Origin of the sequence: Cytobacillus depressus, from assembly GCF_008923245.1 — a bacterium.
Lineage (GTDB): Bacteria > Bacillota > Bacilli > Bacillales > Cytobacillaceae > Cytobacillus > Cytobacillus depressus.
The window spans coordinates 57,672-108,906 of the sequence record NZ_WBOS01000015.1 but is presented as its reverse complement, the minus strand read 5'-3'; the positions used below and the strand labels follow the sequence as shown (position 1 = coordinate 108,906).

61 protein-coding genes (1 of these 61 running past the window's edge) are annotated in these 51,235 nt (G+C 37.7%); 45 read left to right on the top strand and 16 right to left on the bottom strand.

All coding sequences use genetic code 11. The features are described 5' to 3' along the window. A partial coding sequence (locus tag F7731_RS20860) for an IS3 family transposase (protein ID WP_151534440.1) occupies window positions 1-89 on the top strand: 89 nt, incomplete at its 5' end. Window positions 90-143: 54 nt separating this feature from the next. Here the strand turns inward: F7731_RS20860 and sda are convergent. After that, entirely contained in the window at window positions 144-275 is a 132-nt protein-coding gene (sda, locus tag F7731_RS20855; protein WP_151536729.1) for a sporulation histidine kinase inhibitor Sda, read from the bottom strand. A 199-nt stretch (window positions 276-474) separates the two neighbouring features. Between sda and F7731_RS20850 the strand changes: the two genes are divergently transcribed. Both F7731_RS20850 and F7731_RS20845 read left to right on the top strand, forming a co-directional pair. Then, window positions 475-1,272 (top strand): VOC family protein, encoded by a 798-nt coding sequence (locus tag F7731_RS20850; protein ID WP_151536728.1) that lies wholly within the window; start codon window positions 475-477, stop codon window positions 1,270-1,272. Window positions 1,273-1,368: 96 nt separating this feature from the next. Continuing rightward, window positions 1,369-1,572, top strand: coding sequence for a DUF6501 family protein (locus F7731_RS20845; protein ID WP_151536727.1), 204 nt, complete (start codon window positions 1,369-1,371; stop codon window positions 1,570-1,572). A gap of 101 nt (window positions 1,573-1,673) precedes the next feature. Here the strand turns inward: F7731_RS20845 and F7731_RS20840 are convergent, their stop codons facing one another. Next, on the bottom strand, window positions 1,674-2,237 hold the full coding sequence (locus F7731_RS20840; RefSeq protein ID WP_151536726.1) for a YhcN/YlaJ family sporulation lipoprotein: 564 nt from the start codon (window positions 2,235-2,237) through the stop codon (window positions 1,674-1,676). Window positions 2,238-2,406: 169 nt separating this feature from the next. Here F7731_RS20840 and crcB (F7731_RS20835) point away from each other — a divergent pair, with 169 nt between their 5' ends. After that, entirely contained in the window at window positions 2,407-2,781 is a 375-nt protein-coding gene (crcB, locus tag F7731_RS20835; RefSeq protein ID WP_246197358.1) for a fluoride efflux transporter CrcB, read from the top strand. Next, window positions 2,778-3,134 (top strand): fluoride efflux transporter CrcB, encoded by a 357-nt coding sequence (gene crcB / locus F7731_RS20830; RefSeq protein ID WP_151536724.1) that lies wholly within the window; start codon window positions 2,778-2,780, stop codon window positions 3,132-3,134. The genes crcB (F7731_RS20835) and crcB (F7731_RS20830) overlap by 4 nt, the downstream gene beginning before the upstream one ends. A 144-nt stretch (window positions 3,135-3,278) precedes the next feature. Here crcB (F7731_RS20830) and yidC read toward each other — a convergent pair whose 3' ends face one another. Beyond that, window positions 3,279-4,076: a membrane protein insertase YidC gene (gene yidC, locus F7731_RS20825; protein WP_151536723.1), complete on the bottom strand. Its 798-nt coding sequence runs from the start codon at window positions 4,074-4,076 to the stop codon at window positions 3,279-3,281. A gap of 24 nt (window positions 4,077-4,100) precedes the next feature. Continuing rightward, window positions 4,101-4,391 carry a hypothetical protein gene (locus tag F7731_RS20820; RefSeq protein ID WP_151536722.1) on the bottom strand — a complete coding sequence of 97 codons (291 nt, stop codon included), beginning with the start codon at window positions 4,389-4,391 and terminating at the stop codon, window positions 4,101-4,103. A gap of 196 nt (window positions 4,392-4,587) precedes the next feature. Here F7731_RS20820 and F7731_RS20815 point away from each other — a divergent pair, with 196 nt between their 5' ends. The 3 genes from F7731_RS20815 (at window position 4,588) to nadE (ending at window position 7,958) form a co-directional block, all read left to right on the top strand. Beyond that, window positions 4,588-5,529: a lysylphosphatidylglycerol synthase domain-containing protein gene (locus F7731_RS20815; RefSeq protein WP_246197357.1), complete on the top strand. Its 942-nt coding sequence runs from the start codon at window positions 4,588-4,590 to the stop codon at window positions 5,527-5,529. A gap of 107 nt (window positions 5,530-5,636) precedes the next feature. Next, window positions 5,637-7,106 carry a nicotinate phosphoribosyltransferase gene (locus tag F7731_RS20810; RefSeq protein WP_151536721.1) on the top strand — a complete coding sequence of 490 codons (1,470 nt, stop codon included), beginning with the start codon at window positions 5,637-5,639 and terminating at the stop codon, window positions 7,104-7,106. A 30-nt stretch (window positions 7,107-7,136) separates the two neighbouring features. Further along, entirely contained in the window at window positions 7,137-7,958 is an 822-nt protein-coding gene (nadE, locus tag F7731_RS20805; RefSeq protein WP_151536720.1) for an ammonia-dependent NAD(+) synthetase, read from the top strand. 74 nt (window positions 7,959-8,032) lie between these two features. Here nadE and F7731_RS20800 read toward each other — a convergent pair whose 3' ends face one another. After that, window positions 8,033-8,485, bottom strand: a complete 453-nt coding sequence (locus tag F7731_RS20800) for a cupredoxin domain-containing protein (protein WP_151536719.1) — start codon at window positions 8,483-8,485, stop codon at window positions 8,033-8,035. Between the two features lie 462 nt (window positions 8,486-8,947). Here F7731_RS20800 and F7731_RS26610 point away from each other — a divergent pair, with 462 nt between their 5' ends. The 3 genes from F7731_RS26610 (at window position 8,948) to F7731_RS20785 (ending at window position 10,749) form a co-directional block, all read left to right on the top strand. Then, a complete protein-coding gene (locus tag F7731_RS26610; protein WP_170289762.1) occupies window positions 8,948-9,085 on the top strand; it encodes a hypothetical protein in 138 nt (45 codons plus the stop codon). Between the two features lie 168 nt (window positions 9,086-9,253). Then, on the top strand, window positions 9,254-10,417 hold the full coding sequence (locus F7731_RS20790) for a D-alanyl-D-alanine carboxypeptidase family protein (RefSeq protein ID WP_151536717.1): 1,164 nt from the start codon (window positions 9,254-9,256) through the stop codon (window positions 10,415-10,417). A gap of 116 nt (window positions 10,418-10,533) precedes the next feature. After that, window positions 10,534-10,749, top strand: a complete 216-nt coding sequence (locus tag F7731_RS20785) for a DUF5342 family protein (protein ID WP_151536716.1) — start codon at window positions 10,534-10,536, stop codon at window positions 10,747-10,749. 59 nt (window positions 10,750-10,808) lie between these two features. Here F7731_RS20785 and F7731_RS20780 read toward each other — a convergent pair whose 3' ends face one another. Then, the gene (locus tag F7731_RS20780; RefSeq protein WP_151536715.1) at window positions 10,809-11,738 is read right to left on the bottom strand and encodes an urea transporter; all 930 of its coding nucleotides are present in this window, start codon (window positions 11,736-11,738) and stop codon (window positions 10,809-10,811) included. 219 nt (window positions 11,739-11,957) lie between these two features. Between F7731_RS20780 and F7731_RS20775 the strand changes: the two genes are divergently transcribed. The 7 genes from F7731_RS20775 to F7731_RS20745 all read left to right on the top strand — a co-directional run bounded on the left by F7731_RS20775 (window position 11,958) and on the right by F7731_RS20745 (window position 16,962). Continuing rightward, window positions 11,958-12,260 (top strand): urease subunit gamma, encoded by a 303-nt coding sequence (locus F7731_RS20775; RefSeq protein WP_151536714.1) that lies wholly within the window; start codon window positions 11,958-11,960, stop codon window positions 12,258-12,260. Between the two features lie 61 nt (window positions 12,261-12,321). Beyond that, window positions 12,322-12,648, top strand: a complete 327-nt coding sequence (locus F7731_RS20770; RefSeq protein ID WP_151536713.1) for an urease subunit beta — start codon at window positions 12,322-12,324, stop codon at window positions 12,646-12,648. Beyond that, window positions 12,645-14,357 (top strand): urease subunit alpha, encoded by a 1,713-nt coding sequence (gene ureC, locus F7731_RS20765; RefSeq protein ID WP_151536712.1) that lies wholly within the window; start codon window positions 12,645-12,647, stop codon window positions 14,355-14,357. Before F7731_RS20770 ends, ureC begins: the two co-directional genes overlap by 4 nt. A gap of 9 nt (window positions 14,358-14,366) precedes the next feature. Beyond that, window positions 14,367-14,822 (top strand): urease accessory protein UreE, encoded by a 456-nt coding sequence (gene ureE / locus F7731_RS20760; RefSeq protein WP_151536711.1) that lies wholly within the window; start codon window positions 14,367-14,369, stop codon window positions 14,820-14,822. Beyond that, a complete protein-coding gene (locus F7731_RS20755) occupies window positions 14,815-15,501 on the top strand; it encodes an urease accessory protein UreF (protein WP_151536710.1) in 687 nt (228 codons plus the stop codon). Before ureE ends, F7731_RS20755 begins: the two co-directional genes overlap by 8 nt. A 23-nt stretch (window positions 15,502-15,524) precedes the next feature. Next, window positions 15,525-16,136 (top strand): urease accessory protein UreG, encoded by a 612-nt coding sequence (gene ureG, locus F7731_RS20750; RefSeq protein WP_151536709.1) that lies wholly within the window; start codon window positions 15,525-15,527, stop codon window positions 16,134-16,136. Window position 16,137: 1 nt separating this feature from the next. Next, on the top strand, window positions 16,138-16,962 hold the full coding sequence (locus F7731_RS20745; protein WP_151536708.1) for an urease accessory protein UreD: 825 nt from the start codon (window positions 16,138-16,140) through the stop codon (window positions 16,960-16,962). A 356-nt stretch (window positions 16,963-17,318) separates the two neighbouring features. Here the strand turns inward: F7731_RS20745 and F7731_RS20740 are convergent, their stop codons facing one another. Further along, window positions 17,319-17,564: a YkuS family protein gene (locus F7731_RS20740; RefSeq protein WP_151536707.1), complete on the bottom strand. Its 246-nt coding sequence runs from the start codon at window positions 17,562-17,564 to the stop codon at window positions 17,319-17,321. A gap of 110 nt (window positions 17,565-17,674) precedes the next feature. Between F7731_RS20740 and F7731_RS20735 the strand changes: the two genes are divergently transcribed. After that, window positions 17,675-17,803, top strand: a complete 129-nt coding sequence (locus F7731_RS20735) for a YuzL family protein (protein ID WP_151536706.1) — start codon at window positions 17,675-17,677, stop codon at window positions 17,801-17,803. Between the two features lie 68 nt (window positions 17,804-17,871). Here the strand turns inward: F7731_RS20735 and F7731_RS20730 are convergent, their stop codons facing one another. Next, window positions 17,872-19,491 (bottom strand): ABC-F family ATP-binding cassette domain-containing protein, encoded by a 1,620-nt coding sequence (locus tag F7731_RS20730; protein ID WP_151536705.1) that lies wholly within the window; start codon window positions 19,489-19,491, stop codon window positions 17,872-17,874. Window positions 19,492-19,779: 288 nt separating this feature from the next. Between F7731_RS20730 and F7731_RS27120 the strand changes: the two genes are divergently transcribed. Next, on the top strand, window positions 19,780-19,914 hold the full coding sequence (locus F7731_RS27120) for a hypothetical protein (RefSeq protein ID WP_281352583.1): 135 nt from the start codon (window positions 19,780-19,782) through the stop codon (window positions 19,912-19,914). 194 nt (window positions 19,915-20,108) lie between these two features. On the opposite strand, the gene F7731_RS20725 is transcribed toward F7731_RS27120, so the two are convergent. Both F7731_RS20725 and F7731_RS20720 read right to left on the bottom strand, forming a co-directional pair. Continuing rightward, window positions 20,109-20,708, bottom strand: coding sequence for an SCO family protein (locus F7731_RS20725; RefSeq protein ID WP_151536704.1), 600 nt, complete (start codon window positions 20,706-20,708; stop codon window positions 20,109-20,111). Window positions 20,709-20,852: 144 nt separating this feature from the next. Next, window positions 20,853-22,337, bottom strand: coding sequence for an aldehyde dehydrogenase family protein (locus F7731_RS20720; RefSeq protein WP_151536703.1), 1,485 nt, complete (start codon window positions 22,335-22,337; stop codon window positions 20,853-20,855). A gap of 379 nt (window positions 22,338-22,716) precedes the next feature. Between F7731_RS20720 and F7731_RS20715 the strand changes: the two genes are divergently transcribed. From F7731_RS20715 to F7731_RS20705, 3 genes are read left to right on the top strand one after another with little or no spacing between them, the layout of a single operon-like run. Then, the gene (locus tag F7731_RS20715; RefSeq protein WP_151536702.1) at window positions 22,717-23,511 is read left to right on the top strand and encodes an ABC transporter ATP-binding protein; all 795 of its coding nucleotides are present in this window, start codon (window positions 22,717-22,719) and stop codon (window positions 23,509-23,511) included. Further along, the gene (locus F7731_RS20710; RefSeq protein ID WP_151536701.1) at window positions 23,508-25,208 is read left to right on the top strand and encodes a putative ABC transporter permease subunit; all 1,701 of its coding nucleotides are present in this window, start codon (window positions 23,508-23,510) and stop codon (window positions 25,206-25,208) included. The genes F7731_RS20715 and F7731_RS20710 overlap by 4 nt, the downstream gene beginning before the upstream one ends. A gap of 41 nt (window positions 25,209-25,249) precedes the next feature. Further along, window positions 25,250-26,431 carry an MFS transporter gene (locus F7731_RS20705; protein WP_151536700.1) on the top strand — a complete coding sequence of 394 codons (1,182 nt, stop codon included), beginning with the start codon at window positions 25,250-25,252 and terminating at the stop codon, window positions 26,429-26,431. Window positions 26,432-26,471: 40 nt separating this feature from the next. On the opposite strand, the gene F7731_RS26605 is transcribed toward F7731_RS20705, so the two are convergent. Beyond that, window positions 26,472-26,618 carry a hypothetical protein gene (locus F7731_RS26605; RefSeq protein ID WP_170289761.1) on the bottom strand — a complete coding sequence of 49 codons (147 nt, stop codon included), beginning with the start codon at window positions 26,616-26,618 and terminating at the stop codon, window positions 26,472-26,474. Between the two features lie 67 nt (window positions 26,619-26,685). Here F7731_RS26605 and F7731_RS20700 point away from each other — a divergent pair, with 67 nt between their 5' ends. Continuing rightward, a complete protein-coding gene (locus tag F7731_RS20700; protein WP_246197355.1) occupies window positions 26,686-26,901 on the top strand; it encodes a cold-inducible protein YdjO-related protein in 216 nt (71 codons plus the stop codon). Window positions 26,902-26,973: 72 nt separating this feature from the next. Here the strand turns inward: F7731_RS20700 and F7731_RS26600 are convergent, their stop codons facing one another. The 3 genes from F7731_RS26600 to F7731_RS20690 all read right to left on the bottom strand — a co-directional run bounded on the left by F7731_RS26600 (window position 26,974) and on the right by F7731_RS20690 (window position 28,356). Beyond that, window positions 26,974-27,135: a hypothetical protein gene (locus F7731_RS26600; protein WP_170289760.1), complete on the bottom strand. Its 162-nt coding sequence runs from the start codon at window positions 27,133-27,135 to the stop codon at window positions 26,974-26,976. Window positions 27,136-27,282: 147 nt separating this feature from the next. Beyond that, window positions 27,283-27,414 (bottom strand): protein YhfH, encoded by a 132-nt coding sequence (yhfH, locus tag F7731_RS20695; protein WP_151536699.1) that lies wholly within the window; start codon window positions 27,412-27,414, stop codon window positions 27,283-27,285. 168 nt (window positions 27,415-27,582) lie between these two features. After that, complete coding sequence (locus F7731_RS20690; RefSeq protein WP_151536698.1) at window positions 27,583-28,356, bottom strand: hypothetical protein; 774 nt, start codon at window positions 28,354-28,356, stop codon at window positions 27,583-27,585. A 269-nt stretch (window positions 28,357-28,625) separates the two neighbouring features. On the opposite strand from F7731_RS20690, the gene F7731_RS20685 reads away from it, so the two are divergent. From F7731_RS20685 to F7731_RS20640, 11 genes are all read left to right on the top strand, one after another. Then, window positions 28,626-29,207 (top strand): TerD family protein, encoded by a 582-nt coding sequence (locus F7731_RS20685; RefSeq protein WP_151536697.1) that lies wholly within the window; start codon window positions 28,626-28,628, stop codon window positions 29,205-29,207. Window positions 29,208-29,248: 41 nt separating this feature from the next. Continuing rightward, entirely contained in the window at window positions 29,249-29,827 is a 579-nt protein-coding gene (locus tag F7731_RS20680; RefSeq protein WP_151536696.1) for a TerD family protein, read from the top strand. A 68-nt stretch (window positions 29,828-29,895) separates the two neighbouring features. Continuing rightward, entirely contained in the window at window positions 29,896-30,465 is a 570-nt protein-coding gene (locus F7731_RS20675; protein ID WP_246197353.1) for a histidine phosphatase family protein, read from the top strand. 115 nt (window positions 30,466-30,580) lie between these two features. Then, window positions 30,581-31,843 carry a glycosyl hydrolase family 18 protein gene (locus tag F7731_RS20670; protein WP_151536695.1) on the top strand — a complete coding sequence of 421 codons (1,263 nt, stop codon included), beginning with the start codon at window positions 30,581-30,583 and terminating at the stop codon, window positions 31,841-31,843. Window positions 31,844-32,082: 239 nt separating this feature from the next. Then, window positions 32,083-34,152 carry a transglycosylase domain-containing protein gene (locus F7731_RS20665; protein WP_151536694.1) on the top strand — a complete coding sequence of 690 codons (2,070 nt, stop codon included), beginning with the start codon at window positions 32,083-32,085 and terminating at the stop codon, window positions 34,150-34,152. A gap of 151 nt (window positions 34,153-34,303) precedes the next feature. Next, window positions 34,304-34,438, top strand: a complete 135-nt coding sequence (locus F7731_RS27115; RefSeq protein ID WP_281352582.1) for a hypothetical protein — start codon at window positions 34,304-34,306, stop codon at window positions 34,436-34,438. 83 nt (window positions 34,439-34,521) lie between these two features. After that, complete coding sequence (locus tag F7731_RS20660) at window positions 34,522-34,959, top strand: peptidylprolyl isomerase (protein WP_151536693.1); 438 nt, start codon at window positions 34,522-34,524, stop codon at window positions 34,957-34,959. Window positions 34,960-35,305: 346 nt separating this feature from the next. Further along, complete coding sequence (locus tag F7731_RS20655) at window positions 35,306-35,497, top strand: YbxH family protein (protein WP_151536692.1); 192 nt, start codon at window positions 35,306-35,308, stop codon at window positions 35,495-35,497. A gap of 236 nt (window positions 35,498-35,733) precedes the next feature. After that, entirely contained in the window at window positions 35,734-36,699 is a 966-nt protein-coding gene (locus F7731_RS20650; protein ID WP_151536691.1) for a S8 family peptidase, read from the top strand. A 137-nt stretch (window positions 36,700-36,836) separates the two neighbouring features. Beyond that, entirely contained in the window at window positions 36,837-37,361 is a 525-nt protein-coding gene (mug, locus tag F7731_RS20645; protein ID WP_151536690.1) for a G/U mismatch-specific DNA glycosylase, read from the top strand. Window positions 37,362-37,457: 96 nt separating this feature from the next. After that, window positions 37,458-37,778, top strand: a complete 321-nt coding sequence (locus F7731_RS20640) for an MGMT family protein (RefSeq protein ID WP_151536689.1) — start codon at window positions 37,458-37,460, stop codon at window positions 37,776-37,778. A 57-nt stretch (window positions 37,779-37,835) separates the two neighbouring features. Here the strand turns inward: F7731_RS20640 and F7731_RS20635 are convergent, their stop codons facing one another. Next, on the bottom strand, window positions 37,836-38,093 hold the full coding sequence (locus F7731_RS20635) for a DUF2533 family protein (RefSeq protein ID WP_151536688.1): 258 nt from the start codon (window positions 38,091-38,093) through the stop codon (window positions 37,836-37,838). A gap of 251 nt (window positions 38,094-38,344) precedes the next feature. Between F7731_RS20635 and dacB the strand changes: the two genes are divergently transcribed. Further along, complete coding sequence (dacB, locus tag F7731_RS20630) at window positions 38,345-39,829, top strand: D-alanyl-D-alanine carboxypeptidase/D-alanyl-D-alanine endopeptidase (RefSeq protein WP_151536687.1); 1,485 nt, start codon at window positions 38,345-38,347, stop codon at window positions 39,827-39,829. Between the two features lie 38 nt (window positions 39,830-39,867). On the opposite strand, the gene F7731_RS20625 is transcribed toward dacB, so the two are convergent. Then, window positions 39,868-40,398 (bottom strand): YceI family protein, encoded by a 531-nt coding sequence (locus F7731_RS20625; RefSeq protein WP_151536734.1) that lies wholly within the window; start codon window positions 40,396-40,398, stop codon window positions 39,868-39,870. A gap of 187 nt (window positions 40,399-40,585) precedes the next feature. Between F7731_RS20625 and F7731_RS20620 the strand changes: the two genes are divergently transcribed. From F7731_RS20620 to F7731_RS20580, 9 genes are all read left to right on the top strand, one after another. After that, window positions 40,586-43,132: a DEAD/DEAH box helicase gene (locus F7731_RS20620; protein ID WP_246197359.1), complete on the top strand. Its 2,547-nt coding sequence runs from the start codon at window positions 40,586-40,588 to the stop codon at window positions 43,130-43,132. A 217-nt stretch (window positions 43,133-43,349) separates the two neighbouring features. Further along, window positions 43,350-43,991 carry a spore coat protein gene (locus F7731_RS20615; protein ID WP_151536685.1) on the top strand — a complete coding sequence of 214 codons (642 nt, stop codon included), beginning with the start codon at window positions 43,350-43,352 and terminating at the stop codon, window positions 43,989-43,991. 178 nt (window positions 43,992-44,169) lie between these two features. Continuing rightward, entirely contained in the window at window positions 44,170-45,330 is a 1,161-nt protein-coding gene (locus tag F7731_RS20610) for an ABC transporter substrate-binding protein (protein WP_151536684.1), read from the top strand. 23 nt (window positions 45,331-45,353) lie between these two features. After that, entirely contained in the window at window positions 45,354-46,238 is an 885-nt protein-coding gene (locus F7731_RS20605; protein ID WP_151536683.1) for a branched-chain amino acid ABC transporter permease, read from the top strand. 4 nt (window positions 46,239-46,242) lie between these two features. Next, a complete protein-coding gene (locus F7731_RS20600; RefSeq protein ID WP_151536682.1) occupies window positions 46,243-47,223 on the top strand; it encodes a branched-chain amino acid ABC transporter permease in 981 nt (326 codons plus the stop codon). Further along, entirely contained in the window at window positions 47,195-47,968 is a 774-nt protein-coding gene (locus F7731_RS20595; protein WP_151536681.1) for an ABC transporter ATP-binding protein, read from the top strand. Before F7731_RS20600 ends, F7731_RS20595 begins: the two co-directional genes overlap by 29 nt. After that, window positions 47,961-48,671 carry an ABC transporter ATP-binding protein gene (locus F7731_RS20590; RefSeq protein WP_151536680.1) on the top strand — a complete coding sequence of 237 codons (711 nt, stop codon included), beginning with the start codon at window positions 47,961-47,963 and terminating at the stop codon, window positions 48,669-48,671. The genes F7731_RS20595 and F7731_RS20590 overlap by 8 nt, the downstream gene beginning before the upstream one ends. 151 nt (window positions 48,672-48,822) lie before the next feature. Beyond that, window positions 48,823-51,156, top strand: coding sequence for a xanthine dehydrogenase family protein molybdopterin-binding subunit (locus F7731_RS20585; protein ID WP_151536679.1), 2,334 nt, complete (start codon window positions 48,823-48,825; stop codon window positions 51,154-51,156). Continuing rightward, window positions 51,143-51,235, top strand: the 5' end (the start) of a protein-coding gene (locus tag F7731_RS20580; RefSeq protein WP_151536678.1) for an FAD binding domain-containing protein. Its footprint extends 741 nt past the window's final position; only the first 93 of its 834 coding nucleotides appear in the window; its start codon is at window positions 51,143-51,145; its stop codon lies off the right edge, out of view. Before F7731_RS20585 ends, F7731_RS20580 begins: the two co-directional genes overlap by 14 nt.

Genomic DNA, 51,235 nt, shown 5'->3' with positions numbered 1-51,235 from the left:
TTTACTATTATAATAACAAACGTATGAAGGCAAAATTAAAAGACCTAAGCCCGGTGGAATACCGAACTCAGGTCCTTGAAGCAGCCTAAGTACTTATGTCTAACTTTCTTGGGTCAGATCAAGCATATCACTCTGCTTTTCCATTACTTGTTAACAGCCTTTAAACCACGCTTTTTTATTTCCATTTTCAATATCCGAATCCATTCTTTCTCTGAACCAGACTTCAATGCATCACGATACGAGACGACCAACTGTTCATTACTCATAATTTTCATTTTGCATGACCTCCTAAGGAAATGGATTGAATATTCTTGCTATTCTTTTCATTTTAAACGCTTCTCTCCATTTTGAAAACCCTATTTTTTAAAAAAATTTAAAAAACTTCTTTCCTAGAAAATGGAGAGCAATTATTAGAAATAATCTAATAACATCGATATGATAAAATAACCGACTCATGAATAGGAGTGTGTTTGAATGGAGTTACAGTTTGATCATATCGTTCATTTTATTGAGGGACATCCAAAGAAAGCAATCAAGGAATGGCAAAAGCAAGGCATTCAAGGAGCTATGGGAGGAAGCCATGAAAAGTGGGGGACATATAATAGCTTACTTTATGCTAGAACATCCTATATTGAATTTTTAGCAATGGAAAACAAAGTAAACGCGGAAACTTGTGATAATCCTTTAATTAGTCAATTGGTGTCTGATTTACATAATGGGGAAGGGATTGGGCAAATTTGTTTTCGTACAACTAATATTGAGAAGCTTAAGAAGGAGCTGGAAGAGAAGGGATGCAGTACATTGCCTATTTTCCCCGGAAGTAGAAAAAGACAGGATGGCTCAATCATCCATTGGAAAATGCTTTTTATTAAGGGAGAATCAACCTTGCCTTTTCCATTTTTCATTGAATGGGGGCAATCAGACGAAGTACGGTTCAAAGAGCTAAAAGAAATGGATATGATCGATGGAAAATTGGAAAAACACCAAATTAAGTCCATCCTTTTTGCTTGTAGAAATGCAGAACAATCTGCAAGTGAGTGGTCGAGACTGTTCGATTTTCCTATTAAGAGCATTGGATTAGACTCCGTTTCCTCTTTGAAAAAAGCAACAGTTTTAAGCGGGAATACAGAGATTATATTTTGCGAGCCGTTAAATGAAGAGGGAATGATCTATCATACACTGCAATCACGCGGAGAAAGACCTTTTTCCATTCAATTCGGCCCGCAACTTTTTCATGGAACTTTTTCCTTGTATGGATCATTTTATCAATGATACCCGTGCTTATTACAACAAAACAGAAGAATGATCTTGCAGTTAGTTAGTAATATTTATTATACTAGCATTATTATGAAAGAGGAGTGGCAGCAAATGATTCATTTAAACTGGAATGAACGAGAAACTTTAAAGAAAGTAAAATGTGTTCATACAAATGCAGCTAAATATATTGTCAACAGAGCCTTAACAGCTGGAAAAGAATACGAAGTAAAAAATGAAACAGAGGAATTTTATTTCATTATTGATAACTCAGGAAAAGTCGGTGGCTTCTATAAGGATTATTTCCAAGATGCCTAATTAAGTGGGGCTAAAACGGACATTTCGAACGCATTCGGATGCTAAAATGTCCGTTAAAAAACCTGCCAGTGACACTATAGCCACTGGCAGGTTTTTTTATGTTAGCGATTAAAATGATCCGGGAATACTTGACGGACTGATGTTGTAAAATCATTATAGAACCCTTCAACCGGACGACCGTTTCGAATATTATTGGAATAGTTAGTCATCTGATTATAGAAACCCGGGTTCACTGAGCAATATACATCATTTATATTAGGGTCAGCGGCTTTTACTTGATCGGCAATTTTTCTCTCAACGTCCCGGGACAAGCCATTCGTATTATTCACAAGTCTTGCCGAAACATATGCATTATCATTTGTAACAATGACATTGGCTTTGTCAACTTCCGGTAAAGCGACGATTCTATCAGCCACTTCGTCAGCTACACGCATTCTTGAGTTATTATTAAAGCCGGTATTATTTCTTACTGGCGTTAAATCCGTGTTTGTGAAATTTCTATCCGTATTGAAACGGTTATCATTCGTAATTGGATTATTTACCCTCGTTGGCTCTGTTACATTACGGTTCCTAAAGGCTGTGTCATTCACACCTTTATTAGTCACACCACACCCAGTAAGAACTGCCGTTGTAAGTATACCAGCTAATAATGCTTTCGCTTTCATCCAAAATTCCTCCTTTCAAATATGAATCATTTTTATCATTCCATCCTCGTATTTATCATATCCATGTGCTTTTTTCCGTATAAAGATATTTATTCCAACATGGCCATTTTCTTTTTTGTTTTAGCATCTATTCCTTTTAGGTAAAATAACTATGAAGGTGGGGATTTTATTGATTTATTTATATATAGGGATAGGTGGGGTAATAGGCAGTTTATTGCGCTTTTTTATTTCATACATGTCGGAGCATGTCTGGAAAGCTGAGAGCTTTCCAATTGGAACATTAATAACCAATATACTAGGTGCGTATCTCCTGGGCTTTGTTACAAATTATTTCGGTAGCAACGATAAAATAAGTCGCCGATTACAATTAGCGATCGGAACAGGTGCTATTGGTTCCTTTACAACTTTATCGACTTTAAGCACAGATACAGTCCTATTATTGGAAAGAGGAGTATATTTTTATGCCTTTTTATATGTATTTCTTAGTGTGTTTGGTGGGCTTTTTGCCGTTTATTTTGGCTTAAGAAGGGTAGAGGTAAAATGATCATCCATTTATTACTCATTGCGATCGGCGGATTTTTGGGGGCTATTGCGCGTTTCAAAGTATCCCAATTATTAAAAGAACCGCTTTTGGGTAAAATTCCATTAGGAACGCTGACTGTAAATCTTATCGGTTCATTTTTATTAGGACTTATTATTGGCTCTTCTGGGGATAAAGATATTTACTATTTATTTGGCACTGGTTTCATGGGGGCGTTTACAACCTTTTCAACACTAAACCTTGAAGCAGTTAAGCTTATTCAATCAAAGGAAAGGTTGCCGGCAATCCTTTATATTGTCATCACATATACGTTTGGTATCTTTTTTGCCTTTATCGGATATTTTGTTGGAAAATAGAAAAGTGGAAGCACCTCGACAGAAGAACGTCGACTAAAAACCGCCACGTCCTCTTAAAAGCTAACGATTTTACTCGTGCGATGGCTGTCGAAGTCTTCCTTGTGCAGCTAGACAAAATAAAAGGGTGACAAATGTCACCCTCAATTATTTCTCACTAATTGGCTGTGCTGTTTTTTCCATTACTGTGCTAGTTGTCGGATAAAGCTTTTTGCCAATGATTGTTTGAATCGTTAAGAAAATCCCGCCAACGGTCCAATATAACGGTAAAGCAGCTGGAGCATTTAATGATACCATGACGATCATAATAGGGGATAAAAGCCCCATAAACTTCATCTGTTGCTGCTGTTGAATCGGCATCGTCGCTTGGGAAACTTTAAATTGGAAATAGTAAACGATACCCGCAAGAGCTGTAATCCAAATGTCGGAATGACCTAGATTAAACCATAAGAAGGAATGAGAAGCAATTTCCGCTGATCCTCGAATAGCATAATAAAAGCCCATTAATATTGGCATTTGAATCAGCATTGGAAGACAGCCCATATTCAGAGGATTTACACCGTGTTTCCGGTATAAGCCCATCATTTCTTGTTGCAGCTTTTGCTGTTCTTTCTGATCCTTTGTTGCTTTTAGTTTCTTTTGAATTTCATCCATTTCTGGCTTTAAAAAATCCATCTTTTCTTTCATATGACGCTGATTTTTATATTGCTTTAACATGAGCGGCATAAGAAGCAGTCTAATGGCAAGTGTAATAATAATGATCGCAACTCCATAATTATCATGAAAAATAGCTGCTGTTCCATGAATTAAAGAAGCAAATGGTTCAACGGCGTATTTATGAAAAAATCCGTCATTACTTTGTCCATTTTGTGCAGAGCATGCAGATAAGAAAAGAGTTACAGCTGAAATAAGCATTAAAATCAAAAAGTTTTTCTTTGTTTTCATTTAAGAATTACCTCCTATTATTATTTATGTCAATAAATAGGAGAATTCACTGTCTGGGTCATCACCTAGACCGTCTTTCTTTCTGGCACACTTCGTAATCCAATGTAATACAGGATTAAATAGCGAATTAAAATGAAAATGCTGTTCTGGAAGAATCGTTAATGAATCTATTTTATTTATATCATTTTGTGAATCATGAAATGAATATTCAATACTCCAAACCCATAAGTATTTCATCATAAGTCCCAATACCAAGCTCATATAAATTGTATAATCAGCTGGAATATTGGAAGCATCCATAAAAAATTCTAGCATTTTAATCACCTCAAAACTTAAGGGCAATGATCTAATTATAATTGATTTTTGGCTATGAAGCAATTGAGAACACCATCCAATTACATAGTTTTGAAAATCATCAAGTGGAATTAACAGGGCAAACATATGAATGAAGTTTCATTTTACAGTTGTATGGAATATAAGGAAGTAATAGAATATAGGATGGACTTACTATTTGATTGAACGGTGGGGTATTTTGTCTTATATTAACCGAAAAACGATTTTAACAATAGCAAAGGTTATATTTCCTATTTTAATTTTGATGATTATTAGCTATGAAGCGAAAGGATTATTTAGAGATTTTAACTGGGATTTAATGAATTTGTATTTGGACAGGCTTTCATTTGAAAGAATTTTGATCATCCTTTTTATCGGGTTAATCGCGCTTGTGCCGATGTATTTTTACGACGTCATCCTTTTACACATTTTTAATATAAAAGTACCGAAAAGAAAGCTTGTGTTTTATTCATTATCAGCCAATTCCTTTTCTAATTTAGTTGGGCTTGGGGGAGTTGCGGGCGCTACGTTACGCTCCTTTTATTATCGTAAATATGTGGAAAATCATGTTCAATATATTCGTATTATCGCAAAAATGTCGTTGTTTTATTTAACCGGTTTATCCATCCTTTCATGGACGATTGTCTTCTCTGATTTAAATGTTTATTCGGAAATAAAGTTTATGAAATATGCGGTTTGGGCAATTGCAGCTTATACGCCGTTTTTGTTAGTCGTCTTTTCGTTTCGCAAAAAGTTTTGGAGTTTAGAAAATTTACAAAAAGGCTATATTGCAGAATTGATGACGGTTTCAATTTTTGAATGGCTTTTCGTCGGACTATGTATATGGGCGATTGCGCATTTATTAAATGTTTCGATTCCATTTGCACTTATTTTTCCGATTATTATTATTTCGGCATGTGCTGGAATTATTAGCTTAATACCGGGAGGAATCGGCTCTTTTGATATTGTATTTTTAATTGGGATGGAGACACATGGGATTCCGGCAGAGTTAAGTTTATTAATCATCATGTTTTACCGGCTGAGCTATTATATTTTTCCGGTTTTGCTTGCAACTCCTTTCGTCATCTATCAGTTCGTAGCAAAAAGGAAACGACATTAATCGGAATAATTGAAAATTAGAGTAGTTCGGTATCCTTTTCGTGTAATGAGAAAGAATTGAGGGTAAAATGGTACTATTATACAACCAGGCAGCTAGGAGGTTTCTTTATGAGCTCACTTTATCCAGATGATAGTTTAACTTTACATACTGATCTATATCAAATTAATATGGCCGAAACATATTGGAACGACGGGATCCATAATAGAAAAGCCGTTTTTGATCTATACTTTCGAAAAATTCCTTTTAAAAATGGTTATGCGATTTTTGCCGGATTAGAAAAAGTGATTGAGTACATAAAACAATTTCGTTTCTCCGAAAGTGATATTGCTTATTTAAGAGAAGATTTAGGGTATCAGGAAGACTTTCTTGAATACTTAAAAACGTTAACGTTTACGGGCAATATTCGTTCCTTGGAAGAAGGAGAGCTCGTATTCGGCAATGAGCCAATTATGCGCATTGAAGCCCCACTGGCTCAAGCGCAATTAATTGAAACGGCATTATTAAACATTATTAATTATCAAACATTAATTGCCACAAAAGCGGCCCGCATTAAAGAAGTTGTCGGCTCAGAAAAATTGATGGAGTTCGGCACAAGGAGAGCCCATGAAATGGATGCGGCCATATGGGGAGCGAGGGCAGCCTATATTGGCGGCTTTGATTCAACCTCAAATATAAGAGCAGGAAAGAAGTTTGGTATTCCTGTATCTGGAACTCATGCCCATGCACTCGTACAGGCTTATCAAGATGATTACACGGCCTTTCATGCCTATGCAAAGAGGCACAAAAATTGTGTTTTTCTCGTTGATACTTATGACACGCTTAATTCGGGTGTGCCAAATGCTATTAAAGTAGCAAAAGAACTTGGCGATCAAATCAATTTTATCGGCATTCGACTTGATAGCGGCGACCTTGCCTATTTATCAAAAGAGGCAAGAAAAATGCTGGATGAGGCTGGTTTTCCTGACGCAAAAATTATTGCCTCTAGCGATCTAGATGAATATACAATTATGAACTTAAAAGGCCAAGGGGCCAAAATTGACTCATGGGGCGTCGGAACGAAATTAATTACAGCCTTCGATCAGGCAGCACTTGGAGCTGTCTATAAATTAGTCTCAATTGAAAACGAAGCAGGGCAAATGGTCGATACAATAAAGATTAGCGGCAATCCTGAAAAGGTGACAACACCAGGATTAAAGAACGTATACCGAATCATAAATAAGAAAAATCACAAATCAGAAGGCGATTATATTACATTAGAAGAAGAAAATCCGCAAGAGGAAAAACGGCTGACGATGTTTCATCCGATTCATACATATATTAAAAAATATGTTTCAAATTTTGAAGCGAGAGAACTGCATAAAGATATTTTTCGAGATGGGAAGCTAGTGTATTCCATTCCTGAACTTAATAATATTCAACATTTTGTGAAGGAAAATTTGAAATTACTTTGGGAAGAGTATCGCCGTTTATTAAATCCAGCGGAGTATCCAGTCGACTTAAGTCAAAAATGTTGGGATAATAAGATGAAGAACATCGAAAAAATAGCTGAAAAGATGAAACAATCTTATATTGAATAACGAGAAGTACTGTAAGCAGGGGGAATGAAAATGACTTTGCAACAAGAAATAATGAGGAAGTTGCATGTTCAGCCAACAATTGATCCACAAGAAGAAAAAAGAAAACGAATTGATTTCTTAAAAGCCTATTTGAAAAAAACAAAGGCAAGGGGCTATGTTCTCGGCATTAGCGGCGGACAAGATTCTACTCTTGCAGGGAGACTTGCCCAGCTCGCCGTTGAAGAATTCCGAAACGAAGGCAATAAAGCTGAGTTTATTGCGGTCCGTTTACCTTATGGCATTCAAGCGGATGTGGAAGATGCAAAGCTTGCCTTATCGTTTATTAAAGCCGATCGTGAATATGTCTTTAATATTAAATTAGCTGTTGATGAAATGGAAAAGGAATACAATTCACTTGTTCAGAACCACCCGCTAAGTGATTACCAAAAGGGGAATGTGAAGGCAAGAATGAGAATGATTGCCCAGTATATGTTCGGCGGAGAAAGTGGTTTACTCGTTATTGGGACAGATCATGCAGCTGAATCGATTACCGGATTTTATACAAAATTTGGCGACGGAGGAGCTGACGTTACTCCCCTTACAGGATTAACGAAAAGACAAGGCAGGGCGCTTTTACAAGAATTACAGGCAGATGAAAGATTGTATTTAAAAGTCCCAACAGCTGACCTATTAGACAATAAACCGGGACAGGCAGATGAGACCGAACTAGGCATCACATATGATGAGCTTGATGACTATTTAGAAGGCAAACAAGTAAGTAAAGCGGCTGCAGAAAAAATTGAGAAACGCTATCTTCAATCCGAGCATAAAAGAAGAATGCCCGCTTCCATGCAAGACGATTGGTGGAAATAAGAAAAGCGTAAGCGCCTTATACAAGGGCTTACATTAAGTGAAAAAGCGCTGGGCAATATCCCAGCGCTTTTTATTTAGTCAACGACAATATAAGCAATCATTGGTCCATTTTGTTCTTTGCCATGATGGGTATGACAAATTAAACGGTATACGCCTTCTTTTTTAATCTGAAGGGGCACAATGGTCTCTTCACCCTTTTTTACAATTCCTTTAATATCCGTTCCTTCAATAGAAAATGGATGCTCGGCCCCATTCACGCCTGTGATCACCAGATTTACTTTCTCTCCTTTATGAACAAAAATGGTCCCCGGATCCCAGCGATAAGACTCAATTTCTTTTCCATTCGGAAGCTTTGCTTTAAATTCTCCAGTCACCATATGAATTTCACGAACCGTTTTTGTAGTATCTTGGTTAAAAACTGTTACTGAATCATTCTTTACTAGTAACCATATTGATGCAGAGGCAACAGTAAGAAAGATGATAAGAAACATAATGACTGTTCTTTTGTTCAACACAAGAAATGGCATTTTTTTCTCCTCCTATAAAATGATTGTCCACTACAAACATATGCATATAGGGGTGGAGAACTTGTCTAATTTATAAAATATTTTAAGACAACCAACCAGGTCTTAACTCCTGATTTACGCAGGAAGGCTGTAAAAATTATACATACAACATTTATAATAATAAATATAGAGAGGGTGGGGAAAAGTGACAGCAATTACTATATTTGCAATTGCGGTTGTTATTATCATATTTCTTATAAAAAGTTTATCAAAAAGAAGGAAGTTTAAATTAAAACATGCGCGTATTCCTACAAATCTTGGAATCTTAAATCCTAAATATAAGTCGATTATACTTGCTCTTCATTAATCCCTATCACCTTCATATGTCAATAACTTAAGAAACAGGCTATTACAAAATGTATTCACCAGAAAAGTTTCCACATGAATTGAATCCACTCATGCCTATTCAGCAAATAAAGACGAGTGGCGGGGGATCATCCTCCTGTTCGGGTTTTGGCTGCAGTAGTAACTGTTCTTCAAGCAGCGATTCGGATGGCGGTTCCAGCTGTTCAAGCTGCGGCGGCGGTTGCAGTTCTTAAATCATTCCTTAATATGGAATGATTTTTTTATGTCTCAAAATCATTCCTTAATATGGAATGATTTTTTTATGTCTCAAAATCATTCTATTCCATTTACATTTTTGTAACAATTTAAAGACGGTTATACTTAAACAATAATAATTTGATACAATCAAAAATGGACAAAAACTTATTATTGGATGGGTTTAGAATGAGAAAATCAATTATATTTTTACTAAGCATTATTTACTTTTGCACACCTATAATTCATAAAGCTTATGCTAATGAAGTTTCGACATTTAACATTCAAAGTGAAGCAGCCATTCTTGTTGACTCAGAAACTGGAGCTGTTTTATATGAAAAAAATGCTGATCAACGAATGTATCCGGCAAGCTTAACGAAAATTGCGACAGCCATTTATGCCATCGAAAATGGCGATTTGGATGATTTAGTAACTGTTAGTGAGGATGCCACAACTACTGGTGGGACGAGTGTGTTCTTAGAAGAGGGAGAGCAAGTACCACTTAAAAAGTTAATCCAAGGCATGCTCATTAATTCGGGAAATGACGCTGCTACAGCTATTGCTGAACATCTTGATGGCAGCATGGAGAAATATGAGAAGCATCTAAATCAATATTTATTAAAAAAAGTGAAAGTAAACGATACTCATTTTACGAATCCACACGGGTTATTTGAGCAAAACCATTATACAACGGCTGGGGATTTAGCCAAAATTACAAACTACGCCTTAAAAAATGAAATGTTTAGGAAAACTTTTGGTACGAAGGAATTAGAATGGAAAGGAAAAAGCTGGGACACGACATTAATTACGCATCACCTTATGCTAAAAGGGGAAATTCCTTATGATTCGGTGACAGGTGGAAAAACAGGATATGTACCGGAATCAAAATTCACTTTGGCAACAACTGCAAAACAGGACGGCATGGAATTAACAGCAATTGTATTAAGAGGGACAACAGATAAAGAAGTTTATAATGATACAGAGAAGCTATTAGACTATGGATTTGATCAATTCAAACATAGCTATATTAGTCACTCAGATGTTTTTGAATCAGAGAATAAAACATTTACAACTGGCTTGAACGATGTCATGGTTACCATACCGAAAACACCCGTCCAGAAAACATTAACTCCGGATGGCCAATTACAATTTACAAATGATCAAGGCGAACTAATCCAATCGGTCATTTTAGTTGAAAAACAAAAAAAGCAATCCCACCCAAAGTCTGTAGTGCAAAACGAAAATAAAACCATGGGTTATTATGGAAAATACGCGACTCTTATCCTGATCCTTGCTGCATTGATGATAAGTGTAAGAAAATTTAAAAAACGGAAACGAGTAAAAGCAACGTAAAAGAAATGAAAATCATATTTGACCGTTTTTATTACAAGAACAAAATTTTTTTTACACACGATTAATGCCTTATATATTGGAACATAACTAATAATATAAGTGAAAGGGGGATTTTAGTGTTTGAGAACTTTGAAGTAAAGCCATTATTTGAGGATCAAATTCATGAACGTCATCATTTTACGATCAATATGGGTGGAAATGATTATTCCGGTGTGTACCATGATGAGGAAATTCATTGGTTCCATCCTCAACCAATGAATAATTATGAGGACGAACATATACAAGCAGTGGAAGATAAAGTACATGATTTAATGCAAGAACATCTTCAGTAATGAAAAGGAGAAAAGCATACAAGCGAATTGTAGGCTTTTCTTCGTTTTTCTCCCCAATTTTATCTATTCGAACGCACCATCTTCTTCGCACATAAAAATATCCATGTACTCAATACAAAGGGCAGCGTTAATGTAGGAAGATCATATGGCTCAAACAAAGCGTCTACTCCAGCTGTAAGAGGAACTGTCAAACATGCTGCACTTAACCCCCATAAGGCCGATGGGCTTGAGCCTGTATTATAAAAAAATGAGACGGCTATTATAGTTAAAATCGCATTATAGCCAAAAAAACCTAATATCATAGTTGAGGGATCTGCTCCAAGAATATATGCAAACAGAATTGCGGCTGCATTTCCTAAAAAGGAATATAGCCCAATTTTCCACCCTGCCCAAAATATGGCGATAAAGAGCAATAATCCAGAAAAATTAATGTCATGAAGAAAGTAGATTTGTCCAATTCCATTGAAAATCGCATCAGTGACCTCCTCTTTAACCGCTATTGATGGATCAATATCGGGTAAGTTTTGTGGCAAAAGATTTGGAGAAAGCTTAAATATTTTTAATTTAACTGACGCTAACAATATAAGCCACACAAGCAATACAAAAGGAAAAGTCAAAATAGGCATCTTGGTAGGTTTCATCGCATACATAAAGGCCACTGTAAAAATCGCTGCAACTACTGCACCGACAAGCGCAATCACCCAGCGGTTAGGTCCGGTTAGTAATAACATCAATGAAATTCCTGTTAAAACTGAGTTATAGCCCATTAAACCTTGATTAACAATATTATTATCGATCTTCACTAATTTTCCAAATATCGCTCCGATCGCAGTGGATAAAAATGCTATTACTCCTAACTTTAATGAAAAAATGGATATCGCCAAAAAAATGATAAAGCCTGAGATAGCGTTCTCGATCAAGAGGACCTGCGATATTCCTTTAAAACAAACAGATAAAAATAATTTAATAGCAGTTTTGCTGATTTTCATTTACTTTTCCCCTCACATAAATGTTTTCTTAACTTTTTATTTTGCCATAACATTAATTCTTTAAAATAAAACGAAATAGGAGAAGGAGACGATTAATTATAAAAAGTTTGGGGAATAATGGATTTTGTGTCCATTCAACAAAAATATTTCATATTGGATTAGTGTTTCCTAATTTAAAAGAATTATTTTTACATTTTCGAAATTAAAGGAGGACCTCGAATGCAATTATTACCACGGGAAATCGATAAACTAATTATTGTCGTTGCAGCTGATTTAGCAAAGCGCCGAAAGGAAAGAGGGGTGAAATTAAACTATCCTGAAGCAGTCGCACTCATTACATATGAAATATTAGAAGGTGCCCGTGATGGAAATACCGTCGCACAATTAATGGAATATGGTGCAACCGTTTTATCTCGCGAGGAAGTCATGGATGGGATTCCTGAAATGATTGATGATATTCAAGTGGAAGCCACATTTCCTGATGGAACAAAATTAGTGACTGTTCATAGTCCAATCAGGTAATTAATTAAAATTTTACTGCTGTAACTTTAATAATTTTTGAAAAGTGAGATGAGAAAAATTGATGGAACCAGGGCAACTCATTTTAAAAGAAGAAGATATTATTTGTAATGCCGACAGAGACCTAGATAAAATTTCCGTTATTAATACAGGAGACCGTCCTGTGCAAGTTGGATCCCATTATCACTTTTATGAAGTAAATGAAGCCTTAAAATTTAATCGTGAAGAAGCGTTTGGCAAACGATTAAATATTCCAGCAGGGGCGGCAGTCCGCTTTGAACCTGGAGATGAAAAAGAGATTGAACTCGTTATTTACGGTGGAGAACGCCGAGTTTACGGATTTAATAATAAAGTAGATGGATCATTGGATGAGGGGGGCCCTAAGTCATGAGTTTTAGAATGTCGAGAAAGCAATATGTACAAATGTTCGGACCGACTACTGGAGACTCCATTCGTTTGGCAGATACTGATCTATTTATTCAGATTGAAAAGGATCATACTGTTTATGGAGAAGAGGTCGTATTTGGCGGCGGAAAGGTCATTCGTGATGGAATGGGACAGCATCCTCTCGTCACACGTGGTGATGGAATACCAGATGTTGTCATTACAAATGCAGTCATTTTAGATTATACAGGCATATATAAAGCTGATATCGCCATCCGTGACGGAAAAATCGCTGGGATTGGTAAAGCAGGGAACCCTCTAGTCATGGACGGAGTTGATATTGTCATCGGAGCAGCAACCGATATCATTGCCGGTGAAGGAATGATTGTTACTGCCGGCGGAATTGATACTCATGTGCATTTTGTTAACCCTGAACAGGTCAGTACAGCTTTAAATTCTGGTACAACAACATTGATTGGTGGAGGAATAGGCTCTACAGCTGGTTCAAGAGCAACAACGGTCACACCAGGACCATATAATATTCATCGCATGCTCGAGGTAGCAGAAGGACTGCCAATCAATGTTGGCTTTACAGGGAAAGGACAAGCAGCCGCAGAGGAACCGTTAGCGGAACAAATACGCGCTGGAGCAATTGGATTAAAGGTTCATGAAGATTGGGGAGCAACAGCCTCAGCTCTTGATTACTCACTTAGAGTGGCGGATAAATATGATGTCCAAGTGGCGCTCCACGCAGATACATTAAATGAAAATGGCTTCGTGGAACACACGATGGCAGCCATTAAAGATCGCGTCATTCATATGTATCATACAGAAGGAGCAGGGGGAGGCCATGCACCAGATTTATTAAAATCAGCAAGCTATATGAATGTCCTACCATCTTCAACAAATCCAACGATGCCTTATACAGTGAATACAATTGACGAACATTTAGATATGCTCATGGTTTGCCATCATTTAAACCCTTCTGTTCCTGAAGACATTGCTTTTGCTGATTCACGGATTAGACGTGAAACGATTGCTGCAGAGGACATAATGCTTGATATGGGGATTATTAGTATGACAAGCTCAGATGCCCAAGCGATGGGGCGCGTCGGGGAAGTAGTCCTACGTACTTGGCAAGTAGCTGATAAAATGAAAAAACAACGAGGGATTTTAGAAGGGGACCGTGATTTTTCCGATAACAACAGAGCAAAAAGATATATCGCAAAATACACCATTAATCCAGCAATTACGCACGGAATTTCGGATTATGTCGGTTCCATTGAAGTAGGAAAGATTGCCGATTTAGTACTTTGGCAGCCATCATTTTTCGGAGTCAAACCAGAACTTGTCTTAAAAAATGGCATGATCGTTTATGGTTTAATGGGAGATGCAAATGCTTCCATTCCAACACCACAGCCAGTTATTCATCGTCCAATGTATGCAACAGTCGGAAAGGGATTAGCTAAACATTCAATTACATTTATTTCCCAATCAGCATTTGATGACAAAGTACACGAAAAGCTCCAATTAGAAAAAATTATTTTACCAGTGCGTGGAATTAGAAAACTAACAAAAAAAGATATGAAACATAACTCCTATACGCCAGAAATTACGGTTGATCCGCAAACATATGAAGTAAGAGTTAATGGAGAACTCATTATGTGTGATCCTGTTGATAGCGTTCCGATGGGGCAAAGATATTTTTTATTTTGAGGTGAAGACATGATCGTTGAACAAATTGTCACAAATATTGAAGAAATGGAAAAAGAAGAAATCATTAAACGCCATATTGAGAAAGTTTATCTGGAAAGTGCCAATTTAGTAAAAAGAATTCAGCGGGTCAAAACGGATCATGGAAAGGAAATCGGCATACGTTTAAAAGATCATCGTGATCTAATTGCTGGAGATGTTCTCTTTATGGATGAGAAAAATTTAATCGTCATTGATGTTGTTTCCGATGATCTATTAGTGATTAGCCCGCGAAATTTGGAAGAAATGGGCACGATTGCCCACCAATTAGGAAACCGCCATTTGCCAGCTCAATTTGAAGATGCAGACATGCTCGTTCAATATGATTATCTCGTTGAAGAATTATTAAATGAACTTCATATTCCACATAAACGGGAAAAGCGCAAAGTAAAGCAAGCGTTTCGCCATATCGGTCATAGTCATGGATAAGCAAATCCTATCCTTATTTCAGCTATGTGATTCCAATTTTCCTACAGGTGCATTTAGTCATTCGTATGGATTGGAAACATATATTCAGGATGATAAGGTACACGATGCTGATTCGTTCTGTGAGTGGCTTTTAGTCTATTTACAAGAGCAGCTCATTTATTCGGACGGTCTGGCATGCAAGCTCATCTATCACGCATTTGAGGAAGATAATCAATTAAAGATATGGAAAATTGATCGGATGCTGACTGTGCAAAATTTACCTCGCGAAACGAGAGAAGGAACGCAAAGAATCGGTGAAAGCATGGCTAAGCTTGCCAAGTCCCTTTATGAAATTCCGCTGTTAGACGAGTATGTAGAGCGATTGAAGAAGCGTCAATCCTTTGGCCATCCGGCAGTTGTTTTTTCGATAATTGGTCACCATTTATCCATTTCAGCTAGCGAAACGACTTTGTTCTACTTATACTCGGCGATTTCCAGTCTTGTTCAGAATGCTGTTCGAGCCATTCCTTTAGGACAAACAGCCGGACAAAAAATTATTCTCTCATTCCAAGAGGCTCTCATCGATGCAACTAAAAAAATTCAAGAAATGGATGAAACGGATTTTGGGGTCGTTTCACCAGGACTAGAAATTTCTCAAATGCAGCATGAGCGCGTCAATATACGGATTTTTATGTCTTAATCATTTGGAAGGAAGTGTTTCTAATGGAACCGATTAGAATTGGAGTAGGAGGTCCTGTTGGAGCAGGCAAAACATTATTAGTAGAAAAAATAACACGTAATTTAAACGGTCAAATTAGTATGGCTGCCGTAACAAACGATATTTATACGAAGGAAGATGCCAAATTCCTCATGGACAATGGTATTCTTCCTGCCGATCGCATCATTGGCGTGGAAACTGGCGGCTGTCCGCATACCGCTATTCGCGAGGATGCCTCGATGAATTTTGCTGCAATTGATAAATTAAAAGAAAGCCATCCGGATTTAGAGCTGATTTTTGTCGAAAGCGGTGGAGATAATCTAGCTGCAACATTTAGCCCTGAGCTTGTTGATTTCTCAATCTATATTATCGACGTCGCCCAAGGTGAGAAAATCCCCCGTAAAGGCGGACAAGGGATGATCAAATCAGATTTATTCATTATTAATAAAACCGATTTGGCGCCACATGTAGGTGCAAGTCTTGACGTTATGGAAAGTGACACGAAGGTGTTCCGTGGAGACAAGCCATTTTTCTTTACTAATTTGAAAAAAGAAGAAGGGCTAGATAATGTCATCGACTGGATAAAAAATAATGCCCTTTTAAAAGGGCTGGCTTAAAATGGCGGAGTGGACAGGAGTCTTGCGGCTCGATGCTGAAGATCGGGGCGGAAGAACAGTCGCTAGAAATGTCTATTTTCAAGGTGCACTGAAGGTGATGCGGCCCATTTATCACGATGATTCAGGGCAAGCATGCTATTACATATTAAATCCTGGCGGAGGTTATTTAGATGGTGACCGCTACCATTTACAATTCACAGTCGAGAAAAATGCCAGACTCACATTAACGACCCAATCAGCAACTAAAATTTACAAAACACCGAAAAAACACGCCTATCAGGAAACGGAGATATTCTTGAAAGAGGGCAGTTATTTAGAATATCTTCCCGATCCGCTAATTGCTTACCGTGATGCAAAATACACCCAGAAAAATGTGATCCATATGGAAAAAGGGGCCACATTTATTTATTCAGATATCATTACGCCTGGCTGGTCATCAGAAGGTGACATGTTTAGCTATGATCGGCTGCAGCTCATTAATGAAATATATATGGAAAATGAGCTCGTTGCCTTTGACCATCTGAAACTGATCCCTTCCTCTCAAAATATGAAGACGATTGGCCTTATGGAAGGATACTCTCATTTAGGCTCGATGGTCGTCGTGAGCGAAAAGATGAACACTGAACTTCTCGAACGCCTATATGAACTAATCGATACGAAAACAACTGATTATAAAATTGGCCTATCAATGCTGCCAATACACGGGTTTACTATTCGAATCTTAGCCAATTTAACTCAAACGATTGAAAGAGTTTTTTCCGAATGTCATCGAATCATTAGTGAAGAATGGTTTCAAACTACTCCTAGCTTTTTAAGGAAATATTAAATAAATGATAAAAGACTAAAGCATAGGACACTTTAGTCTTTTGTTCATTGTCCAGCTCCAGCGCCTACCCCCGACGTACAGGACGTACTAGTGTCGACAATGCGACAGGACAAGGAATGCTTCGGCAGCTACACATCGCACGACAAAAAGTGAAGCTTTTGGGAGGACGTCGCGTTTTTGTCGACCTCGAGGTCACAAGCCTTTCGTCCTAGAAAGGTAAAGTACACCTTTCCGAGCCGATCGACTTGTGCTTGTCGGGGGTGACCACTAAGGAAAGCTTCTTAGAATAGTCATCGCAGGAACAATTTTTATTTGTAATTGTTCCGAAGGCGCTACCGCTTTTCTGATTATCTAGACTATTGAATTCTTTGCTCGACTTGCTGACATACTTCATCCGCAGATAATCCGCTTGCTTCAATAACAGGCGCTTTTGTTGATACATCCTGCATACCCATTACGTTATTATCTATTCCAGTAACGACACAAGCTGAACAGTTTTCTGCGTCTGCAGCAGATTTTAATTCAACAACATCATACCCTTTTTCACGAAGTGCATCAGAAACATTTGTTAACGATTGCTCGACAGCTATTTTTTTATTCATGCAATAACACCTCCTCCGTTGATAGAATGGCTTTTTACCCGGATTTTTATTCTTTGATTTTACGAATAAATAGGACTTAGCCATGAGAAAGTAAAGATGGAGGTGATTTTGTGTCTAACCGTAAAAAAGATCCATCAAAAGCTGGTTTAAGCGCTCCTGAGGTGAAGGGACAAGGAACAACGAATATAGAAACTGGGGGGAGGCAGGCATCTTCCGCCCGCCACAAAAAGAAAAAGTAGGAAATGTAATAGGAATAAAAAACAGGATGGAACACCGTGGATCGGCATTTCCATCCTATCATTTATGATTATTTATACATGTCAGCGACTTGCTTCTGCAAATCAGCGTTGTCTAAATACTCATCATATGTCATTTGCTTATCAACTAATCCATTTGGTGTCAGTTCCATAATTCGATTCGCAATCGTTTGAATAAATTGATGGTCATGAGACGCAAAAATTAAGGATCCTTTGTAGTTGATTAAACCATTGTTGAGAGCAGTAATTGATTCCAAGTCTAAATGGTTCGTTGGCTCGTCAAGCAAGAGAACGTTCGACCCGCTCAGCATCATTTTAGACAGCATACAACGAACTTTTTCTCCTCCAGAAAGAACACTAGCCTTCTTCAGAACTTCTTCTCCGGAGAAAAGCATTCTTCCTAAAAATCCTCTCAAGAAGCTTTCACTTTGGTCATTAGGAGAAAATTGACGAAGCCAGTCAACAAGATTTAAATCACTATTCTCAAAATACTCCGAGTTGTCCTTTGGAAAATGTGCTTGCGAAGTTGTAATTCCCCATTTAAATGTACCGCTATCAGCTTCCATTTCACCCATTAAAATTTTGAATAGCGCTGTTTTGGCAATTTCATTCGTACCGACAAAGGCAATTTTTTCATCTTTATTCATGATAAAGCTTACATTATCAAGCACTTTAACGCCGTCAATAGTTTTAGTGATTCCTTCAACACGAAGTAAATCATTTCCTATTTCACGTTCTGGTGTAAAACCAACGTAAGGGTAGCGTCTTGAAGAAGGCTTAATGTCATCAAGTGAAATTTTATCAAGAAGCTTCTTACGGGATGTTGCCTGCTTAGATTTAGAAGCATTAGCACTAAAGCGGGCAATAAATGCTTGAAGTTCTTTAATTTTTTCTTCTTTTTTCTTATTTTGGTCTGAAGCCATGCGCTGAGCGAGTTGGCTTGACTCATACCAGAAATCATAGTTTCCGACATAGATTTGAATTTTTCCAAAGTCAAGATCAGCGATATGTGTACAAACTTTATTTAAGAAATATCGGTCATGGGAAACGACGATGACTGTGTTTTCAAAGTTAATTAAAAATTCCTCAAGCCATTGAATCGCTTTAATGTCTAAATGGTTTGTCGGTTCGTCTAATAGAAGAACATCCGGCTGACCAAATAATGCTTGAGCAAGCAACACCTTCACTTTATCAGATCCAGAAAGATCAGCCATTTTTTTCGCATGCAGCTCTTCGCCAATGCCTAATCCTTTTAACAAAATAGCTGCTTCTGATTCAGCTTCCCAGCCATTCAGCTCAGCAAATTCACCTTCAAGCTCAGCAGCCTTCATCCCATCTTCATCTGTAAAATCAGCTTTCATATAGATGGCATCTTTTTCTTGCATCACTTCATAAAGTCTCGCATGACCCATGATGACAACCTTTAATACTTCAAATTCTTCATATTCGAAGTGGTTTTGTTTTAATACAGCTAAACGCTCGCCAGGACCAAGATGAACAGTACCTGTTTGTGATTCAATCTCGCCTGATAAAATCTTTAAAAAGGTTGATTTTCCAGCGCCATTTGCGCCAATCAAACCATAGCAATTACCTGGTGTAAACTTAATATTAACGTCTTCGAACAGCTTCCGGTCGCCATAGCGAAGTCCTACATTACTTACTGTTATCATGTAATTTAATTCCTCCAAAAAACCGTAATCTAATAAATTATACCATCTTTTTATTGTAATCGCTAACCTTTGAAAGGGAACGGAGGCAGTTTCAAAAATAAATGAAAAAATTTCTAGAAAAAACAGGAGATTAACATTGCGCATAGAATAAATAAAGTGAATGATAATTGTAATCAATTAATAATGAATTTGCAGATTTAATTCTAAATTTTTCTTAGTTGTTCATAGTTTTTTCATATTTATCATGTACAATTAAAACTATTCAGACAGGATAAAGGGGTTATTATTGTGGCCAAAAAACAGCTCGTCGACCTTGTTAATCGTCTAAAAAAAGCAGGAATTAATGTCAGCTTTACAAAACCAAGATCCAAAATGATCATTGCTTTTCCACAAAGTAAAAGGTTATCTTCAAGTACAAACTAACAATTGGGGAATGTTGGGAAAAATTAGCAAAAAACGTTGAACGATATCATTCGCTTAACGTTTTTTTCTCGTCTAGCTCCAGCGCCTACCCCCTCGAGGTCACAAGCCAATCCTCCCAGAAAGGTAAAGAACACCTTTCCGAGAGGCTCGACTTGTGCTTGTCGGGGGTGACCAAGGCGCTTCCGCATTTGCTGCTAAATTTCAGCCATTATTTTCTTAAAAACATCTTTTTCGTTAAAGTCTTCGCCCATAGGGAATTTTTTGATAAATTTGTTTTTTTCATCGATCAAATAGACGAAAGTACTATGAATATAGAAGCCGTTGCCAGGATCTCTATATTGGAACTGAAAGGTATTTGCCAGTTCTTTAATTTCTGCTTGGTCTTGTTTTATATTTGCTTGATTCCCCGTCAAAAGAAGCCAATTCCCGTCATCTTCAATTTCAAAAGTTTCCATATATTTGCGCATCGTCTTAGGAGCATCTCTGTACGGATCAATTGAAATCGTCAGGAATTCTACATTTTTGCCGTAAACCCCAGCCTCTTGTAAGTCTCTTTTCAAAAACTTCATTTTTTGTGTTGTTGTCGGACAAATATCAGGGCAGTGGGTGTACATAAATTCAACAAGCTTTAGTTTTTTATTTTCTTTAGAAAAATCATATTTTTCTTCGTGCATTGTGACCAGTGTGATATGATCCGGAATCTTCGATGTCGTATCGCGGATAATAAAAAAGGAAATCCCCGCCGAAATTCCTAGTAACACTACGAGTCCACATATGAGATATATTTTTTTCATTATTTTCCCTCCCAATTTAAAGATAATGAATATGTGCCAAAAATCCTATGGATAATGTGTGAACATATTAGGGGAGAGGGAATAAAAAATAGAAACGAAAAAAAGCCAAAGGAAGAACCCTTTGGCTTTTTCTGTAGACTATTCTTATTTCATTGAAATCCAAACGCTCTTTACTTCTGTATAGTTGTTAAGTGCATAAGATCCCATTTCACGACCAATTCCTGACTGCTTGAAGCCGCCGAACGGAGATGCCGCATCGAAGGCATTGTAGCAGTTAACCCAAACTGTTCCAGCGCGGAGCTTATTCGCAATATAGTGTGCATTCGCAACATCACGAGTCCAAACACCAGCAGCCAGTCCGTATTCACTGCTATTTGCGCGATTAATTAATTCATCAAGATCTTCATATGGAAGTGCTGAAATAACTGGTCCGAAAATTTCCTCCTTCGCAATCGTCATCTCATCACTCACGTCAGCAAAAATAGTAGGGGACACGAAATATCCTTGTTCTTGAGGCTTCTCGCCACCAACAACGAGCTGAGCACCTTCATTCAAGCCTTTTTCAATATAGCTAAGGACACGGTTTTGCTGTTCGCTCGAAACGAGCGGCCCAATTTCCGTATCAGCATGAATACCGGCACCTTGCTTGATCTTTTTCGCATGGCTTGCCATATCTGCAACAACATTGTCAAAATGTTTCTTTTGAATAAATACACGGGACCCGGCACAGCATACTTGACCTTGGTTAAACATCACACCATTTAATGCACCAGGAATGGCTTTCGATAAATCAGCGTCTGGGAGGATGATGTTTGGTGATTTTCCGCCAAGTTCAAGCGTAACTCGCTTCAATGTTTTTGAAGCTCTTTCCATAATTGATTTTCCAACTTCTGTAGAGCCTGTAAATGCAATTTTGTCTACAAGCGGATGATCCACGAGCGGCTGACCAGCTGTTTCTCCAAAGCCAGGTACGATATTAACGACACCAGGCGGGAAGCCAGCTTCTTGAATTAACTCAGCTAAATATAAAGCTGAAAGCGGAGTTTGCTCAGCAGGCTTTAAGACGACTGTACAGCCTGTAGCAAGAGCAGCTCCTAATTTCCACATTGCCATAAGAAGCGGGAAGTTCCACGGAATGATTTGGCCGACAACTCCGACAGCTTCATGGCGTGTATAGTTAAAGAACGGACCGTTTACTGGAATCGTTTGTCCGACAATTTTTGTTGTCCATCCTGCATAATAGCGCATATGCTCGACAGCAAGAGGGATATCTGCATTCGTTGTTTCACGAATTGGCTTTCCATTATCTAACGTTTCTAATTGCGCTAATTCAGCTGCATGCTCTTCCATTAAATCTGCCAGTTTATACATCAATCTGCTTCTCTTAGCAGTTCCCATCTTAGACCATGGACCTTCATCAAAAGCCTTGCGGGCTGCACGAACAGCGAGATCAATATCTTCCGGTCCTGCTTCATAAACATTAGCAAGTACTTCTCCAGTGGCAGGGTTATATGTTTCAAACGTCTTCTGTGATTTACTTTCTACGAATTCTCCATTAATGTACAAATGTTTTTTCCCGCTTAAGAACTTTTCTACTTTCTCTTTCAAATTAACTGTTAACTGGCTCATAAAACTCCTCCTTAGAATCGTAATCTATGTATTTCATGATGCCATGTTGAGTAGAATTCTCTTGCGAACACCTACATTACATATCGTAACAATATATTAGATTAATAATCAACCAATAAAACAAAAAATATTCTGATAATATTCGACATCGTCTAACAACTTCTTCAAAAACTTCCAATAATAATGTTGATGTTAACAACCGCCAAATGAGTACATGTTCACTAAGTTTTTCGTACCGAATAAAACCCATTAACCTCACACGTATATCCGAGATTTACAATTTATACTAAATTTATCCTGGAATAAAGTAAAAAGCTGGAACCTTTTCTAAAAATAGACGTATAGTCAAGTTATATTAAATTGTTGAGGTGTTTTAATGATGAATAATGTTCATTCGATCGTTGTGAAAAATCTTTCGAAAAGATACGGTTCATTTCATGCCGTGAAAGAAATTAATTTTGAAATTAAAAAAGGGGAGCTGTTCTGCTTTTTAGGTCCAAACGGAGCTGGAAAAACAACAACAATAAAAATGATGACTGGTTTGCTTGAGCCGGGAAGCGGCCAAATAGAAATAGCTGGGGAAGATATTTGGAAAAATCCGCTTGAAGCAAAGAGGAAAATGGCGTATATCCCAGACCATCCCAATCTATATCCCAAGCTATCAGGCAGAGAGTTTTTAAGGTTTATAGGCAGTGTTTTTGAAATCAAACAAGATGTATTTGAAGATAGAATGGAGAGGTATCTTTCGTTATTCGAACTGTTTGAGAGAGCGGATGAATTAATAGAATCCTATTCACATGGAATGAAACAAAAGATCAATATATGCGGAGCGCTGATTCACCAGCCAGAAGTGCTATTCTTGGATGAACCGACTGTAGGGTTGGATCCAAAAGGTGCCAAAACATTAAAAAACTTGCTCCAGTCTTTATGCAGACAAGGGATGACCGTTTTTATGTCCACACATATTCTTGAAATTGCAGAACAAATGTGTGATCGGGTCGGCATCATTAAGAATGGAGAATTAATCGCGATTGGAACAATGGCAGAATTAAGAGAAAAGGAAGGTAAAGCTGATACATCTTTAGAAGATTTATTTTTAGAGTTAACAGGTGATACAGACATGAAGCAGCTAATCCAAGAGCTGGCAGATGATAAAGAAAGGGTGGAGAAATGACAAAAAACTTAATACGGCTATATTGGAAAATGGGAAAAAACCAATTTCGCACAGCTCCAGACAGCACGAAAATAGCGATTGTCTTTTCAAGTATTGCCGCTATCATATTCACCGTTATTTTAAGCTTTGCGGTCGGCGCAATGGCTATGACGCTGCCAAGCGAGTTTTTTTCCTCTATATATGCCTATGCCTTTTCAGCGCTTTTGACTTTTAATATTTTGTTTGGGGTGCCACAAGTATTTAAAAATCTATATGGAACAAATGATTTAACATTATTATTTACTTTGCCAATCAAAACGCGCAGCATATATTGGTTCAAGTTTCTACAAAGCTTTATCGGGTTTCCAGGATTCTTTTGCTTATTTTCTATTATTCTATTAACCGTTTTTGGAATTGCTAGTCGTGCAAGTATACTCTTTTTTCCAATTGCTTATTTAACGGCCTTTTTATTTACATTAATCGGGATGAGTATTGCCTATTTATTAAATTTGCTTTTAATTCAAATCATTCCGGTGCATCGTGCAAAAGAGTTAATGACAGCAATGAGTGCCCTTGCCGGAATTATCGTCTATGTCCTAACTCAGCTGCCGAATTTATTGATGAAAAATCAGCCGAGCAGGGCTAGAGTCGCTGATTTTCCGCCAATGCCTAAGTGGATCCCAATGGAATGGGCAGCCCAAGTCCTTTCAAGTGCGTCAGTTGGGTCCATTGGCTTCATTCTTCCTCTTCTTATGACGATCATTCTCACCCTATTCATGCTCTCTTTCTCATCCTCCTTAGTAGAGAAAGGATTTCGGACTGGCTGGATCAAGATGAATGAAGGAAATCGTCCGAAGAAAAAACGGAAGGGAACGAAAGTTCGTGTTAAGCTTACGAGTCCGGTTATTGCGATCGGTGTGAAGGAATGGCGAGCCATTCAAAGAGATATTAGGGAATGGGTAGCATTTATTCCATTTGTCTTCTTTATGTTTTTTCCTGTCATATCTATTATGAATGACGAAGAGAGCATTCGTTTAATTATGAATAATCCAGATGTATCCTGGATGGTTGCCCAAGCGATCTTTTTATTTATCTTTACGTTTCTTACTAGTGGATTTGCTTCGTCTTCTATTGCTAGAGAAGCGTATTCTATTCATTTACTCCATGTTTTGCCATTATCAGGCTGGAAGATCGCGTTAGGAAAGTTTTGGATCAATTGGCTCATCCCTGCCGTTTTTCTATTTGTTTTGGAAATAGCTGGCGGAATAATTTTAAAATGGCATCCTTTTAATATCTTATTTGGGATGGCTGTTGTAGCAATTATATCATTAGGCATTACAGGGATAGGCCTGTGGCTTGGTTCCATCGGCGCGAAATATAATCCAAATAATCCGCAAAATAGACTCGAAACAGGTGTCTCATTTTTATTAATGTTCCTATCTTTCGGTTATTTGCTCATTGCGGCACTTCCGTCGATTATTGTTCTCATTCCTACGGATACCATAGCTATTTTTAATGAAGGGGAAAGGCCAATGGGATTATTTGGACTGCTCGTTTCACTTCTTGAATGGAAAGCCGCCAATCAAATATTATTAATGATTATTTCTGCAGTAATGACGATTGCAATATCACTCGGAGTTGCTCTATTCACTCTTAAGCTAAGTGCCAGGAAAATTGATAAAGGAATAACAATAAATTTCGTCGCGAATAAAAAATAATGTTACAATATTGTTACTTAGCGAATTAAGGGGTTTCTAAAATGGACAGACATGTAAAGAGAAATATACTGACGATGCAAGGATTTTACCTTTTCACTTTTTTTGGTACTGGTAGCTTACTTCCGTTATTAAGTGTTTATTTAAGTGACGCTGAACAATTAAATGGGTATCAAATTGGCATCATTATGTCGATCAGCCCTATCATTATGATTTTCTTTCAGCCGTTATGGGGAATGCTTTCAGATAAGCTAAACGCACCGATAAAAATACTTACCGTAACAACTTTCATTGCCGGATTATTCGGGCTTGGTTTTATCTTATTTAGCGGCTATTACTGGATATTTATTATCGCAACATGTGTGGCTATTTTCCAAAGTGCAATTATTCCAATTTCTGATAGTTTGTCGATTAAATATACGAGTACTGTTAAAGTGAACTATGGCAATATTCGTTTATTTGGATCACTCGGCTTTGGGCTAGCCGTATTTATTATGGGAAGGCTTTCTGAATGGAATCCTAAGATCATCTTTATTTCGTTTTTTGCTTCATTAATTATTGCTAGCTTCCTTGCATTAAAGATGCCAGCTGAAAAAGTATCTAAAAAGCAGAACCTCCTTGCGGGAATAAAGGAGATTCTCGTAGTTAAAAGATTTCTCATTTTTCTAGTGATTACTTTTCTTATTTTCGGACCGAATCTAGCGAATAATAATTACTTTGGACTCTTTATTGAAAATCGAGGTGGGACATATACGGGAATCGGCATTGCCTTTCTAATTGCCGTCTTATCGGAAATCCCTTTTATGAAAGCAGCTGGCAGTTGGATTCATCGCTTCGGACTATTGAAGATCGCAACACTAGCTGGAATTGTTTCCTGTATTAGATGGCTGCTTTATTTTACGGAGCCAAGCCTTTGGTTAATTTATTGCACAGCCGTCATTCAAGGCTTCTCAATCGGTTTGTTTATTCCTGCTGGTCTTCAATATGTTAAAGATATAACGCCCGTACATATTACAGCTACTGCGATTACTTTATATTCAGCATTTGGAAATGGTGTTGGGAACTGGTTCTGTACGTTTATCGGCGGAATCATCTATGAAGAATTCAATGTTTATACGTTATACTTATTTTTTAGCATTTTAAGCTTCATCGGTGTTATGCTTAATATTTGGTTAATTAGGGAAGAAAAAGGGCATAATTCGGTATTGTCAGTCTCTAAGTATTAACGAAAAAGAAGTTGCGCTATCTGCAACTTCTTTTTCACTGTTATTCCGGATATTTATTCATTAGCTTTCGGGCCAATAACGTTTTTACCTCATTATAAGATAGACCCGATTGACTGTTCAGCCGTTTCACCTCATCAATATCAGTTCCAACGACAGTGAATTTTTTTCCCGAGTTTCTTGAGTCCATACAGGGAACCTCCATTTAGATAATTTACATTATGGTGTTGATTTCTATCAGGATAATTTCCCTTTTTTTGTCCATACTAGTAAAAAAGGGGGCGTTTGTTATCTTTTTCAATAGAAGAGGCCAAGACGATAAACCAGAAGTAGTCATGCTTGATACAGAAGTTTATGCATGTAGTAGCTGTAATGGCTGGATGCGCAAGGAATTTGCCTCAGCTGATTTAAAATGTCCACTATGCGGTAATGATACAAACTTTGAGATGAGAGAATTGCCACAAATTGAATAAGTGATTGGATTAAGACTGTTGCCTTTAATCAACAGTCTTTTTTGTACGTAAAGAACTATAGCTATGGATTTCTTATAAATTTTCATTTTGTTGTCCAAGTTCCTTTTCTGCTAATAAGATATTCCCGGTTTCGACTGAACGGTGCTCATCAATGGAGTTACTTGGATAATTATCTTGTTTAAGATTACTCTCTTTTCGGTTCGCCTCTTCTAGTGCTTGCTTGTCATTTTTCACTAAGTTTCTTACCTCCATTGTTCATTTCAAAAGGGATGTAACCATAAGGTTTGAGTTTAAGCACCAACTTATTCATTTGTTCGCACAAGTTCAAATGAAATATAAAACAGCAATGGAAGATTAATTTTCCATTGCTGTTTAAATTCCTTATTCAGATTTTTTCGATAAGCAGCGATCACATTCCATTAAATACGATTCTGTATGCTCATTCATTTTTTGCCCACATTCAGCACAGATCCTTTTTGGCATAACCTTTAAGCTTTCTCGACCTTTTAACATGTTATCCTCTCCTTTTTATAATACAGTTTATTTATTCTCGACTTGTTATATAACAGTATACAACAAAACAACTTAAAAGTGTAGACTTTTTTGAATATTTTTAATCTTATTTTAGACAAAGAAAAAGAAAGGCTAAACCTTCCTTTTTCTTTGTAAATATGGGAATTTTTACTTACTTTTCTCTTTTTCTTCCGGCTGGATAAAATAGCTTTTCACAGGCCTGACTAATTGTCTAATGCCTGATTCCATTTTATCGCTTAAATACGTTACCCGTTCAAAGAAAACAGAGCGAAAATTATCGAGCTGTCTTCCTATTTTTTGTACTAATGCTTCTTGTTCATCTAATCTTTGCATGACAGTCGTATGAAAAACCTCTTGCACCTCAAGCTGTTTCGAAATTTCTTCGTATATTGTTTCTTGCTTCATTAACTGCCCTGAAAAATTTTCCGCGATGGATTCAAATTCATTTATCTTGCCCGCTAACGCTTCTGTTGACGCATGCTGAACTGACACTTGATCTAGGATGGCTTGATTGATTAAGCTTTCATTTTTCAAGCTTTCCGCTATTTGAATATTCCTTTTTTCCAACTCGCTTAGCCGATCCAAAATGATTTTATTATTAGACTCCTGATTATGCATTTTTCCTAAAAACTGTTGCATCATTTCTTCCTGATTTTCAAGCCTGATCATAATATCAACTATATCCTTATCTTGCTTTGAAGATGAACGCTTTAATATTTGATGCATATCTTTGAAGGATTCAGTTAACTGCACATCGATTTCTTCATATGCATCTGAAAGTTTTCGATTGATCGCTTCCTGCTGTTGCAGAACCTCCTGCAAATAATTTACACGAAAAGAATCTTGATTAGGGGTATCCTTTATTTGCAGCTTTTTATTATAAAGATTAGGCACAATCTGCCCATTCGTATATAAGCCCAAGAAATAACACTCCTTCATTTTCTGCTTTTTAATAGCATTATTGAATATCCTATGTATTTAATCGGAAAAAGGTGGCAAGTTTGGTTTTTAGCCTATCTTGTAGTAGTAATTGCCAATTATCTTTAGTAGAATAGATTTAATAAAGACAAACTTTTTACATTTTTAAAATTAGAAGTTACACTATGTGTGAGAGGGAAAAAGTATTTTTTCCTTCGATATATTATTTGACTGTTGCTTCCTTATAATTTTTATTTGAAGGGATGATTGTAATGGCTATTTCTTTATCAAAAGGACAAAAGGTAGATTTAACAAAAACGAACCCTGGTTTATCTAAAGTCATTGTCGGACTTGGCTGGGATACGAATAAATATGACGGAGGAAATGCTTTTGATTTAGATGCAAGCGTATTTTTACTTGATGCAGCTGGAAAATGCGCCTCTGAAAAAGACTTTATTTTCTATAATCAGCTCCAGGGTGGAAATGGCTCTGTTGTACATACGGGAGATAATCGCACAGGAGAAGGGGATGGCGACGATGAGCAAGTAAATGTTAATTTAAGCGCTGTTCCTGCAATTGTTGAAAGAATTTCTTTCGTTATTACGATTCACGATGCTGAAAGCCGTGGGCAAAACTTTGGACAAGTTTCCAATTCATTTGTGCGAATTGTTAATGAAGAAACAAATGAAGAGATTACTCGCTACGATCTTGGAGAGGATTTCTCGATTGAAACAGCCATCATTGTAGGGGAGTTATATCGCCATAACGGTGAATGGAAATTCTCAGCTGTTGGTTCCGGCTACCAAGGCGGACTCGCAAGAATTGCTACTGATTTTGGCTTGCAGGTTGGTTAATTCATCTATATTACTTTTTTATTCTGGGGAGGTTTTTTGTAATGGCAATTCAATTGGCAAAGGGACAGAGAATTGACTTAACGAAAACAAATCCTGGCTTAACGAAAGCGCTGATTGGCCTTGGCTGGGATACAAATAAATATCAAGGTGGACATGATTTTGATTTGGATGCATCTGCCTTTTTAGTCGATGCGAATAATCGCTGCCAAAATGACCTTGACTTCGTTTTTTATAATAACCTCCAACATCCGAGTGGTGCGGTCGTTCATACAGGAGATAACCGAACTGGGGAAGGGGAGGGGGACGATGAACAACTCATCGTTGACTTCACGAAGATTCCTTCTTATGTGGACCGCATTGGCATAACCGTCACAATCCACGATGCGGATGGAAGGCAGCAAAATTTCGGCCAAGTATCAAATGCATTTGTCCGCTTAGTTGATGAATCGAATAATCAAGAATTATTACGGTTCGATTTAGGGGAAGATTTCTCAATTGAAACGGCAGTTGTCATTTGTGAATTATACCGACACGGAAATGATTGGAAATTTAATGCAATAGGCAGCGGATTTTCTGGAGGTTTAGCTTCCTTATGCCGCAATTATGGGCTTCAAGTATAAAGGCATTTGACTACTTTATCTTTATCGAAACTTTATGAAAAGCACTCCGTTGTAGGAGTGCTTTATTCATGTCTATAAAGAAGGTGGAGGAGGAAAAATTGAAAATTGGTCTTGTCAGACATTTTAGAGTAAAAAACGCGGTTCCTGAAAAAACATGGGTTAATCCGGCTGAATTACATAAATGGTTAGAAGATTACGACCTATCCGATATAGAGGTGGGAAGAACAGACTTGCAAAATATAAAATGGCAAAAATGTTATTCAAGTGATCTATCTAGGGCAGAAAAAACAGCCGAAGCTATTTTTGAAGGGGAGATTATTAAAACAGATAAATTAAGAGAAATAAAGGCCTATCCATTTTTACAAAGAAACATAAAACTGCCGTACCTTCTTTGGGCTGTGTTTATTCGCTTAGCTTGGATGATTAGCCACCCATCCCAAAAAGATTCTATAACTTTAGTAAAAGAAAGGATTAATTTATTTTTAGATGAGGTCTTAGCTGAAAAAAATGACAATGTACTGATCGTCAGTCACGGAGCATTAATGATCTTTATGCGAAAGGAATTATTAAAAAGAGGATATAAAGGTCCAAGAATCAATCATCCTCAAAATGGAAAGCTTTACATATTTGAAAAATAGGACTCATACTTTGCTAATTCTCTTTGGAATTGGCATATTTTATCGATCCAGTTGTACTATTTACGAAGGAATTCACCATAAAATAAAGAAAGAATGCGAAGAAGGTGTGTAAAAGATGTCAATCCACATCGTGCAAAGCAGGGATACTCTATGGGCTCTTTCACAGCTTTATCATATTCCGATCCAATCGATTCTAAATGCGAATAAAATTCCTTCTAACGGCATGATTATTCCGGGGTTAGCTCTCTATATCCCAGATCATTCACTGCCGGTACGATCAAAAATTTTATCTAACGAGGATACATTGTGGAAATTAGCTCAAAGGTATCAAACGAATCTTCAAGCGATATTAAAAGCGAATCCAAGCATCCAGCCAAATAACCTCAAAATCGGCCAAAAAATAAATATCCCCTCGCCGCTTAAGCTCTCTATGCAAACGCTTGGATTTATTATCCCATTTTCGCCGTCCGCCTTTATTCCGATCTTGAATGAGATTGCCAATCAACTTACTTATTTAGCCATCGTCTCTTATTCATTAACGAATGAAGGATATGCCTATGTAACCGTTGATGATGCACAAGTCGTGAAAGAAAGCAGAAGATTAAATGTAACACCGCTTTTAATGATTCGAAATTTCGAAAATCAGAAATTTAGCCCAGAATTAATTGGCCGCGTACTAGAAAATCCAGCCTATCGAAAAAACTTGATTAATAGTTTACTCAATTTTATAAAAAATAAAGGATATGGCGGGGTTAGTCTTGATTTTGAATTTATCCCACCGCCGAGAAGAAGCGATTTTAGTTTATTTCTACAAGAGTTGAAAAAAGCATTAGGTTCCTATCTTCTTCATGTAAATGTCCATGCTAAAACAGCTGATCTCCCGACAAACCGGATCGTTGGCGCCTATGATTATGCGGCAATTGGTAAGGCTGCAGATATTGTTGCTGTCATGACCATTGATTATGGCTATCCAACAGGGCCACCTAATCCTGTGTCACCGATTTGGTGGATGGAGGAAGTAATTAAATATTCGAACAGCTTAATAAATAATAAAAAGCTCCAAATCGCCTTGCCGTTATATGGATACGATTGGAAAGAAAGTGATCAAACAACGAGTGCATACGCTCTGCTTTATGCTCAAAGTTTAGCTATATCAAAAGGTTCCATTATTCAATATGATTTCCAAGCAGCTACTCCTTACTATTATCATTGGGATGGAGCGAAAAGACATATCACATGGTTTGATGATATTCGCAGCTTTTCGGAAAAATACAAATTAATCGACCAATATAGCCTTTTAGGTACGACTTACTGGCAATTGAGCCTATCTTTTCCACAAAATTGGCCATATTTGGCGAAAAACTTTAATATTAAATAAAAAAAGGATGCCAAAACGGCATCCTTTTACGTATTGCGGCGATTTGACTGCACGCCACATTCGTGCATTTCCAATTGGAGTGTCAATCGTCTTACGCAATTAGCTCATCGCAAAATATACTATACCATGTTTCTATTCATTTTACAATACTATAAAAGTGTTTAGCTTTACGAAAGCGAGTAAAAATATGTATAATATGTGATGCTTGATGATAAATTAGATTTAAGCAAGGAGAGATAATGAATAAATTACAACCATTATGGGAAGCAATTAGAAGGTTTTGGCGGAATAAGCATATTACGAAAATATTACTTTTACTTTTATCGACTGTCTTATTATTATCAATCTTATTTTTTGCCTTCATCGCAGCAACAGCGAATGTTGAGTCATTAAAGGAAGGGTTGAAACAATCAACAGTCATTTACGATAAGGATGGGGAAGTCGCGAGCAGATTAGCAACAAATCGCTCGGATGGCGTTGCGATTGATGAATTGCCAGACTATGTGAAAAACGCCGTCGTCGCGATCGAGGATGAACGGTTTTACAAGCATAATGGCTTTGATGCAAAAGGGATTGCCCGTGCCTTTTTCAGAAATCTTTTTGCCGGCAGAATAACTGGCGGTGGAAGTACGATTACCCAGCAGCTAACGAAAAATGCGTTGCTCTCATCTGAAAAAACATATAAGCGAAAAATAGAAGAGCTTTTTTTAGCGGTTGAAATTGAGAAAAAATACAAAAAAGATGAGATTCTGCAAATGTATTTAAACCAAGTATATTTTGGCAGTGGGGCTTGGGGTATTGATCAAGCTGCTAATAAATATTTCAATAAACACGTTCAAGAGTTAACAATAAGCGAATCCGCACTTCTTGCCGGATTACTGCAAGCTCCTTCAGCACTCGATCCATTTCGTAATTATGATCGAGCAATCGAGCGGCGCAATGTCGTTCTCGGTAAAATGAAGGAGCATGCCATGATCAGTGAAGAGGAATACAAAAAGGCGGTTTCTGAGAAGATTCAATTAAACGAAGGAAAAGGCAGCTTTATTGAGCGAAAATACCCATATTATGTAGATGCAGTTCTTGATGAAGCGATTAATCAGTACGGGTTAACTCAGGAGGAAATTTTTACACGAGGTTATCGGGTTTATACGGAAATGGACCAAAATGTGCAATCAGGGTTGGAACGGGTATATGAAACAAATTCCCTATTCCCTCGTGGACGAAATGGTGTTCTTGTCCAAAGTGGTGCCGTTCTTTTGGACCCTAAGTCAGGCGGTGTAAGAGGACTTGTCGGGGGCAGAGGAAGTTATGTTTTCCGTGGCTTTAACCGGGCCACACATATTAAAGCACAGCCAGGATCAACATTAAAGCCATTAGCTGTTTATACGCCCGCGCTTGAAGAAGGCTATACCCCAACATCCATGCTTAAGGATGAACCGATGTCCTTTAATCAATACACTCCGGAAAATGCTTCAAGAAAATTTTCTGGAGAGGTTTCCATGTATAAAGCTGTCGAGGAATCGCTCAACGTACCTGCTGTCTGGCTTCTAGATCAAATTGGTTTGGAGAAGGGCCTCGATTCCTTGAAGCGCTTTGGCATTCCACTAGAGAAAGAAGATGAATATTTAGGAATTGCTTTAGGGGGCATGCGAAAGGGAATTTCTCCATTAATATTAGCTGAAGCGTATTCTGCTTTTCCTAATGGAGGGAAAAGAAATGATGCCCATTTGATTACGAAAATTGTCGGTCCAACTGGAAACATCATTGCCGAAAGAAAGAAAGAGACTGTGAAGGTCACTTCAAAAACGACAGCCAATCAAATGACATCGATGCTTCTTAATGTTGTCGAATCGGGGACAGGGAAAGGAACAAAGATTAACGGAGTTCAGCTTGCCGGAAAAACAGGATCCACTCAGCTCCCATATAAGGATATTAACGGGACAAAGGATCAATGGTTTGTTGGGTACACCCCAAATCTCGTTGGTGCTGTCTGGCTTGGCTATGATAAAACAGACAGAGAGCATTATTTATCAAGCAGCAGCTCACAAACTGTCGTTCCATTATTTAAATCTATAATGGAGAGTTCAATCCCATATATGGAACAAGCTGATTTCTCCACAAAGTCAGTAAATGAAAAACTTGCTCAAAAGGAATTTAAAGAGGAATTAGAACAAACGATCAAAAAATCAGCCGATAAAATTAGAGAAGAACTTCCCGTTTGGAAAGAAAAATTAAACGAAGGCGTTCAAGAACTAGAACAATTCGGGCAATTTTTAAAAGAAAAATGGAGCAATATAAGAAACCAATAATACTTCAAGAACTAAGGTCTCTTAAAAAGGGGACACCTTAGTTCTTTTTTTCATCGAATCGAACAACCCTCTTCACTTCACTATCCATTCTTGGTAGAATATTGTCAAAATAGTTAGAATTGGATAAGATTATATCAAGGATGGTGATCGAATGCGACAAAGAATTCGCAGACGGGGGATGACAATTGATGATTTAAAGTTTGGTTTAACAACCATTTTTTTGCATATTTCTTTTTATGGATTAATTGTTTTCATATTAATTTTATTTATTGAGCTATTTAGTTAAAAACAAAAAACAGCCTTTTACTTTTATTTCACTATTCATTAATGGTATGATTAGAAGGATTTTTTACATAAGGAGATGATTGTATGTCTAAAAAAGGATACTTTCTAATGAAAAGCGGGGAAAAAGTAGAATTTGAACTATATCCAGAAGCAGCTCCAGGGACAGTAGAAAACTTTGAGAAACTTGCAAACGAAGGATTCTATAATGGTCTTACTTTCCACCGTGTAATTCCACGCTTCGTAAGCCAAGGAGGCTGCCCGCACGGTACAGGAACTGGTGGCCCAGGCTACACAATCAATTGTGAAACAGAAAACAACCCTCATAAACATGAAGTAGGGTCATTATCAATGGCACATGCTGGACGCAACACAGGCGGAAGCCAGTTCTTTATCGTTCATGAGCCACAGCCACACTTAAATGGGGTTCATACTGTATTCGGTAAAGTAACTTCAGGAATGGATACTGTATTAAAAATGAAAAATGGCGATGTAATGGAAAAGGTTGAAGTTACAGAAGCATAATTTTTTGGAAAGAGCCGTTAAAGGCTCTTTTTCTATTTGTCTAGCTCCACAAGGAACGCTTCGGCAGCATAATCATCGCACGAGTAAAAGCGTTAGCTTTTAGGAGGAGCGCCTACCCCCTCGAGGTCACAAGTCAATCGTCCCAGAAAGGTAAAGTACACCTTTCCAAGCCGACCGTCTTGTGCTTGTCGGGGGTGACCACTAAGGAAAGCTTCTTAGAATAGTCCTCGCAGGAACAATTTGATCTGTAATTGTTCCGAAGGCGCTTCCGCTTTTCTATTTGTTTTACTAACATGATCGAGTTGGGTTCATACTAAAGGGAAATTGTTAAAAGGAGATGAAAGCGGTGGGAGCAATCGAAAGAAATGGTTATCAATTTCAAGCTGAATATAGCGTCGTTAACCAAGATGGAGCGATTCATGTTTATAAAAGCGGAAAATTCGTTGAGGAAATCCCATTTGAGTTTACTGGTAAATTTCCTGAACATAATTTAATTGAAGAGCTCGTCAATCATTATTGCTTTGAACATGGCATTTAGGGACAGAATATTTGTCCCTATGCTGTTTTTTCGAAAAACTACTACCGTTAGCAAGAATTAAGTGATATAAAGGAGAAAAAAATAACTAGATAAATATTCCTATCAATAAATCTATGAAAAACAGGCCAAATGAAACTATTAAAATAGATTCAGAATTATTAAAATATAGACAACACCTAGAACCTGCTTCAAATTAATCTCTATCAAAAGCGGAAGCGCCTTAAGGAGGGAAAGAAATGGAGCAATATGTTCGTGTAATTCCATTTGAGTTGATGAATCTAGCAGATGTGGTAAATGAAGTTCCGAAAGGGGTAGAGCTGATTCAAGCACCGAAGATTTGGAAAGATACGAAGGGAAAAGGTGTGACAGTAGCTGTATTAGACACGGGCTGCGATATTACTCACCCTGAACTAAAAGACCGTATTATCAGCGGGAGAAATTTTACAAATGATGATAAAGGGAATCCAGATTTATTCATGGATTACAACGGTCATGGAACCCATGTAGCCGGAACGATTGCAGCAACAGAAAATAACAATGGCGTGATCGGTGTAGCTCCGGAAGCAAGCTTACTAATTGTAAAGGTGCTAAATAAAAATGGCTCTGGACAATATGACTGGATCATCAAAGGCATCCATTACGCTATTGAACAAAAAGCCGATATTATCTCCATGTCTCTTGGGGGTCCCCAAGATGTGCCGGAGCTTCATGAGGCGATCAAAAAAGCAGTAAATAATAATATTCTCGTCGTTTGTGCAGCTGGTAATGAAGGTGATGGCGATGACAGAACAGACGAATTTGCTTTTCCTGGTTCATATAATGAAGTTATTAGTGTAGGGGCTGTAGATCTAAATCGCCGTTCATCTGATTTTAGTAATTCTAACAATGAAATGGATGTAGTAGCACCTGGTGAAAAAATTCTCTCTACCTATTTGAATGGAAAATATGCCACGTTAAGCGGCACGTCCATGGCTGCCCCCCACGTCTCAGGAGCTCTAGCTTTAATAAAAAATTTATCCATTCAAGGTTTTGAACGACAGCTTTCAGAACCAGAGCTGTATGCACAATTAATTCGAAGAACCGTTCCTTTAGGGTATTCACCGAAACTTGAAGGAAATGGGCTTGTATATTTAACAGTGCCAGAGCATTTGGCAACGATTTTTGATCAAGAAAGTAAATCCTTAATCTTAAACACAATTTAAATTTCTAATTGCAAAGCTTGGTTGATTCCAAGCTTTTTTTTATTCGAAAAAATTAAATCTCTTCATTTTCTAAGCTTAGGAGAATTATGCTATCATTTAAGGAAGAATCAATTCTACAATGATGGAAGGTGTATGAAATGAAACCAATAAATGATCATCTGAAAGAAAATCTGGATTTATTATTTGTTGGCTTTAATCCAAGCATTCGCTCATCAGAAACCGGTCATCATTTTGCTAATCCAAATAATCGTTTTTGGAAAATTCTCCATGAAGCAGGTTTGACACCGAGAAAATTTGTCACAACAGAGGATTATAAACTATTAGATTTAGGATATGGGATGACGAATATTGTTGCTAGACCAACGAAAGCTGCGGATGAAATTACGAAAGAAGAATATGAAGCAGGAAGAACCGAGCTTTTAAGAAAGATAAACTTATTTAAACCGAAAATTGTCTGTTTCGTCGGAAAAGGAGTTTATCAGCAATATAGCAAGAAAAGGACCATTCTATGGGGGAAGCAAGAAGAATCGGTAGTGCCCGGAGTCATTGATTTTGTTGCTCCATCATCAAGCGGCTTAGTTCGCATGAAACTAGAAGAAATCATTGAAATTTATGCCGAACTGCCGAAGCTGCTATCTCAATCAAGGGATGAGCTTGAATAGGGCAGATTTTAATATAAGGCTCAGTTAAAAACGAGTGCCTGCAGTGCAAATCTACAGTTATGTTTAACAAAGCCTAATATAAAGGGTGAGCATCAAGTGGAAACATTTACAGAAAGAGCCTTACATATAATAAAAAATATTCCCCCTGGAAAAGTGATGACTTATGGCCAAATTGCTAAGCTTGCTGGTAGTCCAAGAGGTGCCAGGCAAGTAGTAAGGATTCTGCATTCCATGAGCAAGAAACATCATTTGCCATGGCATCGGGTCATTAACTCAAAAGGAGAAATTGGGTTAAAAGATGATGAGCATTATTCCATCCAAAGACTTTCCCTGGAGAGTGAAGGGATAGAATTTAAACTAACTGGATCAATTGATTTAAAACGTTTTTTATATGAACCAGAAATAAATAATCAATAAAGATAGAAAAAAGGATGGGAGATCATATAACCTTCCTTTTTTCCCGTGATTACTTGACTATTTCTTTCTACCTGCATATTTCTCTATCATTACAATCGTTACAAGCTTCTTTCTAGGAGGAATGCCCTGTTTTGCTAAGTCGTTAATCCTCGTTGTCACTTCGTTTATATCGTCTGCTGTGAATGGTTTCCCTTCCCTGCAATGTTGAAGTGCTTGTTCAATATAATATTCCCTTTGCTGGTCCAAAGCCATAAATTTAGTAATTCTCCGATTTTGTTTATTGACATGCTTCGTTATTTCTTTATGAACACTCATGAAATCACTCCTTATGCCAACTATCATAGCAGCTATTACGCATTGCGTTAAATGAAAAATTATTCTTTTAGGAGAATTCAATTTTATTTAAATTCATTGAAATTCTTTTGAATTTCATACTAATCTATTGAGCCGAATAGAATAAGATTGGAAATAAAAATCACTACTTTTTCCTCATACTGGAAATAGAGGGATTCACCTTTCAAAGAAGAATTGTATTAAGCATAATTGGCAGAAAGGTGTTGAGATCATTGAAAAAACCACTGAAATTAAGTCTTAGTCTTTTCTTAATCTTCATGCTTGCCTTCGTTCCGCATTTACATACAGGAGGACCGACTGTTCAGGCAACTGAAGAAGGAGGAGCACTCGTTCAACAATTAAATCAGCTCCTTAATAATGATCCAGATTTACAAGGGGCACTTGCTGGTGTAAGTGTACGATCAGCAGAGACAGGAGAGCTGCTATATGATCATATTGGAGATATTCGGTTAAAACCCGCCTCTAATATGAAACTATTTACCGCTGCAGCTGCACTGTCAACATTAGGGGAAGACTATACATTCACAACCGAACTTCTTACTGATGGTTCCGTGAATGGGAAAACATTGCAAGGAAATCTTTATTTAAAAGGGAAAGGTGATCCAACTCTTTTAAAGACTGATTTCGATCATTTCGCAAAAGTGATCAAAGATTTAGGAATCAATAACATTCACGGTAATTTAATTGCTGATGATACGTGGTATGATGACGTCCGCTATTCGATGGACTTAACTTGGAATGATGAAACTTATTATTATGGAGCACAAGTTTCTGCGCTAACAGCTTCTCCAAACGAAGACTATGATGCTGGTACGGTCATTGTCGATGTAAACCCAGGTAAAAATGCCGGACAAGAACCAGCCGTCACGTTAGAGCCAAAAACAGATTATGTCAAAATTATCAATAAAGCGAAAACTGTCGCAAAAGACGGGAAGAAGGATATTACCATTGAGCGACAGCATGGCACGAATAATATTATTATTGAAGGCACCATTCCATTAGAAGCTACGAGAGCGCGGGAATGGATGGCTGTTTGGGAACCATCGGGCTATGCACTTGATTTATTGAAGCATTCTTTACTCGAGCAAGGCATTAAAATAAAAGGAGATTTAAAGTCTGCCGCTACACCTAAAAAAGCGCAAGTATTAGATGTTCATCAATCGATGCCATTATCAGAAATGCTAATTCCTTTTATGAAATTAAGTAATAACGGCCATGCAGAAACATTAGTAAAAGAAATGGGGAAAGTAGTCAAAGGGGAAGGCAGCTGGGATAAAGGGCTTGAAGTAGTAAAAGAGGAATTAATTAAATTAGGCATTAATACTAATACACTCGTTTTACGGGATGGCTCCGGCATTTCTCATGTCAATTTAATTCCAGCAAATGAAATTTCCAAACTCTTATATGTGGTTCAAGGCAAGGAATGGTATCAAAACTATTTGACATCCTTGCCAGTAGCCGGAGCAACAGATCGAATGGTCGGGGGAACTTTGCGAAATCGAATGATCAATTCAACCGCACAAAACAAAGTCATTGCGAAAACAGGCTCCATTTCTACTGTGAGCTCCTTATCAGGGTATGTTGATACGAAGAGTGGGGATAGACTAATTTTTTCCGTCGTGTTAAATAATTTAATAAATGGTTCGAAAGGGAAAGTAATTGAAGATAAAATCGCAGTTTTTTTAGCGGAACAATAAATAAAAGGCGGCTCCGATTGGTGCCGCCTTTTCAATATTTATGCTTTAGCTGCTTGAACATCTAAAGAAATTTTTACTTTATCCCCAACAAGGACACCGCCAGTTTCAAGAGCGGAGTTCCAAGTTAAACCATATTCACTGCGTTTGATAGATCCTTCTACAGTGAAGCCAACCTTTTCATTGCCCCATGGATCCTTACCTGATCCTTCAAAAGTCACTGCAAACGTTTCTGTTTTCGTCACTCCATGGATAGATAATTCTCCTGTTACATCATATTCTCCGTCGCCCTTACTTACAATATTCGACGATTGGAAGGTCATTGATGGATGATTTTCCACATCAAAAAAGTCTGCTGAACGAAGATGGTTGTCACGATCAGCATTACGTGTATCAATACTTGAAAGGTCAACTGTAAATTGAATATTCGCAGTCGTTAAGTCTGCTGGATCAGCTTCAATCACTGCGTCAAATTGATTGAAAGTTCCTTTCACATTGGCAATCATCATATGCTTGATGGAAAAATCAACGCTGCTGTGTACTTGATCAAGTGCCCATTTCGTTTTTGTCATTGTCATTTTACATCCCCCATTTGTTTGAATTTATTTAACTCGAATTCGAGATAAATTGATTCTAAATAAATTATATGAATGATGTATCGCTTTGTCAACTGAATTTTAAAATGATTTTTCCAATTAGTGTTACAATATAAACATCTTCTTTACATAGCCAAAAAGGAGGGCCCTTAGTGTGAAGCAAATGGAATTAACTTATCGGAATGCGATAGAAAATACGAAGAATAAAATTTTAGATGATATAAACAATTATCTTGGAAGTCAGGAGAAGTTACCTGCCTTTGAGGATTATTTAGCCGATCGAACGAACTATATTCATCAGCTATGGTTAAATATATGGTTAAACAAATCAACAAATAGTATATCTAGACATGAAAAGAAGAAATTTTTACAGGAAAAAGGGTTTGAAACGGAAAATGTTGATAGAAAGCTAATAAATCAATTATTCCGCACGGAAATGCGCTCATATAAACCATTCGATGCTCTTGATTGGATACATAAAAAGTGGAATTCAGGTGAATTTGACTGGGAACATAAGTATACAGAAGCAAGGGCTGATTTTTTACAAAAACAGGAGGAAATGCAATTACAAGCTTCTATTCATAAATTCCAGGAAAAATTGATTGATCATATCGATGAAATGATCGAAAAAAACGAGAAAGCTATTTTTTTATATGCAAGACATTTTATCGGTTCTCAAATAAGCAAAGATATAAAAATCGGTACAAAATATTTGCAGAAAGATACTTTTGCTCTCGAGAGACAGCTACAATCATTAGGAAAGTTTCAAGCAAATACCTTCAAACTTGCAGCAGAATTTTTTGATGAGTTAACAGGGGATATTCATAGGACTTTTCATAGCGGACGACGCTATTTTGAGTACGAAACTTACTTTGATCGCTATATTGGTCAGCTGGCTGAATTTCTTGATAAGTTTCTTCTTGAACTGGGAAATAAAATAATAGCGAGTGTGAGTGAAATCACAATTTCACAATCCTTTGCACAATCGATTATGCAAGAAATCCTTTCCGATACGAGCGAAGATTTAGCCATTTTGTATTTAGAACAACTAAGAGACGAATATCTGTCCGATTTATTAAACGTTGCCGAGAAACCATTCTCTTTAGAAAAACATGCTGAAATATATGAAAATGATCTCGAGGATCGAAAAAGAAAAAGAGAAGAAGAGCTTGCAGAATTAAAGAGGAAAAAGGAAGAGGAGAAGCGGTTAATCACTGAAATTTTTGGGCAGGAATATGAGCCATCCGTTAATCAGAACATACATTTCACTTTGCATATTGGTGAGACCAATACAGGGAAAACACACCGTGCATTAGAAAAAATGAAGGCTTCTTCAAGTGGTTTATATTTGGCCCCTTTACGTCTCCTTGCCCTTGAAGTGTTTGATAAACTTAATGAAGAGGGAACTCTCTGCTCTTTAAAGACAGGAGAAGAAGAAAGAGTTGTCGCTGGGGCAACACATATATCGTGTACGGTTGAAATGTTTCATGAAAAGGAGAGCTTCGACTGCATTGTCATTGATGAAGCACAAATGATTACCGATAAGGACCGTGGCTTTTCCTGGTACAAAGCCATTACGAAGGCAAATGCGAATGAAGTGCATATTATTGGCAGCCGTAATGTAAAGGATATTCTCCTGGAGTTGCTTGGCGAAGCAAATGTCGAAATGATTGAGTATCACCGGGACGTCCCATTAGAAGTTGAAAAGCGAGAGTTTAAATTTAACCGTGTTGATAAAGGTGATGCTCTCATTTGTTTTTCCCGAAAAAAAGTGCTTGAAACAGCCTCGAGACTTGAAAACGCAGGACATAAAGTGAGCATGATTTATGGCAGTATGCCACCTGAAACACGAAAAAAACAAGTTCAGCGGTTTAATAATGGAGAAACAGCGATGATCGTTTCCACCGATGCTATTGGAATGGGGCTAAATCTTCCTATCAGGCGAGTCGTATTCCTCGAAAATGAGAAGTTTGACGGGCAAAGAAGGCGTTTATTAACATCCCAAGAAGTGAAGCAAATAGCTGGCAGAGCAGGTAGAAAAGGCATTTACAATACTGGAAAAGTCGCATTTGTCTCGAATATTAAAAAGATGTGGGACCTGCTAATTAGTGAGGATGAACCTATACAAACCTTTTCCGTTGCACCAACAAATGTCGTTTTCGAGCGCTTTCAGAAATATTATCGGGATCTCGGCACATTTTTCGACTTATGGGAGAAGTTCGAAAGCCCAAAGGGGACAAAGAAGGCTTCTTTACTAGAAGAAAAAGAGCTTTATGAAAAAATCCGCGGAACGAAAATTGAAGCAAAAATTGGCATTATGGACTTGTATGGCTTTCTTCACTTGCCATTTTCTAAAAAAGAACCGGAGTTAATTGGGCAATGGGAGCAAACGATGTTTGCGATTGTGGAAGGGGAGGATTTACCCGAACCTCGCATGAAGAACCGCAATTTAGAAGATTTAGAATTGACATATAAGGCAATCGGTCTACATCTTTTGTTTTTATACCGACTTGATCAAAGGACAGAGGCAATTTATTGGGAACGGCTTCGTGAGCAAATTAGTGACAAAGTCCATGATCGCTTAAGAACGGATGTGAAAAACATGGCCAAAAAATGCCGCAGATGTGGAAGAAATCTCCCATGGGAGCACCAGTTTCAAATTTGCGACCAGTGCCATGAAAGAAAATATCGCAGAAATTATTTTATATAATTGGAATGGGGCTATCCATAAGTTTCTCCTGACTTACTGGATAGCTTTTTTTATCTTAAAAAAATGTCCCTCCTAAACTCCATGAACGCATTATTGATCAAACTAAATGTTAAAGTAAGCATTTCCACTTACTAGAAAAAATAACCTTAGCTAAAATGGAATAATTAATATTTTCGGATGCAAAATAACTTTGAATTTGATTAAGGGAGGAATATGAATGCAAAATCAACAGCATCAAGGTCAAATGCATCCAAATATGCATACCGGAATGGTTAATCAGCAAATGAATCATGGGGGACACGAGGTTTTTGATGTTCACGAAGTATTATCAGGCACAATTGGGGTTTTAAACCAATATACGTTATTACGTCCTCATGTAAAGGATCAGGAGTTAATGAACATTCTTGATCGCCAACATCAATTTATTACGCAAGAATACAATACAACCGTTGATTGCTTTAAAACAGGAAAAGACCCAGCAGTACCCACACAAACTTATAATATGACTCAAGGAAATGATTTTGTTTATGGGATGAAGCCATCCCAGCCGAAAAAGCCATTAACTGCGGCTTCTGAATTATCAGACGAATGTATTTCAGGATTATTACTTGGTGCCCATAAAACGATGGCAGGGTCGAAATCAATGGCTGCATGTGAAGTAACGAATCCGGTTGTTCGCCGTGTCCTTGCAGATTCTATACCAAATTGCATAGAAATGGCGTATGAGCTGTCCATTTACCAAAACAAACATCAGTACTATCAAGTGCCACAGCTAGCTCAACAAGATATGCAGCAGCTATTAAACGCTTATGCTCCAGCACAAATGAATACAATGCCGAATAATAATACAACACATTAATATTAATTCAAAGGTGATTCTGATAAATAGAATCACCTTTTTTGTTACAAAAATTATTATTTCAAAATAAAACCGCTTTCATTTTCAAACAATTCAAAAAATCTATTTACAATGTTTAGGAAGTGGTATTTAATAGTATATATGTTTTAATTATTCAGATTATAGGGGGAAGTAAGAAATGAGTAAATTATTAAAAAAACCATTTCTAGCCATTACTGTATTCATGCTAGCATTATTAACAGCATGTAGCGGTAAAAGCTCAGAAACAACAGGAGAAAGCAATACTCCTAAAGAGGGAGATGTAATTAACGCAAAAATAGGCGTAATCTCCTATATGACTGGTCCTGGTGCAGCATATGGCGAGGCCATTACAAACGGATTTAATTTAGCACAAAAGGAAATTAATGAAAAAGGCGAAGTACATATCGATCTTGTGATAGAAGACTCAGCAGGTAAACAGGAGCAAGCATTATCAGCTGCACAAAAGTTGATGAGTGATGACAGCATCGTTGCACTTTTAGGACCAACTTTAAGTACAGAAATGAATGTTGTAGGCCCAGAGGCTGATTTAAATGGGATTCCAATTATGGGTACATCAACAACTGCAGAAGGAATTCCGCAAATTGGCGAGTATGTATTTAGAAACTCCATTCCTGAAGCTCTAGCAATTCCTGCTGCTGTTAAAAAAGCAGTTGATAAATACGATGTTAAAAAAGTTGCGATTCTTTACGGAAACGATGACGTATTTACAAAATCCGGCTTCGATACGATGAAAAAAGTGGCTGAAGATATGGGTCTTGAAATTACGACAATTGAAACATTCCAAAAAGGACAAGCTGACTATAACGCACAATTAACAAAAATCAAAGGTCAAAATCCTGACTTAATCTTAGCATCAGCTCTTTATAATGAAGGTGCTGTCATCATGGACCAAGCGCGAAAATTGGGCATTAACGTACCATTCGTTGGCGGAAATGGCTTTAACTCACCGCAGGTTATTGAGATTGCAGGCGATGCAGCTAATGGATTAATCGTTGCCACACCATGGTTTGGAGAAAAAGAAGATCCGAAAGTTCAAGAATTTAATTCAAAGTATGAATCTGAATATAAAAAGAAGCCTGACCAATTTGCCGCTCAAGCATATGATGCTCTTTATCTTTATGCAGAAGCACTTAAAAACGCAGGTGAAGCAGATCGCGATAAAGTAAAAGATGCCCTTCTTGAAATAAAAGACCTTGAAGGAATTCTTGGTAAGTTCTCATTTGACAAAGATGGAGACGTAGTAATGGATCCAACTGTTCTTGTTATTGAGGGAGGGAAATTCGAAATATTTGAATAAAATTGGATTAGTGGGTGAGATTTTTGCTATTAGAGCAGCTTATTAACGGAATTACACTAGGAAGCATCTATGCCATCGTCGCCTTGGGATTTACACTAGTCTTCGGTGTACTAGGAATTATCAATATGGCGCACGGCGAAATCTTTATGTTTGGTGCTTTTATCGGAGTAATCGTAACAAGTACATTAGGCTTGCCGCTGTGGGTGGCATTCCTAGCAGCAATTATTGTCACGGTTATTTTAGGATATATGCTCGAGCGGTTTGCTCTACGTCCATTAAGGGGAAAGCAAGGTGTTTCACACCTTGCTCCCTTAATTAGTACGATTGGCGCATCCATTTTGCTTGAAAATCTTTCCCATCACCTTTTCGGAGCTGGGAATCATCCTTTCAAAAATGCATTTGCGGAAATTAATTTTCAAATCGGATCGATAACAATCTATCTTGTTCAAATCTTAATTTTTGTCATTTCAGTTATTTTGATGATGGTGCTCTCATATTGGCTTTTAAAAACAAAAGCTGGAAAAGCTCTGAGAGCAACAGCGGAAAATATTGAAACAGCAAGTATTCTTGGTGTAAACACAAAAAGAATTATTATTTTAACGGTTGTTATCGCTTCTGCTATGGGCGGAATTGCAGGGATTCTAGTTGGAATGGCCTTTAACTCTGTCAACCCGCAAATGGGATTATCAATGGGACTAAAAGGTCTTGCGATTATTATTTTAGGCGGAATGGGTAATGTGAAGGGTGCCATGGCTGGCGGATTAATCCTCGGACTATCGGAAACTCTGATTGTCGCATATGGTGATTCCGGCTATCGCGACGCCATCGCATTTATTACAATCATCGTAATTTTACTATTAAGGCCACAAGGTTTATTCGGCCAGAAGACAACAGCAGCGGGTAGGTGACAATATGCTTGGAGAAATTATCAATCCTTATTACTTACAAGTCGGTTCATTTATATTAATTAATATTATTCTCGGGCTAAGCATATATGTGACCCTATCCTCTGGACAGCTTTCCCTCGGTAATGCGGGCTTCATGGGAATTGGTGCATACACCTCTGCATTATTGACCATCAATTTTGACGTTCCAATTATTATTGGAATTATTGCCGGAGCATTTGTTGCCGGGATATTCGGTCTAATCGTAGGAATTCCGTCACTTCGGCTTTCAGGAGTTTATTTAGCCATCGCAACGCTTGGTTTTGGAGAGGTAATCCGCGTATTTTTTGTTAACTGGGAATCAGTTACAAAGGGAGCGGTTGGAATCTCGGGCATCCCACAAATGGGTAGAGAAATATTTAGACTGTTAAAGGATGTCGGTTTTGATCCAGCTGTCATTGGACTTAAAGCTAATCAGTTTGTATTTTTAATTGTTTTTGTTATTTTGCTGCTTATTTGCATTCTAATCGTTTGGTTTATTATTAGACAAAACCATTCACGAATCGGACGAGCATTTGCTTCGATTAAAATGGATGAAAAAGCGGCAGAGTCAATGGGAATTAATATTACTTATTATAAAGTGCTGGCATTTTTTCAAGGGGCGGTTATCTCTGGCTTTGCAGGTGCATTATTTGCCCATGTGATGGCTTATATAAGTCCAGCAGACTTTTCATATCATCGTGCAGTAGAAATTCTTATTTTTGCTGTATTTGGTGGTAGTGAAGTCATTGTTGGAGCTATATTTGGCGCAACCTTTATGACCTTAATGCCAGAAATGCTTAGATTTATTAGTGAATATCGTTACATGATTTACGGACTTATCTTAATATTAATGATGGCTTTTCGTCCGCAAGGAATTATTGATATTCAGTTAATAAATTGGTTTCAAAAGCTAAAACTGCCAAAAAGGGGGGTTGAACATGGTTCTAGAAATCAAAAACATCTCTAAAAATTTTGGGGGTATTTCAGCATTAACGAATGTAACCTTCAGTGTAGGAGAAGGAGAGATTTTTGGTTTAATTGGCCCAAATGGAGCCGGAAAAACAACTATGTTTAATATGATTACTAATCTTTTTTCCCCAACATCTGGGGAAATCACCTTTGCTGATGAGACCGTTACTGGAGTAAAGCCTCATTTAATTACTGAAAAAGGGATATGTCGGACCTTCCAAAACATCCGACTTTTCCCGCAAATGACTTCGCTTGAAAATGTCATGGTAGGTGGGCATTGCCGAATTAAGTCAGGAGTATTTAGCAGTGTGATTCGAACGAAAGCACAGCGTAATGAGGAAGGCAGACTGCGGGAAACAGCGAAAGAATTGCTTGAACTCGTTGGTTTATCGGACGAAATCAAGACAGCAGCAGAAAATTTAGCCTATGGCCAGCAAAGAAGACTTGAGATTGCTAGAGCGCTAGCGAGCAACCCAAAGCTATTGCTGCTTGATGAGCCCGCGGCGGGAATGAATGAAACAGAAACGGCCAGCTTGTTTGATTTAATTAAAAAAATTCAAGCAAGGGGTATCACTATTCTTATTATTGAGCATGATATGCCACTTGTAATGAAGCTTTGTGATCGAATTATGGTATTAAATTTTGGTAAAAAGCTCGCTGAAGGAACTCCATTAGAAATTCAAAATAACCAAGCGGTTATCGAAGCCTACCTCGGATCGGAGGAGGATGAAGAAAGTGCTTAAAATTAAAAATATCGAAACCTTTTACGGTAAAATTCAGGCATTAAAAGGAATTAATCTTAATGTCGAACAGGGAAAGATTGTTACTCTTCTCGGGGCCAATGGTGCCGGAAAAACTACGACTATGAAAACAATTGCCGGTCTATTGAAACCGCAATCTGGAAAGATAGAGTTTTTAGGTGAAGATGTGACAGGCTTAAGACCTGATCAGCTGTTAAAAAAAGGGATTTCACTCGTTCCCGAGGGAAGAGCGATTCTTGGAAGTATGAGCGTTATAGAAAACCTTGAAATGGGTGCATATCAAAGGAAAGATAATGAAATCGGCAAGGATATCGAAAATGTGATGAATCATTTTCCGATATTACGCGAGAGAAAAGATCAGCTCGGTGGAACTCTTTCCGGTGGGCAACAGCAGATGCTTGCGATTGCTAGAGCATTGCTTTCACGCCCAAAACTCCTTTTACTAGACGAACCATCAATGGGACTTGCTCCGTTAATCGTCGCAGATATTTTTAAGATTATTAAAGAAATCAAGAATGATGGAACAACTGTTCTTCTTGTTGAGCAAAATGCGAAACAGGCATTAAAAATTGCTGATTACGGCTATGTAATGGAAACCGGCAAAATTATTATAAGCGGCAAAGCCTCTGATCTATTAGAAGATCCTCGGGTTGTTGAAGCATACCTCGGTAAGAAAACAAGTTAATCATTTATTTTGACCCCGATATGAATCGGGGTCTTTTATTTGTCCAAAAGGACACCCCCTTTTAACATCTTTTCTTAAATCATTTCATAAATTTAATACTGGCTATATGATAAGCGCAACTTTTCCGTATCTTGAAAGGGTTGAATCCAACATGGAGATTATAGGTCAAGGTTATTACCGAAAGGAATCCTATGAGAAAGTGACCGGAAAGGCAAAGTATACAAATGATTTCGAAACGAATGATATGCTCCACGCTGCATTAGTAACTAGCCCATTGGGCCATGCAATGATCAAAAGTATTGAGGATTCTGATGCCAAAAGAATTCCAGGTGTTCGAGCAGTCATTTTAGGTGGGGGTTTACCGCTTACAGGTGAGGAAATCCGAGATAGGCCGCCAATAGCAGTTGATCGAGTCAGATATCATGGAGAAGTTGTAGCAATTATAGTTGCAGAATCCCCTTTTCTAGCTAAACGAGGAGCAGCTGCCTTAAAGGTACATTATGAGCCGATTCCGGTTGTAAATTCTCCAACAGAGGCACTTGATCCAGCTGCGCCTATCCTTCATGAAAACCTAGGAAAGTATGAAAAAATTCCAATTGCCTATCCAGAACCGGGAACAAATATAGCAAATCGAACAAAAGTCCGTAAAGGAGATATTTCACAAGGATGGGCAGAAAGCACAGTAACTGTTGAAGGGAAATTTTCTTTCCGCCCTTCAGATCATGTAGCGATGGAGACAAGATGTTCCTATGCCCAAATACATGCCAATGGTGATATTGAAATTACGTCCTCATCCCAAGCCCCTTTTATGATTAAAAGAATGATAGGGGAATATTTCGGAATACCAAATGGAAAAATCATCGTCAATACCCCTTTAGTAGGCGGAGCATTCGGTGGGAAAGCTTCCATCCAGCTAGAAATTTTAAGCTATATTGCTTCAAAGGCAGTAGGCGGCAGGTTAGTGAAAATTCTGAATAGCAGGGAAGAGGATATCCTTACATCACCATGCCATATCGGTCTTGATGCAACTGTGAAGCTTGGCTGTACAGATGATGGGATTCTAAAAGCGGCTGAAATTCTATATTTATTTGATGGCGGGGCATATGCTGACAAATCAGCAGACCTTAGCCGAGCTGGAGCGGTAGACTGTACTGGCCCCTACAATATTCATCATATTTGGTGCGATTCATTATGCATGTATACCAATCATCCTTATGCCTCACCATTCAGGGGATTCGGTCATTCCGAAGTTCTATTTGCATTTGAAAGAACGATGGATATGTTGGCAAATAAACTAAAAATGGATCCACTTGAACTTCGTAATAAAAATGCCATTTTGCCAGGCGACACAACCCCAACACAAGTACTCTTAAATTCCAGCAATGTCGGAAATCTGCCAAAATGTATTTCAAAACTAAAACAATTGATTCATTGGGATGAAGGTCAAATTATTGATTCTGGTAACAATATTTTACGAGCAAAGGGTATTAGCTGTATTTGGAAAACCTCAACGATTGATACTGATGCAAGCTCCGGTGTGATTCTAACCTTTAATCATGATGGTACTATCAATTTAATGAGCGGAGTTGTCGAAATTGGTACAGGGACTAAAACCATTTTAGCTCAAATGCTAGCAGAAAAAATGAAAATGGAGATGAAAGACATTCATGTACAAATGAATGTGAATACACAAAGTACGCCAGATCATTGGAAAACAGTAGGAAGCAGAGGGACATTTATGGCTGGGAGGGCACTGTTAGTAGCAGCTAATGATGCCATTCGTCAATTGAAGAGGCGTGCCGTCTTTCTTTTGCGGGCTCCCGAAGAAGATTTAGAAGTTGGTTATGGGCATGTTTATTTACGTGATGATCCAAGTATAAAAATCCCTATAAAGGAAATTGCATATGGCTATAAATTCCTAAATGGCAACGCAATCGGAGGACAAATAATTGGCCGCGGCACTTATACTTTAAGGCATATATCAGATTTGGATAAAGAAACAACTGCAGGCAAGCCTGGTCCTGAATGGACCGTTGGAGCGCAAGGTGTTGAAGTTGAAATTGATACGAAACATTATACTTATAAAATACTTAAGGCAGTATCTGTCATCGATATTGGTAAAGTTTTAAACCGAGAGACAGCGTTAGGACAGGTAAAGGGTGCGATGAGTATTGGGCTGTCTTTTGCCGGGAGAGAGACCTTTGTATTTGATTCATTTGGAAGAGTGCTAAATCATCAATTTAGGACGTATCGACCTATCCGTTACGGGGAGCATCCCGAGTACATTGTCGATTTTGTAGAAACTCCGCAAATAGATGCACCATTTGGAGCAAGGGGGGTTGGCGAGCATGGCTTAATTGGCATGCCTGCTGCATTGGGTAATAGTCTCTCAGCGGCACTTGGTGCCCCTGTCAACTATTTGCCCATCATACCAGAATTACTTTGGCGAATAAAGGAAGGGGGGCCCGCCGGTGGTAGGAACTGATACGGAATATTATCGTCCTAAGAGCTTGCAAGAAGCAATTGAATTATTTTATAAATTAAAGAACGAAAATAAACAGCCA

Excerpts from the sequence above, each read along its gene's own strand:
- sda (WP_151536729.1), bottom strand. The coding sequence starts at position 275 with ATGAAAATTATGAGTAATGAACAGTTGGTCGTCTCGTATCGTGATGCA.
- F7731_RS20850 (WP_151536728.1), top strand. The coding sequence starts at position 475 with ATGGAGTTACAGTTTGATCATATCGTTCATTTTATTGAGGGACATCCA.
- F7731_RS20845 (WP_151536727.1), top strand. The coding sequence starts at position 1,369 with ATGATTCATTTAAACTGGAATGAACGAGAAACTTTAAAGAAAGTAAAA.
- F7731_RS20840 (WP_151536726.1), bottom strand. The coding sequence starts at position 2,237 with ATGAAAGCGAAAGCATTATTAGCTGGTATACTTACAACGGCAGTTCTT.
- crcB (WP_151536724.1), top strand. The coding sequence starts at position 2,778 with ATGATCATCCATTTATTACTCATTGCGATCGGCGGATTTTTGGGGGCT.
- yidC (WP_151536723.1), bottom strand. The coding sequence starts at position 4,076 with ATGAAAACAAAGAAAAACTTTTTGATTTTAATGCTTATTTCAGCTGTA.
- F7731_RS20820 (WP_151536722.1), bottom strand. The coding sequence starts at position 4,391 with ATGCTAGAATTTTTTATGGATGCTTCCAATATTCCAGCTGATTATACA.
- F7731_RS20810 (WP_151536721.1), top strand. The coding sequence starts at position 5,637 with ATGAGCTCACTTTATCCAGATGATAGTTTAACTTTACATACTGATCTA.
- nadE (WP_151536720.1), top strand. The coding sequence starts at position 7,137 with ATGACTTTGCAACAAGAAATAATGAGGAAGTTGCATGTTCAGCCAACA.
- F7731_RS20800 (WP_151536719.1), bottom strand. The coding sequence starts at position 8,485 with ATGCCATTTCTTGTGTTGAACAAAAGAACAGTCATTATGTTTCTTATC.
- F7731_RS20790 (WP_151536717.1), top strand. The coding sequence starts at position 9,254 with ATGAGAAAATCAATTATATTTTTACTAAGCATTATTTACTTTTGCACA.
- F7731_RS20780 (WP_151536715.1), bottom strand. The coding sequence starts at position 11,738 with ATGAAAATCAGCAAAACTGCTATTAAATTATTTTTATCTGTTTGTTTT.
- F7731_RS20775 (WP_151536714.1), top strand. The coding sequence starts at position 11,958 with ATGCAATTATTACCACGGGAAATCGATAAACTAATTATTGTCGTTGCA.
- F7731_RS20770 (WP_151536713.1), top strand. The coding sequence starts at position 12,322 with ATGGAACCAGGGCAACTCATTTTAAAAGAAGAAGATATTATTTGTAAT.
- ureC (WP_151536712.1), top strand. The coding sequence starts at position 12,645 with ATGAGTTTTAGAATGTCGAGAAAGCAATATGTACAAATGTTCGGACCG.
- ureE (WP_151536711.1), top strand. The coding sequence starts at position 14,367 with ATGATCGTTGAACAAATTGTCACAAATATTGAAGAAATGGAAAAAGAA.
- F7731_RS20755 (WP_151536710.1), top strand. The coding sequence starts at position 14,815 with ATGGATAAGCAAATCCTATCCTTATTTCAGCTATGTGATTCCAATTTT.
- ureG (WP_151536709.1), top strand. The coding sequence starts at position 15,525 with ATGGAACCGATTAGAATTGGAGTAGGAGGTCCTGTTGGAGCAGGCAAA.
- F7731_RS20745 (WP_151536708.1), top strand. The coding sequence starts at position 16,138 with ATGGCGGAGTGGACAGGAGTCTTGCGGCTCGATGCTGAAGATCGGGGC.
- F7731_RS20740 (WP_151536707.1), bottom strand. The coding sequence starts at position 17,564 with ATGAATAAAAAAATAGCTGTCGAGCAATCGTTAACAAATGTTTCTGAT.
- F7731_RS20730 (WP_151536705.1), bottom strand. The coding sequence starts at position 19,491 with ATGATAACAGTAAGTAATGTAGGACTTCGCTATGGCGACCGGAAGCTG.
- F7731_RS20725 (WP_151536704.1), bottom strand. The coding sequence starts at position 20,708 with ATGAAAAAAATATATCTCATATGTGGACTCGTAGTGTTACTAGGAATT.
- F7731_RS20720 (WP_151536703.1), bottom strand. The coding sequence starts at position 22,337 with ATGAGCCAGTTAACAGTTAATTTGAAAGAGAAAGTAGAAAAGTTCTTA.
- F7731_RS20715 (WP_151536702.1), top strand. The coding sequence starts at position 22,717 with ATGAATAATGTTCATTCGATCGTTGTGAAAAATCTTTCGAAAAGATAC.
- F7731_RS20710 (WP_151536701.1), top strand. The coding sequence starts at position 23,508 with ATGACAAAAAACTTAATACGGCTATATTGGAAAATGGGAAAAAACCAA.
- F7731_RS20705 (WP_151536700.1), top strand. The coding sequence starts at position 25,250 with ATGGACAGACATGTAAAGAGAAATATACTGACGATGCAAGGATTTTAC.
- F7731_RS26605 (WP_170289761.1), bottom strand. The coding sequence starts at position 26,618 with ATGGACTCAAGAAACTCGGGAAAAAAATTCACTGTCGTTGGAACTGAT.
- yhfH (WP_151536699.1), bottom strand. The coding sequence starts at position 27,414 with ATGTTAAAAGGTCGAGAAAGCTTAAAGGTTATGCCAAAAAGGATCTGT.
- F7731_RS20685 (WP_151536697.1), top strand. The coding sequence starts at position 28,626 with ATGGCTATTTCTTTATCAAAAGGACAAAAGGTAGATTTAACAAAAACG.
- F7731_RS20680 (WP_151536696.1), top strand. The coding sequence starts at position 29,249 with ATGGCAATTCAATTGGCAAAGGGACAGAGAATTGACTTAACGAAAACA.
- F7731_RS20675 (WP_246197353.1), top strand. The coding sequence starts at position 29,896 with ATGTCTATAAAGAAGGTGGAGGAGGAAAAATTGAAAATTGGTCTTGTC.
- F7731_RS20670 (WP_151536695.1), top strand. The coding sequence starts at position 30,581 with ATGTCAATCCACATCGTGCAAAGCAGGGATACTCTATGGGCTCTTTCA.
- F7731_RS20665 (WP_151536694.1), top strand. The coding sequence starts at position 32,083 with ATGAATAAATTACAACCATTATGGGAAGCAATTAGAAGGTTTTGGCGG.
- F7731_RS27115 (WP_281352582.1), top strand. The coding sequence starts at position 34,304 with ATGCGACAAAGAATTCGCAGACGGGGGATGACAATTGATGATTTAAAG.
- F7731_RS20660 (WP_151536693.1), top strand. The coding sequence starts at position 34,522 with ATGTCTAAAAAAGGATACTTTCTAATGAAAAGCGGGGAAAAAGTAGAA.
- F7731_RS20650 (WP_151536691.1), top strand. The coding sequence starts at position 35,734 with ATGGAGCAATATGTTCGTGTAATTCCATTTGAGTTGATGAATCTAGCA.
- mug (WP_151536690.1), top strand. The coding sequence starts at position 36,837 with ATGAAACCAATAAATGATCATCTGAAAGAAAATCTGGATTTATTATTT.
- F7731_RS20635 (WP_151536688.1), bottom strand. The coding sequence starts at position 38,093 with ATGAGTGTTCATAAAGAAATAACGAAGCATGTCAATAAACAAAATCGG.
- F7731_RS20625 (WP_151536734.1), bottom strand. The coding sequence starts at position 40,398 with ATGACAAAAACGAAATGGGCACTTGATCAAGTACACAGCAGCGTTGAT.
- F7731_RS20620 (WP_246197359.1), top strand. The coding sequence starts at position 40,586 with ATGGAATTAACTTATCGGAATGCGATAGAAAATACGAAGAATAAAATT.
- F7731_RS20615 (WP_151536685.1), top strand. The coding sequence starts at position 43,350 with ATGCAAAATCAACAGCATCAAGGTCAAATGCATCCAAATATGCATACC.
- F7731_RS20610 (WP_151536684.1), top strand. The coding sequence starts at position 44,170 with ATGAGTAAATTATTAAAAAAACCATTTCTAGCCATTACTGTATTCATG.
- F7731_RS20600 (WP_151536682.1), top strand. The coding sequence starts at position 46,243 with ATGCTTGGAGAAATTATCAATCCTTATTACTTACAAGTCGGTTCATTT.
- F7731_RS20595 (WP_151536681.1), top strand. The coding sequence starts at position 47,195 with ATGGTTCTAGAAATCAAAAACATCTCTAAAAATTTTGGGGGTATTTCA.
- F7731_RS20585 (WP_151536679.1), top strand. The coding sequence starts at position 48,823 with ATGGAGATTATAGGTCAAGGTTATTACCGAAAGGAATCCTATGAGAAA.